General features: G+C 39.7%; 59 protein-coding genes (2 of these 59 cut by a window edge). 19 read left to right on the forward strand and 40 right to left on the reverse strand.

The window, feature by feature from the left end:
- Positions 1 to 576, forward strand: partial view of a DUF6753 family protein gene (locus tag IQ259_RS02385; RefSeq protein ID WP_193880326.1) — the 3' portion only. 45 nt of this gene lie to the left of the window's left edge; only the last 576 of its 621 coding nucleotides appear in the window; the start codon falls outside the window, past its left edge; it ends in the stop codon at positions 574 to 576.
- A 4-nt stretch (positions 577 to 580) separates the two neighbouring features.
- Here the strand turns inward: IQ259_RS02385 and IQ259_RS02390 are convergent, their stop codons facing one another.
- Entirely contained in the window at positions 581 to 1,369 is a 789-nt protein-coding gene (locus tag IQ259_RS02390; RefSeq protein ID WP_193880329.1) for a response regulator transcription factor, read from the reverse strand.
- A gap of 256 nt (positions 1,370 to 1,625) precedes the next feature.
- Here IQ259_RS02390 and IQ259_RS02395 point away from each other — a divergent pair, with 256 nt between their 5' ends.
- On the forward strand, positions 1,626 to 1,871 hold the full coding sequence (locus IQ259_RS02395; RefSeq protein WP_096560826.1) for a hypothetical protein: 246 nt from the start codon (positions 1,626 to 1,628) through the stop codon (positions 1,869 to 1,871).
- Between the two features lies 1 nt (position 1,872).
- On the opposite strand, the gene IQ259_RS02400 is transcribed toward IQ259_RS02395, so the two are convergent.
- From IQ259_RS02400 to IQ259_RS02415, 4 genes are all read right to left on the reverse strand, one after another.
- Positions 1,873 to 2,643 carry a hypothetical protein gene (locus IQ259_RS02400; RefSeq protein WP_096560825.1) on the reverse strand — a complete coding sequence of 257 codons (771 nt, stop codon included), beginning with the start codon at positions 2,641 to 2,643 and terminating at the stop codon, positions 1,873 to 1,875.
- A 7-nt stretch (positions 2,644 to 2,650) separates the two neighbouring features.
- Positions 2,651 to 10,405 carry a hypothetical protein gene (locus IQ259_RS02405; protein WP_193880332.1) on the reverse strand — a complete coding sequence of 2,585 codons (7,755 nt, stop codon included), beginning with the start codon at positions 10,403 to 10,405 and terminating at the stop codon, positions 2,651 to 2,653.
- 497 nt (positions 10,406 to 10,902) lie between these two features.
- Complete coding sequence (locus tag IQ259_RS02410) at positions 10,903 to 11,259, reverse strand: hypothetical protein (RefSeq protein WP_193880335.1); 357 nt, start codon at positions 11,257 to 11,259, stop codon at positions 10,903 to 10,905.
- Between the two features lie 171 nt (positions 11,260 to 11,430).
- On the reverse strand, positions 11,431 to 12,108 hold the full coding sequence (locus tag IQ259_RS02415) for a hypothetical protein (RefSeq protein WP_193880338.1): 678 nt from the start codon (positions 12,106 to 12,108) through the stop codon (positions 11,431 to 11,433).
- A 60-nt stretch (positions 12,109 to 12,168) separates the two neighbouring features.
- Here IQ259_RS02415 and IQ259_RS02420 point away from each other — a divergent pair, with 60 nt between their 5' ends.
- Together IQ259_RS02420 and IQ259_RS02425 are read left to right on the forward strand one after the other, a co-directional pair.
- Entirely contained in the window at positions 12,169 to 12,363 is a 195-nt protein-coding gene (locus IQ259_RS02420; protein ID WP_041457400.1) for a hypothetical protein, read from the forward strand.
- Positions 12,364 to 12,391: 28 nt separating this feature from the next.
- Positions 12,392 to 12,754: a hypothetical protein gene (locus IQ259_RS02425; RefSeq protein WP_193880341.1), complete on the forward strand. Its 363-nt coding sequence runs from the start codon at positions 12,392 to 12,394 to the stop codon at positions 12,752 to 12,754.
- A 287-nt stretch (positions 12,755 to 13,041) separates the two neighbouring features.
- Here the strand turns inward: IQ259_RS02425 and IQ259_RS02430 are convergent, their stop codons facing one another.
- A complete protein-coding gene (locus IQ259_RS02430) occupies positions 13,042 to 13,371 on the reverse strand; it encodes a hypothetical protein (protein WP_146034009.1) in 330 nt (109 codons plus the stop codon).
- A 280-nt stretch (positions 13,372 to 13,651) separates the two neighbouring features.
- Here IQ259_RS02430 and IQ259_RS02435 point away from each other — a divergent pair, with 280 nt between their 5' ends.
- Positions 13,652 to 13,990, forward strand: a complete 339-nt coding sequence (locus IQ259_RS02435; protein WP_103125764.1) for a hypothetical protein — start codon at positions 13,652 to 13,654, stop codon at positions 13,988 to 13,990.
- Positions 13,991 to 14,512: 522 nt separating this feature from the next.
- On the opposite strand, the gene IQ259_RS02440 is transcribed toward IQ259_RS02435, so the two are convergent.
- Positions 14,513 to 16,018, reverse strand: a complete 1,506-nt coding sequence (locus IQ259_RS02440; protein ID WP_228014314.1) for a relaxase/mobilization nuclease domain-containing protein — start codon at positions 16,016 to 16,018, stop codon at positions 14,513 to 14,515.
- Between the two features lie 42 nt (positions 16,019 to 16,060).
- Positions 16,061 to 16,417: a MobB protein gene (locus IQ259_RS02445; RefSeq protein WP_193880344.1), complete on the reverse strand. Its 357-nt coding sequence runs from the start codon at positions 16,415 to 16,417 to the stop codon at positions 16,061 to 16,063.
- 516 nt (positions 16,418 to 16,933) lie between these two features.
- On the opposite strand from IQ259_RS02445, the gene IQ259_RS02450 reads away from it, so the two are divergent.
- Both IQ259_RS02450 and IQ259_RS02455 read left to right on the forward strand, forming a co-directional pair.
- Complete coding sequence (locus IQ259_RS02450; protein WP_193880347.1) at positions 16,934 to 17,512, forward strand: hypothetical protein; 579 nt, start codon at positions 16,934 to 16,936, stop codon at positions 17,510 to 17,512.
- Positions 17,513 to 18,376: 864 nt separating this feature from the next.
- Positions 18,377 to 19,621, forward strand: a complete 1,245-nt coding sequence (locus IQ259_RS02455) for a ParM/StbA family protein (protein ID WP_193880350.1) — start codon at positions 18,377 to 18,379, stop codon at positions 19,619 to 19,621.
- Between the two features lie 92 nt (positions 19,622 to 19,713).
- Here IQ259_RS02455 and IQ259_RS02460 read toward each other — a convergent pair whose 3' ends face one another.
- From IQ259_RS02460 to IQ259_RS27710, 4 genes are all read right to left on the reverse strand, one after another.
- On the reverse strand, positions 19,714 to 20,208 hold the full coding sequence (locus IQ259_RS02460) for a hypothetical protein (RefSeq protein WP_228014315.1): 495 nt from the start codon (positions 20,206 to 20,208) through the stop codon (positions 19,714 to 19,716).
- Between the two features lie 57 nt (positions 20,209 to 20,265).
- Positions 20,266 to 20,607 (reverse strand): hypothetical protein, encoded by a 342-nt coding sequence (locus tag IQ259_RS02465; RefSeq protein ID WP_193880352.1) that lies wholly within the window; start codon positions 20,605 to 20,607, stop codon positions 20,266 to 20,268.
- A 584-nt stretch (positions 20,608 to 21,191) separates the two neighbouring features.
- Positions 21,192 to 22,214, reverse strand: a complete 1,023-nt coding sequence (locus IQ259_RS02470; RefSeq protein ID WP_193880504.1) for an AraC family transcriptional regulator — start codon at positions 22,212 to 22,214, stop codon at positions 21,192 to 21,194.
- A gap of 287 nt (positions 22,215 to 22,501) precedes the next feature.
- On the reverse strand, positions 22,502 to 22,714 hold the full coding sequence (locus tag IQ259_RS27710) for a hypothetical protein (RefSeq protein WP_339383913.1): 213 nt from the start codon (positions 22,712 to 22,714) through the stop codon (positions 22,502 to 22,504).
- Between the two features lie 55 nt (positions 22,715 to 22,769).
- Here IQ259_RS27710 and IQ259_RS02475 point away from each other — a divergent pair, with 55 nt between their 5' ends.
- From IQ259_RS02475 to IQ259_RS02500, 6 genes are all read left to right on the forward strand, one after another.
- Positions 22,770 to 23,081 (forward strand): cupin domain-containing protein, encoded by a 312-nt coding sequence (locus IQ259_RS02475; protein ID WP_339383914.1) that lies wholly within the window; start codon positions 22,770 to 22,772, stop codon positions 23,079 to 23,081.
- 173 nt (positions 23,082 to 23,254) lie between these two features.
- Positions 23,255 to 23,608, forward strand: coding sequence for a cyclophilin-like fold protein (locus IQ259_RS02480; protein ID WP_157374292.1), 354 nt, complete (start codon positions 23,255 to 23,257; stop codon positions 23,606 to 23,608).
- A gap of 80 nt (positions 23,609 to 23,688) precedes the next feature.
- Complete coding sequence (locus IQ259_RS02485; protein WP_193880358.1) at positions 23,689 to 24,780, forward strand: alpha/beta hydrolase; 1,092 nt, start codon at positions 23,689 to 23,691, stop codon at positions 24,778 to 24,780.
- A gap of 22 nt (positions 24,781 to 24,802) precedes the next feature.
- On the forward strand, positions 24,803 to 25,579 hold the full coding sequence (locus IQ259_RS02490) for an SDR family oxidoreductase (RefSeq protein ID WP_193880361.1): 777 nt from the start codon (positions 24,803 to 24,805) through the stop codon (positions 25,577 to 25,579).
- A 42-nt stretch (positions 25,580 to 25,621) separates the two neighbouring features.
- Positions 25,622 to 26,365 (forward strand): SDR family oxidoreductase, encoded by a 744-nt coding sequence (locus IQ259_RS02495; protein ID WP_193880364.1) that lies wholly within the window; start codon positions 25,622 to 25,624, stop codon positions 26,363 to 26,365.
- An 11-nt stretch (positions 26,366 to 26,376) separates the two neighbouring features.
- Entirely contained in the window at positions 26,377 to 26,550 is a 174-nt protein-coding gene (locus tag IQ259_RS02500) for a hypothetical protein (protein ID WP_228014316.1), read from the forward strand.
- A gap of 35 nt (positions 26,551 to 26,585) precedes the next feature.
- Here IQ259_RS02500 and IQ259_RS02505 read toward each other — a convergent pair whose 3' ends face one another.
- The 4 genes from IQ259_RS02505 to ssb all read right to left on the reverse strand — a co-directional run bounded on the left by IQ259_RS02505 (position 26,586) and on the right by ssb (position 29,354).
- Positions 26,586 to 27,572 (reverse strand): ParB/RepB/Spo0J family partition protein, encoded by a 987-nt coding sequence (locus IQ259_RS02505; RefSeq protein ID WP_193880367.1) that lies wholly within the window; start codon positions 27,570 to 27,572, stop codon positions 26,586 to 26,588.
- Complete coding sequence (locus IQ259_RS02510; protein WP_193880371.1) at positions 27,569 to 28,339, reverse strand: ParA family protein; 771 nt, start codon at positions 28,337 to 28,339, stop codon at positions 27,569 to 27,571. Before IQ259_RS02510 ends, IQ259_RS02505 begins: the two co-directional genes overlap by 4 nt.
- Before the next feature lie 138 nt (positions 28,340 to 28,477).
- On the reverse strand, positions 28,478 to 28,897 hold the full coding sequence (locus IQ259_RS02515; protein WP_193880374.1) for a hypothetical protein: 420 nt from the start codon (positions 28,895 to 28,897) through the stop codon (positions 28,478 to 28,480).
- 73 nt (positions 28,898 to 28,970) lie between these two features.
- On the reverse strand, positions 28,971 to 29,354 hold the full coding sequence (ssb, locus tag IQ259_RS02520; protein ID WP_193880376.1) for a single-stranded DNA-binding protein: 384 nt from the start codon (positions 29,352 to 29,354) through the stop codon (positions 28,971 to 28,973).
- Positions 29,355 to 29,709: 355 nt separating this feature from the next.
- Here ssb and IQ259_RS02525 point away from each other — a divergent pair, with 355 nt between their 5' ends.
- A complete protein-coding gene (locus tag IQ259_RS02525; protein WP_228014317.1) occupies positions 29,710 to 30,765 on the forward strand; it encodes a hypothetical protein in 1,056 nt (351 codons plus the stop codon).
- Between the two features lie 42 nt (positions 30,766 to 30,807).
- Complete coding sequence (locus IQ259_RS02530; RefSeq protein ID WP_193880382.1) at positions 30,808 to 31,503, forward strand: hypothetical protein; 696 nt, start codon at positions 30,808 to 30,810, stop codon at positions 31,501 to 31,503.
- Positions 31,504 to 31,506: 3 nt separating this feature from the next.
- Here IQ259_RS02530 and IQ259_RS02535 read toward each other — a convergent pair whose 3' ends face one another.
- The 19 genes from IQ259_RS02535 to IQ259_RS02625 form a co-directional block, all read right to left on the reverse strand.
- A complete protein-coding gene (locus IQ259_RS02535) occupies positions 31,507 to 32,178 on the reverse strand; it encodes a hypothetical protein (protein ID WP_193880385.1) in 672 nt (223 codons plus the stop codon).
- 78 nt (positions 32,179 to 32,256) lie between these two features.
- Positions 32,257 to 33,132 (reverse strand): AAA family ATPase, encoded by an 876-nt coding sequence (locus IQ259_RS02540; RefSeq protein ID WP_193880388.1) that lies wholly within the window; start codon positions 33,130 to 33,132, stop codon positions 32,257 to 32,259.
- On the reverse strand, positions 33,129 to 34,088 hold the full coding sequence (gene holA, locus IQ259_RS02545; protein WP_193880391.1) for a DNA polymerase III subunit delta: 960 nt from the start codon (positions 34,086 to 34,088) through the stop codon (positions 33,129 to 33,131). The genes IQ259_RS02540 and holA overlap by 4 nt, the downstream gene beginning before the upstream one ends.
- A gap of 140 nt (positions 34,089 to 34,228) precedes the next feature.
- Entirely contained in the window at positions 34,229 to 34,996 is a 768-nt protein-coding gene (locus IQ259_RS02550) for a hypothetical protein (protein ID WP_193880394.1), read from the reverse strand.
- 88 nt (positions 34,997 to 35,084) lie between these two features.
- On the reverse strand, positions 35,085 to 36,902 hold the full coding sequence (locus IQ259_RS02555) for a 3'-5' exonuclease (RefSeq protein ID WP_193880397.1): 1,818 nt from the start codon (positions 36,900 to 36,902) through the stop codon (positions 35,085 to 35,087).
- Positions 36,903 to 37,058: 156 nt separating this feature from the next.
- On the reverse strand, positions 37,059 to 38,348 hold the full coding sequence (gene dnaX / locus IQ259_RS02560; protein ID WP_193880400.1) for a DNA polymerase III subunit gamma/tau: 1,290 nt from the start codon (positions 38,346 to 38,348) through the stop codon (positions 37,059 to 37,061).
- A 64-nt stretch (positions 38,349 to 38,412) separates the two neighbouring features.
- On the reverse strand, positions 38,413 to 39,747 hold the full coding sequence (gene dnaN, locus IQ259_RS02565; RefSeq protein WP_193880403.1) for a DNA polymerase III subunit beta: 1,335 nt from the start codon (positions 39,745 to 39,747) through the stop codon (positions 38,413 to 38,415).
- A 79-nt stretch (positions 39,748 to 39,826) separates the two neighbouring features.
- A complete protein-coding gene (locus IQ259_RS02570) occupies positions 39,827 to 40,819 on the reverse strand; it encodes a DUF5895 domain-containing protein (RefSeq protein WP_193880405.1) in 993 nt (330 codons plus the stop codon).
- Between the two features lie 111 nt (positions 40,820 to 40,930).
- A complete protein-coding gene (locus IQ259_RS02575; protein ID WP_096560793.1) occupies positions 40,931 to 41,218 on the reverse strand; it encodes a hypothetical protein in 288 nt (95 codons plus the stop codon).
- Positions 41,219 to 41,438: 220 nt separating this feature from the next.
- Entirely contained in the window at positions 41,439 to 42,494 is a 1,056-nt protein-coding gene (locus tag IQ259_RS02580; RefSeq protein ID WP_228014318.1) for an SAM-dependent DNA methyltransferase, read from the reverse strand.
- The gene (locus IQ259_RS02585; protein WP_193880408.1) at positions 42,457 to 42,804 is read right to left on the reverse strand and encodes a hypothetical protein; all 348 of its coding nucleotides are present in this window, start codon (positions 42,802 to 42,804) and stop codon (positions 42,457 to 42,459) included. The genes IQ259_RS02580 and IQ259_RS02585 overlap by 38 nt, the downstream gene beginning before the upstream one ends.
- Positions 42,801 to 43,484 (reverse strand): hypothetical protein, encoded by a 684-nt coding sequence (locus IQ259_RS02590; RefSeq protein WP_193880412.1) that lies wholly within the window; start codon positions 43,482 to 43,484, stop codon positions 42,801 to 42,803. Before IQ259_RS02590 ends, IQ259_RS02585 begins: the two co-directional genes overlap by 4 nt.
- A 44-nt stretch (positions 43,485 to 43,528) precedes the next feature.
- A complete protein-coding gene (locus IQ259_RS02595) occupies positions 43,529 to 44,386 on the reverse strand; it encodes a ThiF family adenylyltransferase (RefSeq protein WP_193880415.1) in 858 nt (285 codons plus the stop codon).
- Entirely contained in the window at positions 44,374 to 44,970 is a 597-nt protein-coding gene (locus IQ259_RS02600) for a Mov34/MPN/PAD-1 family protein (protein WP_193880418.1), read from the reverse strand. The genes IQ259_RS02595 and IQ259_RS02600 overlap by 13 nt, the downstream gene beginning before the upstream one ends.
- 2 nt (positions 44,971 to 44,972) lie before the next feature.
- Entirely contained in the window at positions 44,973 to 45,695 is a 723-nt protein-coding gene (locus IQ259_RS02605) for a prokaryotic E2 ligase family D protein (protein ID WP_193880421.1), read from the reverse strand.
- On the reverse strand, positions 45,692 to 46,420 hold the full coding sequence (locus tag IQ259_RS02610) for a hypothetical protein (protein ID WP_193880425.1): 729 nt from the start codon (positions 46,418 to 46,420) through the stop codon (positions 45,692 to 45,694). Before IQ259_RS02610 ends, IQ259_RS02605 begins: the two co-directional genes overlap by 4 nt.
- A gap of 43 nt (positions 46,421 to 46,463) precedes the next feature.
- Positions 46,464 to 46,886, reverse strand: coding sequence for a hypothetical protein (locus IQ259_RS02615; RefSeq protein WP_193880428.1), 423 nt, complete (start codon positions 46,884 to 46,886; stop codon positions 46,464 to 46,466).
- A 5-nt stretch (positions 46,887 to 46,891) separates the two neighbouring features.
- A complete protein-coding gene (locus tag IQ259_RS02620; protein ID WP_193880431.1) occupies positions 46,892 to 47,374 on the reverse strand; it encodes a hypothetical protein in 483 nt (160 codons plus the stop codon).
- Positions 47,375 to 47,376: 2 nt separating this feature from the next.
- Positions 47,377 to 48,375 (reverse strand): bifunctional DNA primase/polymerase, encoded by a 999-nt coding sequence (locus IQ259_RS02625; protein WP_193880434.1) that lies wholly within the window; start codon positions 48,373 to 48,375, stop codon positions 47,377 to 47,379.
- Positions 48,376 to 48,849: 474 nt separating this feature from the next.
- Here IQ259_RS02625 and IQ259_RS02635 point away from each other — a divergent pair, with 474 nt between their 5' ends.
- Positions 48,850 to 50,040: a hypothetical protein gene (locus tag IQ259_RS02635; protein ID WP_193880441.1), complete on the forward strand. Its 1,191-nt coding sequence runs from the start codon at positions 48,850 to 48,852 to the stop codon at positions 50,038 to 50,040.
- Between the two features lie 367 nt (positions 50,041 to 50,407).
- Here the strand turns inward: IQ259_RS02635 and IQ259_RS02640 are convergent, their stop codons facing one another.
- The 5 genes from IQ259_RS02640 to IQ259_RS02660 all read right to left on the reverse strand — a co-directional run bounded on the left by IQ259_RS02640 (position 50,408) and on the right by IQ259_RS02660 (position 56,396).
- Positions 50,408 to 51,154, reverse strand: coding sequence for a hypothetical protein (locus IQ259_RS02640; protein ID WP_193880444.1), 747 nt, complete (start codon positions 51,152 to 51,154; stop codon positions 50,408 to 50,410).
- 100 nt (positions 51,155 to 51,254) lie between these two features.
- Positions 51,255 to 53,975 (reverse strand): DEAD/DEAH box helicase, encoded by a 2,721-nt coding sequence (locus IQ259_RS02645; RefSeq protein ID WP_193880446.1) that lies wholly within the window; start codon positions 53,973 to 53,975, stop codon positions 51,255 to 51,257.
- 94 nt (positions 53,976 to 54,069) lie between these two features.
- The gene (locus IQ259_RS02650; protein ID WP_193880449.1) at positions 54,070 to 54,903 is read right to left on the reverse strand and encodes a glycosyltransferase family A protein; all 834 of its coding nucleotides are present in this window, start codon (positions 54,901 to 54,903) and stop codon (positions 54,070 to 54,072) included.
- Positions 54,900 to 56,090, reverse strand: coding sequence for a bifunctional 5,10-methylenetetrahydrofolate dehydrogenase/5,10-methenyltetrahydrofolate cyclohydrolase (locus IQ259_RS02655; RefSeq protein WP_193880451.1), 1,191 nt, complete (start codon positions 56,088 to 56,090; stop codon positions 54,900 to 54,902). Before IQ259_RS02655 ends, IQ259_RS02650 begins: the two co-directional genes overlap by 4 nt.
- Before the next feature lie 63 nt (positions 56,091 to 56,153).
- Positions 56,154 to 56,396: a hypothetical protein gene (locus IQ259_RS02660; RefSeq protein WP_045873833.1), complete on the reverse strand. Its 243-nt coding sequence runs from the start codon at positions 56,394 to 56,396 to the stop codon at positions 56,154 to 56,156.
- 35 nt (positions 56,397 to 56,431) lie between these two features.
- On the opposite strand from IQ259_RS02660, the gene IQ259_RS02665 reads away from it, so the two are divergent.
- From IQ259_RS02665 to IQ259_RS02675, 3 genes are all read left to right on the forward strand, one after another.
- Positions 56,432 to 56,845 (forward strand): hypothetical protein, encoded by a 414-nt coding sequence (locus IQ259_RS02665; protein WP_073600863.1) that lies wholly within the window; start codon positions 56,432 to 56,434, stop codon positions 56,843 to 56,845.
- 307 nt (positions 56,846 to 57,152) lie between these two features.
- Positions 57,153 to 57,593, forward strand: a complete 441-nt coding sequence (locus tag IQ259_RS02670; protein WP_073600862.1) for a hypothetical protein — start codon at positions 57,153 to 57,155, stop codon at positions 57,591 to 57,593.
- A gap of 13 nt (positions 57,594 to 57,606) precedes the next feature.
- On the forward strand, positions 57,607 to 57,671 hold the 5' portion of the coding sequence (locus IQ259_RS02675) for a hypothetical protein (protein ID WP_073600861.1). 742 nt of this gene lie beyond the right edge of the window; only the first 65 of its 807 coding nucleotides appear in the window; the start codon lies at positions 57,607 to 57,609; the stop codon falls past the right edge of the window.

Raw genomic sequence — 57,671 nt, forward strand, 5'->3', positions numbered from 1 at the left:
TCTGAAGAAAAGAAAGCAGAGGTTACTGATTGGATACTTAAATTAGGCGTTCGACCTGATGATCCCTTGTTTAACCTATATGCGGAACTAGGTACAACCCAATTTGCGTTGCAGCAACTACCAGGTAGGCTTGACTCGCTTGTGGTGGGTTGGACTGACATGGTGGACGATAAGTTAAATAGTGCTTCTAAGGTGGCAATACAACAACAAAAAAGTGCGATCGCCCAAGCCGCTAAGGATTTAATTAAGATGACTAAGCAAGCTGGTGGGGCATTGCCTCTCTTGGGCGTAAGTAATTGGCGATTGGCACAAGTAGCGGGAGTGTTGGGTTTTGTACTGGCTTTGGGATCTGTAATTGGTGTTTTTACATACAAAACTATTGCTGGAAGTGTAACTTTTCAGCAGGCGGCTTCTGGAACTGCTATTTTACAACCCGAAGATAAAAAGCTTCTGGATTGGGCTAAGTCCAATGAAGGTAAGGTAGCACGTAGTATTTATGTTAGAAACGCTGCCATCATTAAAACTTGCCGTCAGCAGAAGAAGTATTCAGGTGGCTGCATAATTGCAGTTGATTAATTTTCTAGGCAACCCAGCCTTTGTATCCCTTATTACTCGTTTTAGCTGTATCCTTTTGACTATTTTGGTTGGTTTTGACTCTTGTGTGGGTTGCTTGAGTAACTTCTTCTTCGATTTTCATGTCTGCAAAGCTGAGGATTCCCAGGCGGATAGCTTCACGGATAGCGTTTAATCTATCTTTGACTCCCAACTTGATAAATGAATTATGTAAATATGACCTGACTGTACCTTCGGAAACATACATGACATTAGCAATTTCATTATTTTTCATGCCACCAGCCGCTAATTTGAGAACTGTAATTTCTTTATTAGAAAAATCACTTAACAAATCTAGTGAATCTCTATCGGCTGTGTCATTTGACCTAAGATTATCAATCAAAATGCGATTAATAGTTGGGTCAATCCATGATTCATTATTGTATGCAGCCATTACTGCTTCAATGAATCTTTCTCCTACTTCTTCTCTGGCATTATTTTTACAGTAGTAGCAGTCTGCGCCATTACTAATTGCTGCGTTAATGGTATCTCGGCTGCTATTTGCAGTCATAACCACTATTTTAATTGACGTGTGTTTGCATTTGATTAAACTTATGACATCAGTGCCATTGATATCAGGTAAATCAATATTTATCACCACGATATCTGGCTTTTGTTGGTCAACAATTTCTATTCCTTCTTTTCCGGTTTTAGCAAGGCCACATACCTGGATTTTACCAGTTTCAGATAATATCGCTGCCGCGCCAACCCTAGATATGTTCTCATTTTCAATGATGACAACATTAATAGGTTTCATATTACATACTGTTTGGTTTAGTATTGTCCCTGATAATAATACTTATACCACTTACTTTTTACTGTTTCTTAATCTTTACAGTTACTATAAATTAATCAGCTTATTTAAAAACTTTATTTTTAATTTTAAAAAATTTACAAAGTGATTGGATGGTTTGTGTAGTTTTCATTAAGCAATCTATTTACTAGGCAATTTTATTGATCAGTTTTAGTTTTAATAGTATTTATCAAACTTAGGGAGTAATAAACGATTTTTTATGAATTTAAATCAACTTTTAGGATGGATAGAAAATATTGTTGTTTGGTCTTTAATAGGAATGCTATGTTTGGTCGGGTTAGGCAGATTACCTGTTAACCCGACAAGTTTGTTTGACTTTACTGCGTCTTTTTACTATTTTTCTGTTGCGGTTGTTATTTGCCCCAAAACTCCCTTGAGTTTTAATAACAAGCTAGTTTTGGGGTTTATAGCTTTTTCTTATGGTGTGTGCTTTGGGTTGATTTAATCTAATCTATCTCTTGAACAGCATCCTGGTTTTTGAATTGTTGTTGGTTCTGTTCGCAGTGTGCTTGTTGCTCATCGAACAGAGCCTTAAACCGTTCAAATTCATTATGGGTAAGGTTATTGATGATAATAGAGTAATTCTCTGAGCTATGATTGCGAGATGCTAGGAGTGCTTCTTGACTTGCTTCTGAATCAGGCGAATTTCTATCAAGGCTAAGAGTTTGTGAATCTTCTTCTGATTTTAGACTTGCAGTATATGTCTCACTTTTATAAAGGATACTTTGTGTCTCTTTATCTGGTTTTCCAAATATATTTAAGCGGTCTAAAATTACAGGGATAACAAATTGTTGAATTTGGAAATTAGCGATAATAGATTGTACTTGATCGTGTTGATCTTCTTCTACTAGGTCGCCATTATTGTCGTCATTTTTATCTGTAAAGTTTTTTAGAACGTCTGGTTCAATTGTATTGTTTTTAGACTGGCTTACTTCGGGTTGTAAAGATGACTCTGGACTAACTGGATTAACAAAATTGATAGGTTTTATTTCTGTGGAGCTTAACTTTACTTCCTCTTGCGCTATTTCACTGATTCTACTCATTTCTGAATTTAACTTTAACACAGCCTCTTGTCGTTCCTCAGCAGTTGGAGGATTTTTTGCATATTCTTCAAATTTCTCATCAGGTATATTAAGCTGTGCGATTAATTCTCTGAGGAGACAAGCTTGCATTGCTGGAGTTAAACCTTCTACTGGAAACTCGATTAATTCTTTCATAATAAAATTACCTTTCTACTAAATCTTTTTTGACATCTTTGAGTGCATTATTGATGCGATCGCTCATAAATTGAAAATCTTGTAATGTTTCATCACTAATGTTACTTACTTGAGTCTTTCCTTGTTTGACATATAGCAAGATATTATCCTTTTTATCTTTAACTAGATAAGTTTGGTTTTGAGTTTGAGTAGCAATCTGATATTTTTCTGTTTGGACTGTCATAATGCCATTAATATCCTCTTGTCCAATTGTCTTAACTACACGTTGAGCAAGACTGGTCATCTCATTAACTTTTTCTAATTCTTTAATGTCTTGTTCCATTGCCTTAAAAGCATTCTCAAGACTAATATTTTCTTGAATGTATAAATTAGTTATCTCCTGAATTCTATTGAGATATGTGTCTGATTTACCGAGTTTTTCAGCTGCTATATACCAGTCTTGGAGATTTTGCACTGTATTAGCTTTCATCCGCTCGATAATGCTATCCATCACTCCAACTTGCTGTATTTTGGGTTGAGCAGGTGATGCGAGTGCTTGGTTAATATTTGGTTGTTGGCTTTGTTGTGATGAAAAAATGTTCTTGTCGTTAGAAATTAATGAGTTATCTGATACTTGTGTATTAGTAGAAATAATATCGCTACTAACTTTGGTGTTTTCTACAGGATTAAATACTGCGTATCCTTGGGAAGTTTGTTCTACTCTGTACCCTTTTTCTTGAAGATAATTTTGAACTAATTGGTCAGTTCCTTGTGCATTTCCGACTAGAAAAGAGCTTTTCACTGCTATTGCCTTATCAAGTAAGGGTTTATAGTGATTTTCAAATGTTTGGGCAATTTGCTCGCTTGTTACTCCACGCCACGGGCCAGATCCGGACACCATAATCATGTCTTCTTTTGAGTAATTTCCTGTGTTGGCGCGTTCCCCCCATGCTTGCTCGTAATTTCGTGTGCTTGAAGCTGTATCAAGGGGTGCAGCTGATTTACCGATAAACTGGGTAGCTATTTGGGCCATCGCAATGTCTTTTTTCATGTGTTCAGCGACGGCGGCGTTTATAGGTTCGAGTTGGGACAGTGGATTTGTGGGCCGCAGAGCAGTCTGTTGGGACTTGTCCTGCTGGGTTTGTACTGTAGTTTGTTGTGATTTTGCAACTACATATATATACGCTTCGCTAAGGGCTTGAATAAATGCGGATTCTTTACCCTTACCCTGCCACTGTTGATCCTGGGCATTAGTAATGCTTGTACAGTTTTCTAACCAATTGACTCCCCCACGTTTGGCGATCGCCTCAGTTAGCCGGGGATGTTGTTCGAGTTTAGCTTGAAGCACTTCTACCATTAGCTGGTATTCATCAACTGATGGATGCAACTGCTTTTGGTGATTAAATGCGTGTTCAGCGGATGCGTATGCTACCCCTTGAGGTTTTTGGACATGGGTTTCTAATCCATACTGCCCGGCGGGGGCTTCTGGATTATTATTGACTGAAACTTGGTAATCGTTTTGCAGCTTGCCTTGTTCTTTGGCGAGTGCAGTGGCAAGGCTGAGTGCTAGTCCCAGCCCATCTTTGGAGTCGGGGCTGATATTTACTGGAGTTGCAGCTTGTTTTTGGTTAGTTGGGAACGGAACAATTTTGCCATTGACATAATCTCCTAGTGGCTCCATGAATAAGCCATATAGCTGACTCTTACTCGCTTGAGTTTGGGTAAGTTCTTTTGGTGAATGCTTCTCCCATCTCGCCCAGGCTTGCTGGTAACTTGGGTCTTGAATCATTTGGGTGGTAATTTTATATTGCTTACCTACCCGAAAAGCAACTTGCTCGCCGTTTTTACCTTGGGCGATCGCAATATCTCCCTCATTGATACCATAAGTTTTTTGGTAGTCTACACCTCTGGTAGTGTGTATCCTACCGTGTCCGCGCATAGCATCAATAGTTGTATCAACTGGTACTGCGTCGGCTTCGCCGTGCAGATGCAGCGAATAAACCATTGGTACTGGTTTGCCAGATATAGTCGCGTTGTCCGGAATCTGAGGATTAGCAGCGTGTGCCGCAGTAGAATTGCCAATGGCGATAATTTCTTCGACAGTTGGTTGGTTTAAAGCGTGTGAGGGTATGTTTTGGGTGACTTCTCTGAGGTTGGTATAACTGCGCTCTACTTTAATTTCTCCCCCTGGTGTCCACTCGTTAGCTTTGATGGTGAGGTCGTTGTTGCCTTGGACTACCGCACGCGGAGGTTGGTTTGAGGTGAGGAAGTTCTCAAATTTCTGGCGAACGCTGTTTTCTCTGCCCAGGTCATTTTTAATTGACCAGATGTTGATAAACCATCTGCCAGCCTCAGTATTCAGTGCAGCGTGTTCGTTCTTGCAGTTGAAGCGGGTTACTGTACCTGACTCAAGTTTAAACTCTTGGTATGGTGCGTCCTGATTTTCTTCCCTAGTCCATGCCATTCGTTCCTTAGCAGCACGATATCCCCAGTCAGAATTTCCGATATTAATGCTGCGGGCTTCCGTCGCGGCGTAGGAGTTATCACGGTGGTAGTTGATGCCAGCACCGGGGTTCTCGGAATAAGTTACCAGCGCAATATTAGCGTCAGGATATACTTGTTTGACAAGTTCCATCAACCTGTCATCCTGTACCCCTGGCTTGAAGTCTTTATCCTTCAAATCCCATTTTGCACCGATCCAGGCGACTTGTCTCAGTAGTGCATAGTTAGATTTGTCATTTTCAAGTATAGGTTTGAGGTGGGTTTCAAGATGCGATCGCAATTGTTCTACTTTTTCCTCGCTTACCTTACCCAATATTTCGATAGCTTTAGTTCGATCGGCTTGACGCGAGTTGGGTAGTAATATTGGTTGATTCTTAGCTCCTGATTGTGTATTCTTTACTACTTGTATCTCAACCGCGTTTTGAAAGACTTGTGAAATTTCTGCAACTGTGGCGTTAGTATTCAATTGAATATTAGTTATATTCTTTTCTGATAAAGCTTTAGCAGGAACAATTGGTACTGGAGAATCTTCTTGATTGAGTTCTTTTGGACGGTTAGGAAGTGCTTGTAAAGCTTTTTGGTACTCACTATTTTCTGGAATTTGGTTTAATTTTAAAAGACTACCTTCAGTTGTAACTTTTTGATTTAACTCTGCACTAAGCTGTTCGTAGCGGTCAAATCCATCAACTTCAGCGATATTAATAGCTTCTCCCAGTAAACTATTAAATTCTTTCTTTATTTCCTCACTAATTTCATTTTTATTAAAAATAAATGTAGCAGTGTTACTCTCAATAAAATAATCGTTTTCAGTAGATTTTGATTCTAACCAAGTGGCTACAGCGATCGCGTCTTGTGCCGGAACTACTAATCCAAAAGCTTCTTTAGTTTCTAAGAGCGTTCCATCGGGAGAAGTATATTGTTGATTTGGATTATAAAAATATACAGTTTGTTGGGGAATGATTGGAGTGGGTTGTGAGGGTGTATCTGCACTTTTGATATGACCACCAGCACGGTTAATAAAGGTTTGTCTTAATTCGTCACTGATGGTACTTTCATCAAGTACGAATACAGTCATTCCTTTTTTGGCTTCTAACCGAGCTTGTGAACTAGGAAGCTGTTCGTATGATACTCCCACTTTTTCGAGATACTTTTTGGTTTTTTCAGTTATATTTTCATCAACTGCTAATCCTAAAAGCCCTACTAATTTTTGCTCTTTATCTTGGAACATGATTGTAGGGCGTTCGTTAATTTTACCGAGTATTTGGTTGCGTTTTTCTTGTTGCTCGTGTCTGAAAGGCTTTTCATTACTTATAAGCTGACTGCGTTTAACCCATTTGTCGGGATACTGTACTGTTTCTGGATTAATAATTATTTTACAGGTACTTTCATTACTGGTAATCTGTACAGGGATAGTGGTTCTTTGTTGGTTTGGGCGAATAATGCCTGTATCAATTAATTTTTGTACAGTGCTACTTTCTTTCCTTTGCCACTGTTTTTGTATATTCCCTTTATTTAAATCAGCTTCGAGACGTTCATTATGCTGACCAATAATACCGAGTGATTGGTCGCCAATTTTAGCAATATAAACGTGCTTTTTATCAAATGCCCTAACTAAAGTTTCTTGAAATACTTGGTTGTTAATTTCCTGTTTTTTGTACTTTGGATTCGTAATATTAATTCGTAACAGATTATTCTGAGATGTCTCTGCTATAGCATAGGCATTTTGTCCAGTGATGATAGTTTGAATTTTAAGATGTAACTGTTGCCCATTCCCAGGCTTTTCTGTTAGCCAGCCTTGAGCAATACCTTCTTTGATTGATTCTTTATCAAGATTGCCTAGTTTTTCAGGTTTATTACCATTTTGAAGATAAATAGTATAGTCTTCCCGAATCAGGTCAACCTTTTCGATTGTTAACATTACAGGTTCATTATTAAACCTTTGGGAATTTCCAAACTTATTAACTTCGCCTACTTTGAAAGTGAGTTCTGGTAATCCGGGTACTTTGGTTGTAACAGAGGTGGTGTATACTTCACCTTTTTCAACACTGCCAATAGCAATAGTACCAATTGGTAGCCGGGCGTTACTTTGTTCAATATTTCCGAATGATTCGTAATTACCCTCTTGGTTCTGGATTTCAATTACACTTTTTTCATCTTCAGCTAGATTAAATCGAATACTCTGAGGTTGATTTTCATTAAAAAACTCACTATTCCGGTCAAACCCAGTGATACTAAAATCGGTAAAATTGAGTGTATCCAACTGACTGATAATCTCTTGAGGAAAGGCAGCAAAGGCGAAATTAGAAACTTTATTTTGGCGATCGCTACTTTTATCATTACCAGTCTCACGAGTAGTTGATACCGCCCAGGTGGCAGCTGCCATTGCTAGCTTTTGGTCTTCTGGAATCGAATTATAAAATTCCTCTGCTATCTGGTAAGCTTTTTGGTAAAGAAGTTTAATTTGACCTTCGCTTAGTTCAGGCTGGAATGATATTTTGTTAGATTTTATTTCTTGTCCAAGTGTAATTTCTATCTCTTCGAGTTTATTTTCTTGCTCCCTCGCCAGTGTCCCTAATTTTCTAAACTTGGGTTTACCATTCTCAGTTTCATCGTTAATTTGAGCATAAACTAAATATTTATGCAGGCGGTTATTATTACGCTTATCTTCGGATATTTCTGATACTTTTATCGTAATTGTGTTAGCTTTCCAGATAAATTCATTATCATACTGTAGAAGATTAGTTATACTTACTTGATTACCATTAGCAAGGGTAATATTTGCAGATGGCCCTTTTTCAGTTTCTTTTTGTTTAGATAGCTCACTCGCTCGGTTGAATGATTTGTCGAATTCTTTTTTGATGATGGTAGCTCTTAATCGCTGTTCATGAGAAAATTCAACCCCTTTAAATAAAGCTTGAAATTGCACAATTTCACGCGATTCTAGGCGAGCTTTTTCAAAATACTGATTGGTTTGAGCAATTAGTAACTCAACAGGTGAGTATCCCGTCGGTTGAATTATATTATTAATATAGACATCTTTCTTCTTATCCTTAATATAGTTGACTTCACGGTGAAGAATCCGGCTATTATTGCGAATAATTTCAATTTCAGGTTTTTTGGCACTCTTAAAAAGGTCAACTGCAATTTGATTTTGAAATGCTGCCTCAGCAATCATTTCACGGTACATTTGGGTATTAATGTTCATAGCCACTACTGCATTAGCCTGGTTTAAGGGTTCTTGTCGAACAGTTTTGATGAACTCTTCCATGTAACTGCGATACTTGCTTGGAATCTCCTTCCCTTCAATACCCTTGGATTTTGCCCAGGCTTCTGTTTTGAATAAATCTTCGTAGTGTTTGGCTACCTGCTGTACGTACTCAATTGAGTCTTTTTCACTACCAAAGTTTTTCAGAATCGTAATTTCTGACTCTAACGCCTCAATTGCGGTAAGGTGATTGTTGATAACACCCACACTAATGCCATCGCTCATGTGGATGGCGATTTCCTCAAATTCTGGCTGACTGCCATCTTCTTGGTAAAAAGATTGTTTTTTAAGTTTGACAGTTGGAGCGTACGCGTTTTCAGGAAGGTTACGCTCCTTTGCCTCGGCGGTGAGGTTGGTATACTTGCTTGCCCGCTCGAAGCCGATACAATCACCATCGTAATCGCGTGCTTGACGCTCTTGTTCAGACTCTTGAGGAAGAATATCTAATTCATAACCAGCTAATTTTAGTTCTAAAATATACTGATTAAATTTGTTAGTAAACTCGATTTTATCTCTAGTTTCGAGCTTACTAATATTTTGGTCTAAGTAATTTTCAATACCTTCTAACTGGATATTTTTTCCTTGAGCTTCTGACAGGATAGATTTAATTTGCTCATTGAGGCGGTTGTAAATGCGATCGCTTGTTTCGTCCGAGACAGCGATCGCACCAGCGAGAGGTTGACCATCAGGCCCAAGGATATCTTCTACAATTTTGTTAGTGGAGACGCACAGACCATTAGAGTTGAGGAAAGGGGAGCGGAAGTTGAGAACTTCTTCGCCATCTTGATAATGCGGTATGGAAATTTCCCCATTTTGCAGGTCTTTGGAGGGGATGACCATTGCTCGCTCAAACGTTAACGTCTTGCCGATGGCGATTTCTTTCCACTCGTTTTGGACGAACCGGGCGAGTTCGCGCTGTACTTTCTCAGTTTCAAGAAGTTGGCCATCTCCTTGCAGGTCAGCTTTGATGAGTTTGTAAATAAACGAGTCAGTAGCAATGCGATCCCGCAAAGTTTCTAACTCTTCTGCTAATGTTGGATCTTCTGCTGCTTGTTCTTCTAGTGTGCTTGCTTGTTCTTCTAAAAAGGCTTTCCGTTTCTCGTACTTTTCGCAGTAAAGTTGTGCAAGTTGCCGAGGGTCATCCTGTGCTTCTTTAAGCTTTTTGGCTTCAAGTTCTAGCTGTTCAGTAAAGTCTTTCAGTCCGTTAGGGAATGAAGCGAGTAACTGTGATATAGCTGTCTTGCCGAGTTCAGATTGTGATTTTTCACCTAGCCAGATATTTTGTCGGTATAATCCAGGTTGAATTTGAGGCTTAATCGGGCCATTAGGATTATCTTTATCAGTTCCTTTGAACGCAGATAAGGGAAGAATTAGATCAATTTTAGTTGAGTTATTCGAGTTTTGATAATTGAAGATTTGCTCAAGGTTAGCAGGGCGTAGTGTACCTTTACCAAAGCGGTATTTATTGTCATCTCCGTCTCGATCAGTCCAACCGAAGCGGTGCTGAATTACTCGGTATTTATCACCTTTTTGATGCTTAGTTAATTCGTGATACAGGTCTTTTGATATCTGTCCGTAACAGTCTCCTGTTAGCCGATATGCTTGGTCATTACTGATAATGCCGCCATTATCACCATTATTATCATCAACTATTAGGATGTTTAACTTTTTATTGACAGCATTTCTACATGAACCAAGAAATATAGACCCGTAAGCACCTCTATCTTTGTTATCAGGGCATAATTGCCTAATTGTATCTAGACATTCTTCGGGGCCATATAACAACCGAGTTTTTGACGATAATAATAATTTATGACCTTCAGGATGATTAATTAATTGTTCCACAGTAGACTTTTCGTCCATATGCCCGAACGAAAAACTTACCCCAGGAAAGAAATATTCTAGTAGAGTATTATTAAGTTCTTCCTTTAACAGCGAATCTGGATTATTTGTATTACCATCTGTATGAATCCATTGATTTAATCTAGTGTCAAAATGTTTAGCTTGAATTGTCATATATGAACAATTAAACTTATAAAATTAAATATAAATTTTCACTTTTTGGCACTAAAATACCCGTAGAGTTTAATTTTACTTTCTCTATACTGATAATTTATTAAACAATTTTCTAATTTATACCAACAAATAGCTATATTTTTTTATACCCTGAAATATAATTATTACTGAAAAATAGTTCCTAAAGACTTAATTCAACGTAGTCTTAAAATTTAAGTGGAAAAAAATATACAAACTTTTTGATTACTTCTTGCTTAACGCTAAATCAGGAGTAACATTTTTCATGTTTGCCATTGTGGTTATATTTGCAGTTTGGGACAGAAAGCTAAATTAGTGTGGCACCACCTTGATAATTTTATGCCTCCCTAATTTTTTACTCTCCTGTAGTTTTTCAATTTTAAGTACCTCCTTTGTTCTAGCTATTATTTTTATTTAAAGTAAATAGAACAAAAATAAAACTGCCTAAAAGCTTGAATTATCAGTAGACTGAGCAAGATTCAAGTAGGATTTTTATATAAAATACATAATCTTGTATAGTGTTGTAGACGTTCTGCGTAATATTTAGCTTTAAATTGGTTCTCTAATTCTTCCAATTTAGATGTTTCTATAGGTTCTAAACCCAAATAATTATGATACGCCTCATTAGCTTCATTAAGAACACTATAAGATTTATATGATGCTTCATTTTTAACCATAAACTCTATCAAGCTTTGTATAGTGCTACCCTGCCAAGAATCTGAAATATTATCTTGAAATCTTCCTCTTTTAGTCGATGTGGCATCACTCCATAAATCACCAAAAGGTATATCTTGATTTTTAAATTGTTTGAGCCATTCTCTAAAACTTATAGTCATTTTTCACTTCTCCCTAGTCAGTTTTTAGCCTGTTGGCATACCTATCAGAGCGATTTGATTGTAATCGTCACGTCGCACTGGTAGATAAAGCAGCTTTACACATAATCCTGTATTTCAGGATTTATATTTTGTGGCAGTAATGAAGTAAATTTTCCCATTTTGCTGGTTTTATTAGTCGATGGATATAATTTCATCGATGTTGAAAACTTCAACTGTAGCATTTGGACTGTTCATATCTGTAGTTTGTTCGAGTAGACGTGTTGCTTCCTCAAGCAATGCGCTTGCGTTCTGAAGCAGTGTTCGCACCTGGGTTAACTTGTTTCGCCGTTCGATACCAAGTTGTGCTTCTATATACCGCGCATCATTATGATGGCTGAGGTGAATTACCCGTACTTGTTGTTCTTTCTCTGAAGGTGCAAATATTGCGTTTTCGGCGGTTAGTTTATAGTATGAGTACGTACCACTGGGGCGTTTAACATTGTAGATGTGGAGTTCACAACTAGGTGGTGCGATGTACTGTCCGTCAAAGTTAGTAAGTCCAGTACGAATATCCTCTAATGTGGTGGCGATCGCCTCGACTGCGGAGACAATACCTAATGATTCTGGTGACTGTGGGCAACCGCGCCTCATCAGCATCATAATGGCGGCAGAACGACGAGTCAGGCGAATTTGTTCTTGATACTGGCGCATTTGTTCTTCCCGGATACGAACAAGTTCGAGTTCTTCATCAGGGGTTAGTTCAATCGCACTCCCACAAGTTTTGTAATTTAAGCAGTCGCCAGGGTCTATACCTGGGTGCAGCATCATACTGGCACAGTCAAATCCAAGTCCACATTTTTTCTTAGGCATGGGTTATCGTTTTTGTTCTAGTTACTTTTATAATTTTATATAGCTAGAACAAAGAGGCTTATGGGCGAGATAAACGATGTTAGAATTTTTGCGCCTGAGCAAGATATTGCGTCTTGGCAGTCGTTGTTTGAGAAGATGGAAGCGCAGGGACTGGTTGAAATTGTCCAAAAACCAGATAAATTTTATGAAGTCAGGGGAAGTGAGAAACTTAAACGAGGGTATTTCAAGATTAAGCTGTTGCGCTGTGATTTGTAAAAACATTTGAGTGTCTTAGCTAATAAATATGGTTAAACTAAAAACCCAAGAATATATAGCCAAGTACAGTGCTGAGTTTCCTGACGGAAGAATTAATCGTGAGCTTCCCTTCCCCACAGATACAATATCTGTAGTTTCTGCTCCCAAAAATTGGCATTGTTATCCAGAAAACGTAGTCAGGATTTACTTGTCTAATTATGGGCAAGAGGTTTGGGTGGTGGGAGTAGGAGATTATCATCACCCAACTATTTGTAACAGAGTGTTTGAAGAATTGGACGACGCTTGCAGCTTTATTGCTAATCGTCCTGATGTTATTTCTAAACAGTGGCTTGTTGAAAGCGGATTCGATTTTTTAGAACCTCCTGTATCAAAAGCTGAACGAATTGGTTGAAGTTGGCAATCGAGCGAATAAGATGAGTAAAATTGCTCCTCTCTAAAAATAAGATTAGAAATTATGTCAGAATATATTCGTCTGAATAGTTAGAAAAAATAGGTGTATATTGAGAAATCAAACTATTAATTATACTGAGATAATTCTGTATTCTGGCTCTTGGCTCATGAGTACTGAATTCTTACCATATTAAGAGAAAATTATTGCTGGTTTGTCACCAATTTTACAACTGTATTTTTTTAGTTTAGGATTATTCTTATAAGTTTAGATTTTTCTCACCGATAGGCTCAAATAGCTATCATACAAACTTCTTGATGTCCGGCAACTGCTTGTTCCCAAGTTGAATATCTCCAGAATTTACCACTATATTCACCTCCAAAAACCATAGTTTCAAAAAGCTGTGGTTCTTGATTAGGAAAATTAGAATAATCCTTCCCTAAAAAGATGGTAGATACTCTTCCCCACGAAAAAGTATCTAAAGCTACTTGTACATTGTTCTCATTTTTCCGCCAATCAGACCATTGCTCAAGACTTTCGGGCTTAATAGGCTGTTTATTTTCATCAAGTATATAAAGCTCATCGAGTATATCCATATAATTTCTAAAATTTTGTGTCATAAGATAATTGTCGGACAAACTTATGTGTATTGTGTAGGTTTGTCACCTCAGTTTTCATGCACGACGTAAGGGTAATGTATCGCCTGGGCAACTGTCTTTATTGTGAGAGTTATGTTGTCAAAATTATATTTTAGCAGACATTATAGAACTGCAAAAATGCAAAACAATGTAAAATTGTTATATTACTTTCAACATTTATGACAAAACAAGAGTTATGTCACAAGAAAGTAAAATTCTAGAATTAGCTAACTAATTTTGAAACAAAATCTAACTTTTGATTATGTGCATAGATGAAACAATAGCATCTGATATTAAAGAAGCTGTAGCTAGGGTTTCTTGCTATTTAGATGATTTTGGCAGTCATATTAGCCACTTAGATTTTTCAATTGAAAATTTAGAAGATTTAAAAGAAGAATTTGCAGAAGGAACTGATAAAGATTCAATCGATACTTATTTGTACATTGCCCTATCCCGAATAAAATCTACTAAAAATCGACTAGAGGAAGATATTAAAATTGTTAAAAGTTACTTGAATTATTTTATTGAATCCTCTAGTAAAATACCTGAATTTACTTATGATTATGAAAAAAATAAAATCGAAAATAGACAAGAAAAATAAAATTTATGCCTAAAAAACATGTCTGGGTAGTATTTGGTCACTTTCTTGATTTAAATTACTATTACGTATCAAATACTGAATGGACTTTTGAAATAGAAGAAGCTTGCTTATTTAAAACCAAGTAATTAGCCGAAAGCACAGTAGGTAGGCTAAAAACTTATGAGAAAAAGAATCTAGACTTTCACGGAATCAAACCAGATAGCTTATCTGTTGAATGTACCCGCCTTGAAGTTAGCGAATTTTTACATTTTACGGCTTAATTTACCTCTAATAAATATAAACGCAAAAAATTGTACTTTTGATTGTTAGACACCAATAGACAAAACAATTTTTTATCCCCCACAAATTCACAAATAGCTGCCCCAAATTCATATCTAGCTTGACAAAGAACCTGGATTGCTAGACGAAATTTTTAAAACCTAAACTGTTTAGTTTGCACTTGGTGACAACTTTGCCAACAGTGTCTTAGCCAGTCCTACCCCTAATTCTGAGTAGATTAAATTCTCTTTATCTACAGATTTACTATTGCTCAATACCTTTTTGCGATCGCTGTTGATTGATTAATGGTTGTTGGGTAAAGAAACGCAGACTTTCAATCTGCTCAATTTCGTTTCTTGTTAATCGAGTTGGTATCTCTTCGTACCAGTTTCCCTGACTGTAGCAAGTTTGCATCACAGGAGTATTATCCGCATGACGGTAAACACTCAGAGTATTGCTATCTAAGCTGGCACTCAACTCCCGTCCTTTGATACGGAAGTTATTGGTAATAAGCATATAGTCAGTGATTATAGAAGGCAAATGTTTGAGAGTAGAAGGCAGAAGGTTAAGAGAAGGAGGAATAGGGGAAGATTGCTCTTCCAGGAATTGTTTAGCAGTGAGACCGTTTTCTTCTGAAATATCCTGTTGTGGGTGCTGTTTCTTTGGATGTGGTTGAACTTTTTTCTTGGTCTTATTAGTTTCCAATGTGGGGTTATCTTCTAATTTGGATTGTATTACTGGAATCTCACTTGGATAATTACTGTTTAGTGTATATGTACTAACAAGTGTTTTGGAGTTACTGTCAGTGTCACCATTACTATCACTTGTGCTGCTGCTAGTAGGTTTATCATTATTTAAGTAATCATTATTACTTAAAATTATGCTATTTATGCGAGCAATTGCTTTGGCTTTAGCTTGTTGAATTACTTCTATATCTTTATCTGGGTCGTACATGATTCCATATTCAGACCGCAGTTTTTTCCAGCTATAAGGTTTGTATACTTGATAACCAGCAATTTTTACATCATTATGAATGTAGGTAAAGCCTAGTAGTTCTTCCCCCTGCATCTTAGGCAATACTCCAATGTTATTTTCCTCCAGGCGTTGAATGAACGTAGAGACGGTGGGACTATCCTTAATAGCTTCTCCTATTGCTTGGCGAATAATTTCCTTACTGCTTGGGGTTTTGTGCTTACTGTTGACTGCTCTAATGCTTTTTGATCGGTTGGGACTGGTGAGTGTAATTATTCCGTACTCTTGCTCTAACCTAGAGGCGACGGCTTCATTTGTTGTCGGTGTTACTTCCAATCCTAGTTCCGCCGCGATGCGTCTAGTTGAGACTTGGGAGTTGAAATAATCATAGGAATCATTAACTAAGCTGCCATCTAACCGAATCCGGGAGGTGATTATATGCAGGTGTTCGTGGTTGCGATCGTGGTGGCGTACTGCAACGAACTGACTGGTAGCTCCTACAGATGATTCTTCCTTGGGCAAGTATCCCATATCTTTGAGATATTCTCTTGCTACATAACTGTACTGACTGTTGGATAAATGCTCGTGGTAGTTCGGGCGGTGTGCGATTGAGATGATGAGGTGAGCGCACTGCCGTTTAACTGCTTTGTTGGTGTACTTGATGGTGAGAAACTGCTGGTTAAATTCATCTGGCTTTGTTCCCATCATATTAGTATCGACAATCGCAGCATCATCTTTCCCCAAGACATACTTGAGCGTGTCGAGAAAATTGGGTTTTTTGTAGATGACGGGAATCAAATTGAGACAGTTGAAAGTGGGGGTTATAGAACTTGTAATGCTTTATTTATCTTGGCTTGAGGGTGATTTATCGGGAATGTCTATGTTAAATGCAGCTGCGATGGTCTGATCTACAAGTGCGATCGCCTTATTAACAGTATCTAAAATTTGCTGGTTGTTTGTTTCTTTCGCTAAGTGAGATAACATCATCAGTTCGCTTTTAAGGTTTCCAGCAGTAGCGCGGATAGTTATCAAGTCGGCAGACGGTTTTGCCGTTAGTACCCGCCTTAATCCACAGGAACGTAAATACTCAGATGCAGTTACCCCTGTGGCGATCGCTTTTTCCTCAATGGTAGTTTTCTCTTCCTTAAAGAGGTATACCTTGATAGATTTAGTTCGCTTTACGGGGTCATTTACCATACATTAGTCATCAAAAAGTAAATATAAAACAGAAGTAGTATTTATTAGAACTACATGATAAACGATTGTATTGAATATATTGTCAATTAATCTAATTTATTGCGAATAATATAAGGATAAAATGACCCCATTGAACATACCTTGTTTTAGTTCTGGATTGTGCGACAACAGTAATGGTTTATTGTGGAACGGGACTGATGTAAATTCATATGCAGAGAGGGTTGTAGAGTTTTGTCCCAAGACGATTGATGTTTGAAGTAATGCTGAAATAGTTGGGTCAATTTGCCCTCAGAATACCTCAATCATGGGAACTGTAAGAGTTTATTTATCAGTTAACAACATATTTTTATTTAAAAAATTAGACCTAATTTTCAATTGATTGGGGTAATTAGTGTATGAATTGGGGTAGTTAGGAGTAAATACGGGGGTAAGTTCCCCTACAGTGTGGTTAAAGTAAGAGTATTGACAAATAGCTTACTGAAAAGCTTGGTTTGCAGATTATATAGAAGTAAAGGTATGGCAAGAGCGAGTAAGCCTGCTGATTCTGTTGAGTTGGCGCGAATCATGCGGAATAAGGATACTGAAGATGGGATAGTAATTAGCTATCTCCAGTCGAAGAAGCGAGGGCAAACCGAGTTAGTATGTGAGGCGCTGCGGGCTTATTACCTGCCGTTTGCACTATCGGCTGCGGGAGTATCTGGTATAGAATTGCAGTCGGCCCTCCATGATGCGATCGCGCAACTTGAAGCCCAGATAATTAAGATGAAACGGACATTTGGGATGGAGGGGTTGCCCCAGGTAGTTCTTGTTAATCCTCATAGTGGAATTTTCTCGCAGGGTGTGATTGGCTTACAACCAACAATTGGAACTAATGGTGTAGGAGTAGCTCCTGTTTCAGCTAATTTGGTTCCCCCTTCGGTTTCTTTTTTTGATTCCACTGAGCCAAGTCCTGACTCGCTACCTGTTACGGCAGAATCAGTAGGGTCAAATGTTTTGGAAGAAGATTCTGAAGATGATGGGTTCTTTAATGATGATGAGGATGACCCGATTGCTAAGGCAGAAATAGAAGTTGATGCAGGATTTCGTCTGGAGTAAAGGAATTATCAGGAATGGCTGTTAGGTGTTAGAGAAAAGCGTATTCTTTGCCTTCGCTTGTGATACTTACGTAATTCCCTCCTTTGTCCTGTTTGTCATTGTGGGCAGTATTTTTCAGAGTGCGATGGCTACGCCTGCCGCAGGCATCGCGTTAGGCACTGTTGCTAAGAAGTGCTTTGTACCTCTTCACAAAGCACATTGAGAAGAAGTTTTTGCCCAAGCACCTGCATTATTCAAAGTTTCGATTAAACCATTTCGCTATACACTTGGTCAAAGCTTGTGATCGAGTGCATTAACAATATTTGACCGAACTGGAGAGGCGATCGCATTCTAACTCCGGAGGTGCAATTGCCTTCATGATATTTCATTTCTAAAAGTTGCAATTAACAATTTTTCAGCAAAGCAAATTTGTAATAAACCCCATTGGACATACCTTGTTATTGTACAAGACTGCCCAATTGTGGTGTTTTTAGTGAGGTAAATGTGGGGATGATTGAGGTAATACTGGGTGCAATAATCACAATTACATTGTTTATTTCACAAGCCAAAGACAAATATTATTTTGTAATTCAACTTTTAGTTGATACAGAATTAGGGTGTGATTGGGGTAATTTGTTCATGATACAGGACGTAATTTAACCAGCGTGTGTTGAAGAAATTTTTAATACATTAATTTACTTAGAATCTACAGTTTCGGTTTGGTATTAGTGTTATAGAAGAAAATGATCGTAATGGTTTTTCTCTACTTACTTTGTATGTAAAAAACCTGTTAACTCCTGTAAAGAAAATGTTTTGCACTACAGCATCATTCCTATTTCAGGTAAATTAGTAACAATAGGAAAAGTTAATAAAACATCAATATATATGCCTAAAATTAAGGAGAAAACAGACGTAAAAAAGATAGTAATTACGATTGACATGGGTGCAAGTAAAACTAAGGCTATCGTTCAGGAGTATCCAGAAGGAAAGCCTGTTGTTTTACTTTTAGACTCAGAAATAGCGGATGTTGCTAAAGCCTCAGTTGAAAGTGTCCAACCTGAAGGTAGTCCTGAATCTCGTGCTTGGGTAGGAATTGGTGATGAGTATTTCGCCTTGGGAGAACTTGCTCGTCGTCGGTTTGGGGGTATATCGCAACTGAGGGAGTTAAAATACGAACTAGCAGTTCCCAAAATTTGCGGAGCATTTTGGCTGGCTAAGGAGAAGTTGAACCTGGGTAATGATGTTGCAGCTTACTTGAGTGTCCTGCTGCCGCCGGGTGAAGTGCAAGATAAGGAACAGTTACAAATTCGCTTAAAGGATGTGTTTCGGGGGTTTGATACACCAGCAGGTAAGATGCGGGTGAAAATGCTTCGTTATGATGCAGCTTCTGAGGGTAGTGGAATATTTTTCCACCGTAGGCGAACGCTTGGCGATCATGTACCTGTTTCGATGTATGTGATGCTTGGTTATCGCAACGCGAGTATTTTCACCTTTCGGAGTGGTTCGATTGGTGCAGGAATAACCAGCAATTTTGGTATGTCTTGGTTAGTAAATAATTTGATTTCCAAAACATCGGGACTAAGCCCTGATAATTCCAATATTATTGAGGTACTGATAGAAGCTGGAGCCAGTTGTGACCCCCAGGTGATGCAAAAACTCTCACGCAAGCGCAAAGTTGATGAGATTCAACTTGATGGAGAGTCGATGTCCAAAGCTTTATTACTTGCTAGAGACGAATATTGGCGTGCGATCGCCAGGTGGTTGCGCTCAAAGATGGATGAGGATATTGAAGAACTAGTATTTTGCGGAGGAACTGCGGATTACATTCGTCCTGAAATAGATGCTTACTTCCAGAAAGAGGGGATGAAAGTATCCTGGCACGCTAATATTTTTATACCTGATGAAATATCTTCTGGTATGGGCAATCGGATGGCGGATGTTTGGGCTTTTCACCAGCACATGATTATTCAGTTTGATAAGTTAACTGGTTATATACGCTCTGAGGTTGTACCGTTAAATAAATCTGTTGAAGGTAATACAAATAACACAGGTGAAGAAGTCAAACGTAGGTATAACTTTACGCCTTGTGAGCGGCCTAGTACCTTTATTGCTGTAAACGAGAATGTTTGATAGGTTCAGGCAAAAATAAATGTAGTAAAAAAAGAATCAGCTAGAGTGAAGTGCTGCATAAAACAGTACTTTCTAACTGATTCTTTGAGATTTTAGTATGGCTGTTGCTCTAGCATTTGGGAGCAATCAACGTGAGAATTGGTAATTTCTGGAATGTGCTGAATTACAGAGTTAATTTGCTCCATGTCTGCATATTGTTGTTCTCGTCTTTTGCGGAGTTCCCATGATTTACGGTTATAAGCTAACAAGTCTTCCAAACTCATGTTGAATTTGTATTTGGCGAAATTCAATAATTGTTCTGTGGTGTAACGACAATCTTCAGGACGACCAAAACAAATTTCAAACTGAAGCTTAAAAGCTTTCCAATCGAAATTGTCAGACCCCAGTTGCCGTTGTGATTCGCGTCCGTAAAGGTCACGAATTGAATAGAAAATTGTGTTGTATTTACGCACGTCGAATGATTCAATCTTGAATTGCTCCATTGTTGAATCATCGACTGTAGCAGCTTGAGCTTTAGTAGATTTATTAGCAGCCATAGTTGTTTCCTTGATGAGTGTTTCGCTTTTAGCTGCGTCAGCATTAGTCAAAAAAATAAATCCCACTCTGTATGAGCGAGATTTTCTGTAAAATCAGATGATTTGTGATTATTTTGCTAATAAACGTTCGCGTTGTAGCCAAGTACGTTTGTTGACTTCGAGTAATTCTTCTAAGCCTTTGTTGAAGTGCTTAATGGAATAGTCAACCATTTGTTGTACACTATATTTGGGGTTTTCGACTGAGCCGAATGTAGCAATAAATCTGGCTTTAAAAGTATCCCATTGTGTTTTATTCCAGTTAGTCTGTGACTGCGCTTGAATAGTTTTACCCCAGGTTTCTTGTAGCCCGTAGTAGACTGCTTTAAACTTACGCTTGTTGTAGTCAGCAATTTTGTAAATACCCATTGCGTTGTCATCAATTAAACTAACTTTTTTGGTTCTAGTAGCCATAATTTTTATCTCCTATGTGAGAGTTACTTTTTAAGGATTTGAGCGTTAGCTATAGTGCTTTCTCTTCTTTATTTGGACGTAAGTCCGTGTAAAAAATAACAATCTTAAATTGGAAATGAATGCTAACGCCTCGGCTACTATCCTGTTTTCAAAAATTTTCCAATAGAGATAGAGTAGCAAGCCTGTTAACCCGCAGAGTTAACCCACCGAAAGTATGTCTGGATTAAGGAAGATACTTTAGTTAGTGTATGAAATATAAAGTTGACCGTTTCTCAGGTAAAGACGAAGGGTGATTTACTTCAGGAAAGCTAACGATTCATGCACTGAGGTCAATAGAAGTTTCAAATTCTGGGTAATAATATGAGCTGGATGGCTTACACATACTGTCACATACTGTTCGTAGATAATAAGCCGATACTCGCAAGTTGATTCAGCAGAGATAATGAAACATGGGGTTGTAGTGACAACAGGTTGCGGATACAAGCTCATCAATAATGGACACGATACACGATTTATTCAGCACTGTCTAAGACACAAGAACACTCAGCATACAGTGTGCTACACAGAGTTATCTCCACAATATTTTAGTGATTTCTGGCAAGATGGCGGGTGTCTTGAGGAGATTGTATTGAACTAGCAGTTTCACTCACAGCTTCTCGCACCCGCTCCACATCGCGCATCGGTGGCGCACCAAACAGCCGCTTGTACTCCCGGTTGAAGTGCGAGGCATCATCATACCCCACCCGGTAGGCAGCACTGGTCGCATCCAGGTTTTGCCCCAACATCAGACGGCGAGCCTCCTGGAGCCGCAGTTGCTTCTGGAACTGCAAGGGACTCATTGCCGTGACCGATTTGAAGTGGTGGTGAAAGCCTGACACACTCATACCTAACTCTCGGGCGATGTCTTCAATCTTGATCGGCTGGTTGAAGTCTTTCCGCAGTCGATCGACGGCAAGAGCGATGTAGTGCGTGTAGCCACCCAAAACAGCAATCTGACGCAGCCGAGTACCTTGCTCTCCCATCAGGAGTCGGTAAATAATCTCCCGCTTGATCAGGGGTGCAAGCACATGCGCTTCAGCCGGAGAATCGAGCAGTCTGACAAGCCGCACCACAGCATCTAACAGGTCTGTATTCAATGGACTAACATCGATCGCTTTGACACTAGCACCCCTTTGGGCTGAAGGATAGCCTGCCTCAACCATGACTGAGCCAACTAGGGTGGGGTCGAGATCGAGACGAAGACCCAGGTACGGTTTTTCCTGGGTTGCTTCTAGAATTCGGCTGGCAATCGGCAGTTCGAGCGTCCCCAGCAAATAATGCATTGGGTCGTACTGATAGCGATCGCTGCCTATAAGAACTTCTTTGCTGCCTTGAGCAATCACACAAAAGGCAGGAATAGAGACATTATGAAAGCATTCCGAAGGGGAAGAGGAACGGTTGAAGTGCAATCCAGAAAGTGGCTCGATCGCTCCATCAGTACAAATCGCTTGAGCAATTCGCTCCGTTAGTTCCTCTCGGTTGGCTTGCGCTCGGTCTGCCTCGCGAAGAGTCTGAAGGTCATTCATCAAGGCTCTACCGGACTTTTCATTCGTTCTTGCAACGTTCATTTCTAATACCGATTTAAACAAACTTTTGGATACATCAAGCTTCGGCAAGGGTTTGGTAGTACCAGCCCTGTATAAGAATTTAGCGTGACTTGATCTGAAACGAGTGTAAGTTTGCAGGATTATACAACTATCTTAGATGATCGTTCTATTGCTTGCCTTTCAGGATTCATAGAATGAAGTTAAAGCAATGAAAAGTGATTCCGGCTTCTGGTAAGCGTCTGGACTTTTATCCAAGAGAAAACTCAGGTTTTTTTGGTCAAGCACTTCTCAGAATGGCATAAGAAGCATCATCCCAATCCACGGTAGGCATCGCTCACTGTAGGAAAGCTTTGCATGACTAAGCACAAACATGGAGGAACAGAAATGAAACGTCTCACGATACCTGTCATGGCATTTTCCTTATTGGCTTTGGGGTTTGTGCAGGCAGGGCATACACAAGTCTCATCTGGCGATCGCTTACAGAAAGTGGAAATTACGCGGAACGGTTCGCAGCCTTCCACTGAAGGATCTGTCGGCTATTTCACGGGTTCTGTCCGCATCAATCCTCTTTTTCCGGTGCACGAGCCGTCACGCGCATCTGGCGCAAGTGTCACCTTCGGGCCAGGTGCCCGAACCGCATGGCACACCCATCCCTTGGGGCAAACCCTAATTGTCACGGATGGAATTGGCTGGGTTCAGCAGTGGGGCGGTCAAATTCAGGAAATTAGACCTGGTGATGTCGTCTGGATTCCACCCGGTGTAAAACACTGGCACGGAGCTACAGCCACTACAGCCATGACTCATACTGCAATTCACGAGGCGCTCAACGGCAGCCCTGTGGACTGGATGGAACAGGTCAGCGACGAGCAGTATGAGGGGAGATCCTGATGCTTTTGAAATACCTTCCCGCTAGAGGGAAAAACGGTCAGAAGCGAATGCTAATTTTGCTCCTCGCTTTAGCAATGTCCCTGAGTTCTTCAGCCTGTCGTGCCGATACCAGGATGACTAACAATGCCCCGTTAGAGACACCGACTAAACTATCAACCGAGCAGGCAAACAGCATGAAGATCAACATCAGGATCAGAAACGAAGTTGTGACAGCGACGTTGATTGATAGCAAAACTACTCAGGATTTTATTTCCCTGCTGCCATTAACGCTGACGTTGAAAGACTACGCAAACACCGAAAAAGTTAGTGATTTGCCAAGACGATTATCGACAGAAGATGCACCTCCGGGCAGCGATCCTGCGGTTGGAGATATCGCGTATTACGCTCCCTGGGGAAATTTGGCGATGTATTACAACGATTTTGGCTACTCAAACGGACTCGTCATCCTCGGAAAAATTGACGGTGACATCGAGGCATTGACTGTGCCAGGTTCTGTAGAAGTAATGATCGAGTTGCGATCGCAGTAAAGCGGATACAGCAAGAAAGCGGCTTACAACGATTTAACTGAAGTAAACCCGTTAGATAAATCTACATCTACGAAGAAATCATGAAATACCGTGTTTTAATACCAACTCTCTTGATAAGTGCGATCTGTACAACGGCAGCATTCGCGCTCGACAAAACACAAGTCTCGCGTAAGATATCCCAAGTACCCGTACAACAGTCTGCTGTGGTCAAGGAGGCGGACAACTTCTATAAGAGCGATAAAGTAACTATGCAAAAGATTACGTTCAAAAACCAATACAACATGAAGGTTGCAGGGAATCTCTTCATTCCCAAAACCTTGAATCAGAACGCTAAGAATCCGGCAATCATTGTCGGACACCCAATGGGCGCAGTCAAAGAACAAAGCGCAAATCTGTATGCCCAAAAGCTGGCTGACCAGGGATTCGTCACCTTGTCCCTCGATTTATCCTTCTGGGGCGAGAGTGAGGGGCAGCCCCGCAACGTTGTTTCGCCAGATATTTATGCCGAGGATTTCAGTGCGGCGGTCGATTTTCTGAGTACCCAGTCATTCGTTGACCGGGATCGAATTGGCGTTCTTGGGATTTGCGGTAGTGGGAGCTTTGCCATCAGTGCCGCCAAGATTGACCCGCGCATGAAAGCCATTGCGACGGTAAGTATGTATGACATGGGTGCAGCCAACCGTAACGGGTTGAGGCATTCTACGTCCCTCGAACAGAGAAAGAAAGTCATTGCAGAGGCGGCTGAACAACGCTATGCGGAGTTCACGGGCGGCGAAACCAAATACACAAGCGGAACTGTGCATGAACTAAATGAGAACTCCACCGCCATTGAGCGTGAGTTTTATGACTTCTACCGCACTCCCAGGGGCGAATACACCCCCAAAGGTTCATCGCCGAAACTGACAACACACCCGACGCTTACCAGCAACGTCAAATTCATGAACTTCTACCCGTTCAACGACATTGAGACGATTTCACCTCGTCCTATGCTGTTCATCACGGGGGCAGATGCACATTCCAGGGAGTTCAGCGAAGATGCCTACAAGCGTGCAGCCGAGCCAAAGGATCTCTACATCGTTCCAAATGCGGGACATGTCGATTTGTACGACCGGGTAAACCTGATCCCGTGGAACAAGCTTGCATCCTTTTTCAATCAGCACCTCAGTCGGTAAGCGAGCAATTGACAGGAGAAATATGCTACCTAACTCGAATGGAAACTACACAGGCAAAGTGGCCTTTATCACCGGAGCAGCGAGCGGCATTGGCCGTGTCACAGCGCTGGCGTTTGCCCGTGAAGGCGCGGCGGTGGTGGTTGCCGACGTTTCAGAACAGGGCAATCAAGAAACGGCACACCTAATCGAAGAACTCGGCGGGCAGGCGATCGCTGTCCGGTGCGACGTAACGCGCTCCGAGGACGTGAAAGCAGCCCTAGCCAAGACCGTTGAGGCTTTCGGGCGGCTGGACTTCGCCTTCAATAATGCGGGCATCGAGCCGAGAAAGCCAGCTCCGACTGCGGAGTATGAAGAGGAGGAGTGGAACCGGATCGTTGACATCAACCTACGCGGCGTTTTCCTGTGCATGAAACATGAAATCCCTCTGATCCTCAAGCAGGGAGGCGGCGCAATCGTTAACACGTCATCGGGCGCGGGAGTTATCGGCATCAAAGGCAGCCCCGCATACACCGCCGCGAAGCACGGTGTGATCGGTCTTACGCGATCAGCAGCCCTCGACTACGCCGCGCAGAACATCCGCATCAACGTCGTCTGTCCCGGCTACATCGACACTCCGATGATGGGTCGCTTCACTGGCGGTACGGACGAAGGGCGGGCGAAGGTAATTGCCCAGGAGCCAGTCGGACGGATGGGTAAGCCTGAGGAGATCGCCGCAGCCGTCGTCTGGCTATGTTCGGACGCAGCAGGCTTTGTCATTGGACACGCTATGGTCATCGACGGCGGCCAAACGGTGCAGTAATGGTCGGAGCAAAAGGACTTACTCAACAAAAAGAGGAATAAGATGATTAAAGACAAAGTTGTGATTATTACCGGCGCATCATCAGGAATTGGTGAAGCAACTGCGAAATTACTTGCCAGCAAAGGGGCTAAAGTTGTGTTGGGTGCGCGACGCGAGCAGCAATTGAAACAACTGGTTGATGAAATTCAAACAGATGGCGGACAAGCAGTCTATCAAGTGATGGATGTAGTTAACGCATCTGATAACGCCCAGATCGTCAAGCTTGCCAAGGAAACATTTGGACGCATCGATGTTATTTTCTTGAACGCTGGCATCATGCCCAATTCTCCACTTTCTGCATTGAAAACGGATGAATGGAATCAAACAGTTGATGTCAATATTAAGGGTGTACTAAATGGGATCGCTGCTGTGTTACCAATGTTTATTAGCCAAAAATCTGGGCATATTATCGCAACTTCATCGGTTGCTGGATTAAAAGCTTATCCAGGTGGTGCGGTGTATGGTGGGACGAAATGGTTCCTGCGCGATTTCATGGAAGTTCTACGTATGGAGTCGGCTCAAGAGGGGACTAACATTCGGACTGCGACAATTTATCCTGCTGCAATTAACACTGAATTGTTAGGTCAGATTACTAACCAAGATATGGCTGAAAAAATGACAGCGTTGTATGAGCAATATGGCATCTCACCAGATCGAGTCGCCAATGTTGTGGCGTTTGCGATTGACCAGCCAGAAGACGCAAACGTGAACGAATTTACAATTGGCCCAACCACGCAGCCTTGGTAAGGATAGTGCGGTTGTTTAGACTCTCGTGCGATCGCGTCCTCGCTCCCTTTGCGTTTTCCGATGCTACCTGTGAATTCTGCCATAAAGGAATTCACTCCGCCTGCGTACATGGTGGTTTTTGGGTAACTATAAATGATGGTGAACTGTTGTCAGCATTCGAGGGAAAGAAGCGATCGCGGCGGTGAAAGACATGAGTTGACTTTTAGCCATCCATTACCTTTTACAGAGAGTTGTCCGAGACTAGACTACCTTGCTGTAAAGAAGGATCATCTTTCTTCTCTTCTTCTAGAAGTGCTTCAATTTGAGCAAAAAGCTTATTAATTTTTTTTAGCTTTTTCTCATCATTCCAAATTTTACTTTTTCTAAGTGCTTTGTATATTTTGTCAGCTTTTTCTCTTTGCTCTTGGTTATGAGATGATGGCTTACTTTCTGACTGTTGCTGAAGAATATTTCCTACTATAATCCTAATTTCAGATAGTGATAAACCTTCTGTAATCGCTTTATTTAAAATTCCCTGCCTTTCACTATCATTTTTTACCCGGTTAACTTCTTTAGCTTTTGTATATTCAATTTCGCCTTTTTGCAGTGCAGTTTGGATATCGAAATGGAGTTTGAGTAAAGGAAGACGATTGGCTACAAATGACTGCCAAGTAATTTTTCCTAACCTCAAGAATACATCTTGTATGATTCGTCCTTCATCACTAACCATAACGTTATGGTTAGAATTACCTTTGCTTGCGTTATTCATGTCATAGAGCAATTTGACCACTGTCTCTTGGTCAACATCAAGTTCTTCGGCTAGTAATTCGAGAATTCCGATAGTTTCCTCGTAAGCGTTGAGGTCTTCCCTTTGGAGGTTTTCAACTAAGCGGAGTTTACGAGCTTTTTTTTCGTCGCATTCAATAATGACTACAAGGATTTCCTCAAGTCCTGCAATTTCACAAGCTTTGAGACGGCGTTCACCAGCGATCAACTCATACTTATCTTCCTCAATCTTTCTAACGACTATGGGTTCTAGTAACCCTACTTCCCTAATGCTGTCAGCGAGCGATTTGAGTTTTACAGGGTCAAAATAGCGACGGGGCTGACTCGGCGGAAGGATAATTTGAGATAAAGGTAAAGTGGAATCAGATAAAGATTGTTCTTCTTCATCTCCAAATAAATTATCAAGTCCAGTAAGTTTTTCTAGTTCGCGTTTTTGGCTCATAGTTGAGTAATATATTTTGTAATTTCTTCGAGTATGCTAACTGCGGGGTGGTTTTTCTTGTGGAGTGCAAGTGGTAGATGTGCCTGGGTCGCATCAGGAAAAGCTGTTGATTTAGGAATGGGGGCAGTAACGTGTATCCGTCCTTCAACCTGTTGTTTAATTTCTTCCAGTATTCCTGTGTCTTGAAGATTACGATTATCGTATTTGGTTGGAATTATACAGGCAATTTGTAATTTCTGGTGTCCTCCTTTTTTGAGTCGGGCAATTGTTTCTAGCAGTTGGTTGGTGCCAAGATAGCACTTATATTGCGTTTCAACAGGAATAATAACGTGTGAAGCAGCGACTAAGCTCATAATGCTTAGAATTCCTAGAGAAGGCGGGCAATCAATCAAAATATAATCATACTGGTCAAGTACATTTGATAGCACAAACTTGAGCCGTTGGCGGTTGTCGATGGTCAAGTCATGAAAAATTTTTTGCTCCGTACCTGCCAATTGGATATTTGTTGGTACAAGGTGCATCCCGTGAATAGGTTTTTCCCATATATACAGGGGAGTTTCTTCAGCGATCGCACCATAGATGGTTTGTTCAGTTTGCAGCTTGACTTCCCCTAATCCCATAAAAGCTGTTAGTGATGCTTGTGGGTCCATATCCACAAGCAGTACACGGTGTTTTTTAGCAAGGTGGTATCCAAGATTGTGTGTAATAGTCGTTTTAGCTGCACCACCTGACTGATTGAAAGTGGCAATTATTTTGGTTGATGACATATATTAATGAAGCGATTTTGTGAACCCATGTCAGCGATTCTACCAAACAGTGGATTTTTATTTTGGATTTTTGAAAAAAAATAACGCTAGTTCAAACCAGTAAACCTGCCTGGACTAGCATTATTCAGTTAATTGGTTCTAAAATGGAGGTTCTTCGTCTAGGTCTTCATTTGTTGAAGTAACGTTATCTTCGAGTAGTTCCTTGGCAAAATCGGGAGTTTCAGGCGAGTGAGAGTTTTTGCTAACTTGGGTGAGTTCGTTAATAGGTTGTGCTGAGATAAAGTTTCTAATTACGAATGTGGCAATCTTTTCTTTGTACTCACCCCTGTTATCTACCACTAAATCAAGATATCCTTCTGCTGTACCATGTACGCCTTCCCCCTGTTCATTGATGACGACAGCAGGTGCGCCTTTGGAACGGAATGGTATCTCGTCAGTAACGACTCCATCCTTGGAACGGTAGTAGAATTCAGCAATCCCAAAAGCAATCAAGGAACCTTCTTTGTCGTGGGTTGTGTTCACTGATTTAAGATTAATAGTGGCAGTATTATGAATCATGATCGTTTGGTTTGTAGATTGATTAGATGGTTGATCACCTATGATTTATACTGCATAGGCGATTTGTAATTTTCTAGAAATTTGCGTTAGCTACAGCCTGTGTTTCGTTTGGTACAGAAGTAGATGTAGATTCTTCCTTACGGGGTGAACCTAGTAATTCGATGGTGTTGATTGTGATTACAGGTTTTTGCCGTATAGTGCCAGAATTTTTATCAGCCCAACGATCAAATCCAAACTCACCAGTAATTGCAATCTGAGTCCCTTTACGAACGTAATTTCCAATCACTTCTGCTTGATTTCCCCAAGCGACTAAATCAAACCAAAGGGCTTGTTCACTTCTGTAGGGGGGTCTTACTGCAATAGAGATTGAAGCCTTAACTGCACCGGACTCGAAATATTTCAGATCGGGTTCTTGTCCACATCTGCCAACTAGCATGACTTTGTTGATATAGTTCATAACGCGAGAATTTATATATTTCTCTTATTGCTGCGTCAGCATTAGTTCTTTTAGGATTTATCAATTTGACGACTTGTTTTATTTAAAGCTCATCTTTTGCTTCATACTTATGAGTTATTTTTGATTCCTGTTTCTCATTACATTGCGGTTTTTACTAAGGAACGACAAATTATCTTGTGCTATGGTGGGATCGCAAATGTCGTCGTATGTATCTAAAAATTATAAGTAATGACTTATGCTTGAATATCTTCTCCTGAAGCGAGTAAGTATTTGTAAGCTGATGCTCTTGGCTTTGATGTGGATACAGTTCGATGAAGATAGTCAAAACCAGCTTACTCCTGACTACTCTTCACCTTTGCAAGTAGAAAATCTTACGTGGTTAGGAGAAACATCTGTTGCAGAAGAGGTTGAGCATTTTTGTGATGTTTCCAATACCGCTAGGATAGGCGTTTGGAGAGAAATTCTAGAACTGAAGTTAGTAGATTTAATTGCTGATTTACCAACTTGTTTGCATGATGCTTCATGGTTTGCTTTACTGGCAATTACTATGATGTTGGTGGATAAGGAATTAGAGGGGATATGCGTACACCCACAAGATGAGTATTTTGCCCGGACTCTTGCGCTTGAAAGTTTGGCAGATTTGGGTGATTCTTACTTAGCCAAAGGTCATCCTTATTTAGATTTTCCTTTATCATTAGAAGACGCTAAATCATTACTGCCAGTTAATAGAAAGCAGGAGCTAGAAATCGAGTTAGAGAAATTTCTTATTGATACTTATGAAGACGATTTTGATGATGAGGCACCGGATATTTGTGAGTTTTCATCCATCTACTTGCAAGATATTGTAAAAGAGTTTTTTGTTGAATCTGACTGGCAGGGTGATATCAATCAAGAGGCTGTTGCACAGCTTCAAAAAAAGTATGGTTCACAGTATTCAGAAGGTGCGTTCTCTCCTGAAACTAAGGAACACGAACGTTGGGGCAAAACGCTTGTTTTTCTAAAACAGTTTATAGGTCTGGATTCTAGTTTTATCGAAAGCCAAAGCGATTTATTCCTTGATCAATCTCAAGCAGCTGATTTACCTGATTATTTCTGTATCAAGTCTCATTTAGAACGTTGGCAAGACCGAACAGTAATTTTATCCCGCTTGGTTCATACTTTAGTTTATTTTTTGGTGGCAGGACAAAATTATCGTCCCAGTCATATACAAGATTTGATGGATATTCCAGCTTCTTCACGGGCTATATCCAGCCTACAAGCTTGTTTAGGTGTAGCTGCTTACAGAAGTGGTTATTACATGGCTGCTTCAAATATTCCCGAATCAGAAATTGGGCGGAACTGGTTGCTACAAAAAGCTTTCCCTAACCTGCTTGAGTTTTATCAAATAGGTCGTTTGAATGGAAAACAATAATTAATATTCTGCTGTTGAGTTAATAAAGACAAATTTATTTTTATGAAAAAATATTTATTTATAGGATTATTCTTACTGGTTGGATGTTCATCTCCAGAAAAAGAAAATAAAGTTTCAGCTATAGAATCGAATCCTTCTCCTACGCCTTCATTATCCTCAACTAATGTTAATAATGCTACACCGTCACTAAATTCAGAAGTGTTACCTGATTTATCGAATAAAGAGAAGCTTGGAGAAATTAGTGCAGAGAACGACTTAATTGACTCGTTTTATTTTGATGGTAATGGTGTAAAAGTGAGTTTGACTGTAGCGGCTAATAAAGCTTGTTTTATCTACGTGCGGCGTAGTACTCCAGACCGAGTTGGTGAGGTTGAAATTGAGTCACTACAGCGCGAAAAGTTAGGTCTATGGCATTCGTATAATACTCAGCGTCTTCTAACTCAACCTGCTGGCAATAGACTAAGCATTTATTCATCAAGTGAGGAACTTTCTTCTACTTATGAAAATCCTGCCATATCACCAGAAATTCTTGTAGCAGCAAAAGAATTGAAGGAGCGTGAAAAATCATTTAAATTACTTTTGCGTCAGGACTTGGGGGCAAGTGATTCAGCAAGACGAATTTATGTCAATCAGTGTCAAAAATTAGGCAATTTTTATTACAAGGAAGAACTTCCTCCTCTCACGGACAAAGAGAGGAAGGAATTTGGGAGGAATGTTGAAAAAAGTACTAACAATTAGTTATTAAAACAATGACAATTGCTCCATCTTAGTATTACTCTCAGTTGAAGTTGCTGTAACAGGGTGTTTGTTGTTATTTGAAGACTTCTTACCCCATCCCTCTTTCGCCGCGTGTTTGACTACACGAGAACGAATATCAGCAGCCAGGGTTTCATAATCAGAGCGAATTTTGTCATACGAAACCGGAGTTGTACCAATCTTCTCCCACAGGTTTTCGTAGTTAAAATTCTTGAAAGGTCTGTGTCTGACAAGGGCATCATAACTTGCCCAGAGGTAAACATCTGTCCATTGGGATGATAGCGGCACTTCAAAAGCAATTGGCATCATCAGTGCAACAACTTCGCTACTAGAGGCGAGTTTACCTACTTTTCCCTTGTCTATCTCTTGTAAAGCTGCATCTAATCTATCAACTGCGATCGCGCGCCAAACCCAAGTGGGAATTGACTGTTGCCAGCCGTTCTGCTGAGTGACAATTGGCCCGGCGATGTACTGAACAATTTCACGACTTGCTCCTGCTAGATCGAGTAGGCTGGCTGTTACAGTTTTGTTAATCCCTTGGCTGCTTAGTAACTGAAGTATCTTTCTAGTGCTAGGGTTTAATATTTCGCTGGTTTTTTGGTTTTTACTGTTGCGGATGGTTTCTTCGACATCGAATAAACTGTGCTGCTGGTTCATATTTTTTATGTGTAAACAAATACTGCCAGCTAGAAATACTTCTAACTGGCAGTGCTTTTTGATAATGAGTGGGTTTTGTTATGGCAGAAGTAGGCTATCCCAAACGCTTCTAGGAGTAACGTGATGCAGCAATTGCTGTCTTGCTTGGGTGAATTTAGCTAGTAGCTTAGTGCTTTTTAATTTCTGCCACCAGTTGTATTGCAGGTAAGTAAGCAACCATAACTGCGTCTGGTGATTCCAGCTTGAGATGGAGTTACTCAAACTGAGTGCCTTGAGGATATCGTCAGGAGGCACTTCCAGTTCCTTTGTGATTTCTTGTGAGATGGAAGCTAACATTTTAATATTGGCGATCGCTTGACCAGGACTGCCAGAACTGATAGCTAGTATTTTTTCTGTTGCCTCAATCTGTTGGTCTTTAAGGACAGAAATAACCTCCTCATCAGTTAACCTTTGTAAAGGTATGATTTGACACCTACTCTTGATAGTGGGTAATAGCTTTTGAGGATAGGATGATATCAGAATAAACGTTCCAGTTTTAGGTTCTTCCAGCGTCTTGAGAAGTTTGTTAGCGGCAGTAGGGTTGAGCATATCCGCTTCATAGATAATCACTACCTTTTGCTTGCCCTCGACTGCACTAGTTGAGAGAAATTCAATTACCTCGCGCACATGTTCTACTCGGATAGCAGGGACACTTTTCTGCTGGGAGGTGTTTTCGGTATAGGTTGGTTTGATTTGTAAGATGTCTAGATGTTTAGATTCTCCTGCGATCGCGGAGCGACTTCCTCTTGAGAGTATTGCATTTGCAAATGCCAGAGCAGTTTTTCCTTTGCCCACTCCCTCAACTTCGCTGCTAAATAGGTATGCGGGAGCAATTTGATTACGTTCGATTGCTTCAGTTAGTAGAAGTTTGGCGGTATGCTGTCCGATGATTTCTGTAAATAAGTCGTTTTTCATATCGTGCAAATTTCGATAATTCGGCTAGTTAAATTGTTAGTGCCGCTTTTGAGTTCCGTTTCGAGTTGTAAAAGTAAGGTAAGGCTGTTTTTCAGTTTTTGAACGCCTACAGACTTGACTTCATCTTTGAGGTAATACAATCTTTTAGGGTTTTTCAATTCGGCTATTTCTGCAATCTTCATCTCAGATAATTTAGTTTCTACGCCAGCTTTAGTTATTAGCCAAGTGCGAAAAACTGACGTAAGCGTTGCTACTATTTTGAGTGGATGTTCATTACTATCTAGTAGTTTATCCACCTGCGCTATTGCCAAGTTTGAATGATTCCTTAACATAGCCATAGTAAGCTTTTGGTAGTCAGTATTGTGATTACTAACTAATTGTTTTATCTCCTCAAGGGAAATAATTTTTTTACTTGCATAGACAGCAAGTTTAGCAAATTCGCTATCGGCTCGTGCAATGTTATTACCAATTGCTTCAACTAAATAATCAGTCACATCTGGTGTAAGTCTAACTTGATGGATAGCTGCATACTTCCCTATCAAATTAACTATCCCCTTTTTATCCCAACAAGGAACGAGAGGAAACTCTTCTTGTTGAGCATATTTTAGGATAGTTTTTACTACTGTTCTACGAGAATCTGGCTTTTTGTTACTAGTAATTAAAAGAATGTTACTTGCAGGTATTCGAGAAAGTTGATTTTCAAATTCTTGGTTATTATCCTCATCTGATAAACTTCCAATTAAATGCTCGCTGTCTGTATGAACAATTTTATTACCCTCTCCAAAGGGTAAAGTCATAACCTCAGTAAAAACCTTGGCAGCAATATTTTTCTCATTTTCAGATAACTTGATGTAGTTAAAAGCTTTCCATTCAGTATGAACATTTTGAGTCACTAAATGGTTAATCTTTTGATTGAGCGAATAGGTATCTTCGCCGTAGTATAGGTATACTGGCATCACAGATTAGATAAACATTTAATTACCATGCGTTAGTTATGAGCAGTGGTTAAAAAAAGAAGAGTTAGTATTAACTCTTTCTGCTTGCTTGGTATTTATTATGTACTAACCAGTAAATACCTTACTTAAGTTTGTGCTGGTTATACGAAATTTTGAATTGAGTCTTTATCAATATGGTTATCTACTCGTTTATTACCCAAGTATTTGCGCCAAGAATCTAACTGTTGAAGATACTCTATCACTCCACTAGAACCAGTTACCTCGTATAGTGTAATAGCTGTTTCCCATTCCTTTAAGCTAGCTTGTTTCTCTGAGAGAATTTTGACTATAGCTTCGGGAAGTTTAGTCTCTTTACCAGGAACTAAATTTAGGTGTGGTGTGTTTTCTAGTAATATTTCTTGTCCATATAGAGTAACACCATCATCTTTTATATTTGTAGTATGAAGTTGAACACTAATCTCTGATAAAGGAAGAGTATATTGAATAAATTTTTTAACTTTTTTGGTTTTAGTATTTCTCCTTTTTGGTTTAATGATAACTGGGTTGTTTGGTTCTGCAACTTCGTAACATTGGGGGAGTTCTAGAGAGAGTTGACCTGTTAAGTGCCATGATGCACTTCGTTTTTCTGGTGGGGTAATGCGATAAGAAAACTCAGCTGTTTTCCTGGGGTCGCCAAACTTTCTTAGTTTGACCCACATGTTGTAGCTGATAATTCCTTGGATGTAAGTTTTTGGGTCTAATATTACTAGGTTTGTGTTTTCCCACCACTCAATTTGAACTACGCGATCGCCATCTAATTCGTAGATAGTTCTAACTCTGGCATTAGGATGAGACGACAGGAATGAGTTTACCCAAGCCCTTTGCTTTTTATTAAGCCTGGGCTTGCGAGAAAAGGATTTATTTTTCATTAGTTACAGACATATCAGAATGTATGAATTTGAAAAACATTCATATTTATTAGCTTTGAGATTTACGTAAAATCTCAACTTTGTTCATTTAGAAAAGAGATAACTGACGTTTGTTACTTTCTAGTGTCGCAGGAGCAGCTATTTTGAGAATTTCTTCTCGTTTTTTTTCAATAAGGTGAAGATAGTATTGACGTGAGTAATTTTCATTACTGCTGATATTGGTTATGCCACTAATTCCGTAATAGTAAGTGACTACATCTCCAGGTTTCCCTAGTTTGAGTATTTCTTTTTCGCCCTCTTTAATCTTGCGTGTAATTGCAAGTTTTTCTTTTGGATATTCCCTTGATAAAATCTGGGATTTGATGTGTGCATAATAATCTTCTGCTGCTGATACATTTTGAATTAACAGGGTTAAATACTCAATAGAAAACTCTTTCTCTAATTGAGAGCGATCGCGGTTGCGCCAGTTGCCTTTAGTGATGATTTTCCCGTCTGGAAGCCATAAAAGGTAATTTTTGGTTCCCCGTTCAGGGATAAACATAGCGTCAGCGATAAACTCTAGCTTGACAGTTATCCCTTTAGGCAATTGAGATTGAAGTAAACTACGTACTTCTTCTGGATTGGGATGTGTGAAGAATACTCCGTCGGTGTCAACTTCCACAGGAGTACCACCGTGCCGAGTGATAATTTCAATCATTAGCTTGAGTACTTTTCGGCTGTAGGCTGTAACTAATGCAGCAGCCTCCATATCATTGAAGGCGAGTTCAGAGGTGCCAAAGAATCCAAACTCGGAGTTAGCTAAAACCTTGACGGATTCTCTCTTTTCCTTAGCAGCAACATCTCCAGCAGATGCAAGTTGTTCCAACCTAAATTTTTCATTTACCAGATATTGCAGAATACTTAGCCCAATACGTTCTGTATCTTTAATTGAGCAAATACCCTTGTCTAGCATTGCCCAAGGGTGCATTGAACTAATATCTGCATATCCAACCCTTCTATACAGTCCAGGAATAGAGTAAGCCATCCCTCCTTGGAATTTGTACTTGCGATCGGGTTTTGGTTTATAGCCTGGATAATGATGCTCAAATATTCGCTCCCATTTAGTACCATTACCAGCAAGTGTTAGCTGCTGGAGATTCATTTCCGGTACAATTAGTGCTTCGTAATAGTATGAGGGTACAAGTCTATTCGCAATTAGCCGGGTGTCTTCGAGGTCGTACACAAGATACTCTTTTAGGCGTTTCCATCCCTTACTGTTGGGGCCATCTTTCCAACAAGTGAGGATTTCTTCATAGGGAAGAACTAGCCTAGCGTTCTGGCGCAGTCCCATGTCCAATACAGCCTTTTTGAGCGATCTGCCGTTAGTTAGCTTTTTGGCTATGAAATCCCACCTCAGAACGCAGATATAGATGTCTACGTGTTGGCTATTTCGGATGAACACCTCCTGGATTTTTAGTGGCTCACCCCGTACTTGGGCGGTACGAATAGTCCGAGATTTGGATGCAACTTGAAATGGGTGTTTTATACCGTGCAAGTTGCATCGAGTAATAATAAATGGAATATCAAATGCCATCCCGTTATATGTGAAAATTACATCTGGATTTCTTTTACTGAGATGGTTGATAAATTTGGTCAGTATTTTAGCTTCTGAGATATCCATGAAAATAGTAGAATATCCCCTTGAATCCATACAACCAATAGCATAAATACGGCTTTCAAATGGGTTGATTCCTGCTGTTTCGATATCAACAAATATTTGTAAAAGTTCCTGATACGGCTTGAGTTGTATTTTGGGCTGCCAAGGTTTTATTGGAGAGGGGTCTTTCCAATAAATGTTTAGTTTGTCTTCATCGACAACGATTATCCCTCTAGATTTTTTTACAAAATCTCTGTGGTTATAATTCATTAATTAGAAATTTTCCTAATTCATGTTTATATTAATTTTTAACTATCAACTTAACTGCGTATGCTGCTGTGGTAGTAAATGTTAATTTATTTGGTTATTTAATTAAATAAAGAAAGAAATATAGGGTTATAACTACGGTTATAACCCTCCTTAAAGTTAAGCTTGCTGTAATTGTTTTTGTTGCAGCTTTTGGACAGCTTCTACCCAAGCAGGTGCCTTTTTACCATTAATAGGTGTCAGCTTTTGCCAGTGTTCTTGTAACTGCGCTTGTGTTAAGTGGGGTAACTGTTCCTTGCCCCAGTTAATCGCATCTTGGGCAGTTTTCCAATCTTTCCAGGGTTGTGATTGGTGACTACCCTTTGTGGTTGGCACTATCTCGATAAGTGTAGCTTCTAACCAAAGGTGCGCGTCTTCATCCCGCATGAGATTTTGGCGTGCCATTAAAAGTGCGATCGCATTTCGGATCTGGTCGATATTCCACAACTGCGAGATACTTACTAATTCTTCCCAGGTGTCCTCTTCTAGCTGTGTAAGATGTCTGCTATTGAGATTAGTTTTGCACACAAGTAAGTCTTTGAGGAAGTTGACAAGACTTGTATGGATAGCAGTTGGCTGTTTACCAGATTCAATCCAATCTTGAAGGATGCCTAAATTGCTCGTAATTTCTCCTTTGATGATATTTTCACAGACGGTGAGTAAATCGTATTCGGGAATAGTGCCTGATAGTTCCCAAACCCAATTAGAGGTAATTTCCTCTTCACCTAGTAAGGTTAACTGATCTAATAGTTTGAGTGAGTCGCGCAGATGTCCCTTGTTTGCTTTAGCTACGGCGGTAACTGCTGATGGCGCAATGTTGATACTTTCTTGGTGAGATATTTGTTCTAGGTAGCTTGCAACTAGCGAGACAGGAACTCTCTTAAAGTCAAACTTTTGGCAACGGGAGACAATGGTTTCTGGAACTTTGTGTAACTCGGTTGTGCAGAAGATAAATACTACATGACGGGGAGGGCTTTCAATGGTTTTGAGGAGTGCTTGCCACGATTGGCTGCTTAGGGCATGACATTCATCAATAATGAATATTTTGAATCTACCCTCCACTGGTGCAAACTGGATAGTGGATATAAGCTCTCGGATCAGTTCTACTCCACTATTGCTTGCTGCATCCAGTTCGGTTACATCAACAGAAGAAGATGCTGTAATTCCCTTGCATGAATTGCATTCTCCACAGGGCTTGGTTGTCGGCTCATTGCTTGATTGACAGTTGAGGGATTTAGCGATGATGCGGGCGGTACTGGTTTTACCTGTACCTTTGGGGCCGCTAAATAGGTAAGCAGGTGCAATCTTTTGGAGAGCGATCGCATTTATGAGAGTGCGAACGATATGTTCTTGCCCAATAACTTCACTAAGAGTCTGGGGACGATATTTAAGATGTAGTGGTTGGTACATAGTTTGAATGACTAAAAGTGTTTTATTTACTCCTTATCAACTGCACTGATAAGGAGTTTAATTTTTAAGCAGTCGCGGCTTCTTTTTTCGTTCGTGACGAGCGTGAGGTTGACTTACCTTTAGTGGTATTTTGTGCTACCAAAGATGGTATTTCTGTTTCAGAATTTTCACTATCATTTGTTGCCTGCGCTATATCTGTTACTTCTTCAGTGCTAGGCTCAGGTTGAGTGCTGGCTTCTGTCTTTGTACTTTGGTTATTTACCTTTTCAAACCCCTGCTTAATTTCTACAGGCATTACCAGATACAGCTGATTGAGCAGTCCTCCCATCGGGCAGATAATAACTGGTTGCGTAGGTTTGTTACACCGCACCACGATTTCATCAGTACTGATGTGCTTTAATCCTTCGATAAGGTAGTCGATATTTAATCCAATACTGATGTTTTCTGAATGACTAGTTGCTGGTTTCATCAGTACCGAGTCAACTGCATCCCCGATATCAGTAGCTTCGGTGTATAGTGTTGCTTGTGTAGCTTCCAATTCCCAGAGAATTTTGACAACCTTTTGCTTGCGTTCGGCTAGATAACTTACCCGCTTTAGTGCGCTCTCAAATCCCTTGCGTTCTAATGTAAATTCATACTCAAATGTTCTGGGAATCAAGCTATTGATTTTGGGGTATTCTCCCTCTAAAAGTCGAGAAATGACCTTTGTATTAGGAAGACTAAACTCAATAGTTTTATTTGATAGAAGAATATTGCACACGCTTGTATCGGCACTTTGAGAGAGAATTTTGTTTAACTCGCTAAGTGACTTACCTGGAACAGTAAAGTCAATTGGGTCAGAATATTCGCTATCAAGTATTCCTGTGACTAGTGCTAATTTGTGACCATTTGTACTAGCAGCTTGCCACTTATTGGTATCAATTTTGAAGTTGACACCAGTTAAAACTAACTTTGTTTCGTCACCATTGGTGCAATAGAGTGTCCCTTCAAGTGCAGCTTGGAGTTTCTTGGCACTTAAATTTACTTCTATTGGATTTTCTCCCTTGGGAAGAGTTGGAAACTCGTCAGGTTTTCCGCCAATCAGACGGCATTTACCGCTATTGTGAGTAATTATGCAGGCTTGGTTTTCTACCTCTAAGGTAATTTCTCCTCTGACATTGTTAATAGTGTCAGTTAATAGTTTGGCTGGTAGTGCTACCTGACCTGACGTTTCTACATTAGCGGTCGTTGTAGTATTAATTGTGAGGTTAAGGTTTGTTCCTGTTGCTGATACTATCCCATCTTCATTTGCTATCAGTAAGATATTTCCTAAAATTGGATCAGTAGGCTTAGGACTAATTGCGAGATAAGCAGTTTCTAAAATTTCTGCAAGTTTAGATTGTTCAATGGTTAGTTTCATTTGTTATTTTGCTTTTAGTAAATGATGTTTTAACGGGTGCTATTTCTAGCACCCTTTTCGGTTACATGAGATAGTTTTTTTAGTAGGGCAGTTCTTCCATCTCAGTACTGTATGCTGTATAAGCTTGACCTGCTGTACTAGGAGGAAGTGCTGCTACTGGCATATCAGCTGCACCTACCAGGCGATTATGTTCTGCTACAACAGTTGATGTTTTACCGATGCGGTGAGAGAATTCGGGGTTTGCCTGCATCGTTGTTTGGATATCGATTTCTTTGCCTTCTGAGAAAAATTCGAAAAAATCGCTTCCATCAGGATTTGGTGATTTATATGAAGTGACAACTGCTACCCAAGATTTATCTCTTTGATTGACTGCTTCTTTAGGTTCAAGAGATGGCATAAAAGTGGGTTGAAATACACCGAGGCGATGAAACTCTGCACGTTTTTCAGCGACAGTTGCATTAGTAAATCGGGCAAATGCAACCTCTAGTTCGCGTTGGAACTGTTTATAAGCCTCGCCAAATTTTGATGATGCAACGCCTTTAATTGATAAGACAATTGGTACTGAGTGCAGGTTATTATTATTTTCATCAACAAGTTGCAATAAGTAGAACCTTCTCAATACTGCGGCATCTTTGCCAAGTGCTTGGTACATTTCGTACCCATCAGGTGATTCGTACACTCCTACAATCTTGCCGTCATCGCGCTGTTCAATGTATCTGGGAGAAACATCAAGAATGTGCATCCTGGGCGATTGCAACAACACTCCCATTTCTGGCGTGCCACTAGAGAAGGTGTGCTTGTGTGTAGGTTCTTTTCCTTGCCAGTTAATTGCTGCTAAGTATTTATCTTTGATAAACAACCCGACTTTTTCTGCTTCCATGTGATTAATGACTTGGCAGATGCAGATATTACTAATCGGCGCATTGTACTCAGGATTTGCAAATTTAGAAATAGCTAATTTACGCTTTTGTATGTTTGTATTATTCTGAACTGTTTGTTCAGGGGGTTCAGACTGGGATACTGTGCTTTCTTCAGTAGCAGAATTAGTAGGCTTTGTTTGATTTCTTGCCATAATTTTAATTAATGGAAATCAATATTTAATGCGTAAAGCAAAAAGTCGTTGTAAAAAATCAAAGTCGTCTGTTATTAAGACGACTTAAAAGATTGATTGATACTTAGTTATTTAGATAAACTTTTCATCACACTCTCCCCTTAAGCCTGTAAAGCTGTCAATGCAAGTATCTTCCTGAATAATTTCAGTTTTAGTATTTATAAGTGTCTGGTATATTTGCTGAAGACTGATGATAATTTGTCTAAGAACAGATGTGTTTTCAGTTGTGAAAGTCAGTGACACAGATGCCATGCTTGAATTATGAATTGCGACTGTTTGTTCTTCAGGAGATCCATAACTGGTTATTTGACTGTCTTTACCAGGAATAAATCTATAAGAAGCAATAGTTTCAATTGCCATATTTATCTCCTTGTTCGTTGGGGTTTAATTTCAAGCATTTTATTACTAAGTTTGGTGATATTACTGACCTTCCAACCAGCAAGCTTGCACTTATTAAGTGCTACTTCTAACTCTTGCTGTGTAAGGATTTTGTATCTCATATATTGTCCCCATATAGGGAAAATATACGTGACATATTTAGTTTTATCAATTTGGCAGTATGCCATGCGTTTGTAGTACACTATGGTTTAATGAGTTTAATGATTCTAGTAGCTACGTTTGTAGGGTTATTTGAACTCAAGAAGGCATCTTTATCTACCATTTCCACATAGCTATTATTGGCTTGTAGCCAGCCTTTGAAGGTTTTGTACTTACGATTGAAGAAAACTGATTCAGGTATAATTGAAACTAATAAACCACCCGTTACGAGTAACTTCCAAGCCTGATAGATATGTTGGACAAGTTCACAAAATGGAGGATTCATGATACAGGCATTGTATAAATGATTGGGGTTAAACTCCAGAAAGTTTTTCCCTACGAGATTAAATCCTTTGAGTTCTAGAATTTGTCGTAAATCGTAATTAATCTCAACCACCTCTAGTTGAACATTAGGGTAGGTATTAGTGATATAATCAGCAATATTTCCACTACCAGCACTAGGCTCTAAAATTTGCCAATTTGGTTGAATATCTGCCAGTTGAACAAGCCGTTGACAGACTGGTTTAGGAGTAGGGAAGAAATCTCCATCTTTCATCCCAATGATTTCTAACTCAAGCTTATTGAGTCGTTCCTTGGTAGTATCAATTGCTTCAGGTTTTACTACCTGTTGAATTTCTGTTATGGCGGATATGATTTCGCTTGGTGTATGTAATCCGGCGCGACTTAAAGACTTTACCCAGTCTTGGTAATATTCGCCTGCCAATTTTTCTTGGACTTTCTGAATTGTTTCCCCCATTTGGGAAATTCTAAATAGGGCTTCTACTTGCGATTTGTGAGATATACCGCGTAGTATTGGTGGGATATTTCCTACTTCCCACATTTGTGCGATCGCAAATAGCCAAGACTGGATAATCTCAAGTTCAATTCCTTCTTGGATGATCCCTTGGGCTATAGTTTTACGACGCTTTGTTACCCTTTGATTTCCAATTGCAGGATTTTTCTTTTGGTCGATTGTTGGCTGCATGGAAGCAGCTAAATTACGGAGGAATTCTGCTTTTTCTAAGTTGGGAATATTAAAAATATCTGCTATGGGTGAATTATCATCGTTGTAGGGTAGATTTAGTAGAGATAGTTGCATTACTTGATTCCTTTAAATCTTTGACGGCGCATTCAAGAATTAGGGAGGTTGGTACATTCCAAGCTTTTACCTCCCATTCAGTAGCTAATCGTTCTGAGTGACGGACAACTGCACTACTACATTTGTTTTTTCTGACAAGCCAATCTCTAAACTTTTCGGCTTGTTTCTTGGTATCGAACCCGAAGTAGCTGGTTTTTCTATTTCCCAAGAGGTCAGTAATAGTCGCTACCCGACGCGAGAGAATATTGAGCGTCCAACCACTGTTAGGAGTGAGTTCGATTTTGGTGATATTTAATTCTGTTGGATTCATATTTCAACTTCAGGAATTGCTGCTAAATATTCCATAGTTGATATTTCTTTTGCTAGCCATTTATCATGTGCTTCTTGAGGGGTCATTTTGTGGACTAAAAGTTTTTTCTCTTTATCATCTTCTACAAAAGGAGCTAGTGTTTCTTCTAGCCGGGCTTTGAAATTTAAATGTTTAGCTTCAGAATAAGTAAACTGGTAAATACTATCAGTGTTAACGAACAAGTAAACCAGGCTAATTTGCTCCAATGGTATTCCAGTTTGTTCGTATAGGAGAAATAACCTCAGTTGAGTTTGCCATTTGCTCTCAAGAATTTCAAATTTAGGAGGTTTTTGTATTGTCCAGTCAAAACTAACTACTTGATTTTCACCGTAGATAATCAGGTCGCACTCGCTGTAGAGAAGGATATCGTGGTATAAATATTGAAGTTGGGCGTTCCATTGTTTGTTGCCAGGAATATTTAGAAAAGGTTTTACCTTATCGACCCAGTTATTAATTTGGGGGTATGCCTTCAATAAAGCTTCCACTGGTAGCCCTAACCCAATTTGTTGCATAATGAGGTGAAACTGACCGCCAGCAACTTCAGATTCACTTTTGACAGTTAGATTACGATAATTTATCGTTGATAAGCATTCTGGATTTTGTTCAACTAGTTCAAGTGTTTTGTGATTAAAACGATTCATAAAAATATATCCCAACTTTAGTTTTTGGGATATATTTGCGTAAGCTATTTGTGGTAATTTGTTTGCGGAATATAGTATTTTTTGAGTTGGTCGATGCTTGTATATAAACTTCGAGTTGACATTGCTTTGAGGTCAAAATAACTGGCGAACTTTTTCAACCCCCCAGTGAGGGTTAATTCTAGTAGATACTGGGCTGCGATCGCACTCGTCATTTTATTGACGAATAGTGATTGATAATTCCGTGCTTGGATTTCTGCACATGAAAGGTTGTTGTCGCTAAGTTCTTCTGGCTGAGGAACTAGCAGTTCTGGGTGAACCAGCACCGGGGAGGGAAGATGTAACCAGAATTGAGGTTTGTCTGGGTTATTGGAAGCTTGGACTATATCAAAATTAGAGTGCGTTCCAATTACTACTTGTCCAGAGTAGTTGCTGTTTCCACAATCCAGCCAAAATAGAGATGCTGGCTCATTTGCACTGTTTATTTTGAGAACAGAGTGAATTTTGCTCCTGGCGGCGCTGTTATCTACACAGCCAATAATTACCGTTAGGGTATTCCACCAACTGGCCGTGCGAATCATGTCTTCTTCAAACCAGTCGCAAACGGCTGTAATCTCTATTCCATACTTGGCACTGCATCTTGCAGCCAGTGTTTCTGCCTTTGGTAGACCAATTTCAGCTTGTTGATAATTTTGGCGGCTGATATTCTTGAGTTCGACAGTATCGCCATCAATGATCGCAAAGTTAATGTCTTTCTTAGTGCGCTGGAGTTGCAGAATAATTCGACATAAATCTTCTGCAAGAAACCCGCCTGTTCCTCCTACTCCTACTAAAACAAAGTTGATACGAGTATGATTGCGAGGTAAGACGGGTAAAGCTTGTTGGTAAGTAGTTAATTCAAGCATTTTACCTGTAGCGGCAGTTCAAATATTTGATTGGGGTTGATGTCGAAAAAGTGATTGTATATCCCGATGCGGGTATAAATTGTGGGAATGGTATTCAGCGTGCCAATAATCGCGAACACTCGAAATTTGCCTTTTTCTTCTTGATTGTCTGCACTTGAAGGATAAGCAGCTAGAGTTCCATGACTGTGCATTTCCACAAAGCCATCTGTATAGTTTTTATTGAGTGCGCTTTCTAAAGATAAGACATGAGTAGAGGACGCGGTTTGCAGTGGTGTGTGACACCACCATTGGTTGTTTGTCACTCCCAAGTAGAATAGGATTTCCTGTTGGGGGTTGATACTGGCAGCATTGATAATCTCGGCGATCGCTTGGCGAGGAACTTTTGGGACTTTCAGACGAAAGTAGGGTTCAAGGGGTTGGAGTCCAGCGACTTGAGTTTGAGTTAGTTGCAAGCAAACCTCTAACTCGCGGCGGTGCGATCGCAAGAAAAGCCCATTTGCTGCCAGCCAGTATTCCTGGAGTTTTTGACTGTAAGGAGGAAAGTTATTACTTGTAGCGAGGTGATAACCGATAAAAGGATTCATGGTTAACTCAACAAATGATTGATAATGTCTTCTGGGGTTGTGATTTTCCAGCTATGAACGGGAACAAGGTCACTTGAAGGGTAGGATTTAGCTTTAGATTCGTGTAATTTGATTAGCTGATTGCAGATATTATCAGGATGAGTTTTTGACTTGCCTTGGGATAAGTCCTTGTTAAAAGGTGATTTCCAGAACAGATCCCAAACTTGGCCTATGCTTGCAGCACTGCACTTACTGAGAGAATTTCCCCCAAAGCAAATACTAGAGTCGTCCCAAATATTAGGTAAAGGAGGCTTGTACAGTTGTGCGTCTGGTTTAAATACCCTGCCTTTAACTGCCCACAGGTAATATCTACTACCGCATCCAGCAAATAAGAATGCAGGCATAGGGACAGTAATTACTTCAGGTTCCTGTCCCATAATTTGAATTTGATATTTTTGGGGAGAGTAAAATTGAATAATGGTCTCTCCCTCTGGATTTTTACCCCACCAAATCGTGTTGCTAGAAAGCCATCCAGATGCGGCAGTTTTACTTGTGAAGGCTTTCTCTACTGCTTCAGGAGACAAGAATTTATATTTAGATTCTTTGCCTTCGCGTTCGACTAAAATAAACTGTCCTTTGAGGATAATTAGCTGCCCTAGTAAATCATCTTGGGGAATATTGGCCAGCAGGATTTGGGAGACATTTTCTAAGTTAATTATCGGTAATATATTTGTGTCTGCATTCATGCTTTTGATGCTTGGTTCCAAATTTTCAATGCTGCTTTTCGAGCAGAAAGAGATGTTTCTAACAAATGGCTAACCTCATTTGATTTCTCCATCATCAAGACGGCTTCTTGCCACTTTTGAGCGAGAAATACGATATTCTCATAAGTCCATTCCAGCCAATCGCTTGTTTCACACGTAATATCTAGCCAAATATTTTCAGTCGAGTAATCTATAATTCGTATGGCTATATCTAAATATTGCAGGGGACTTTTGTAACGACGACACAGCTTTACGAATTTCTCGAAATAAATTTCTTCTGCTGGAGCAATGTAGTCAGGAGTAAAACCAAAATTTAGTTTCCATTGGCTGCTATTGTACCCTTGCCCCATCAATGAAAGTAGGAACTTTTCTGAGTATACCAGTTCCTCAAAATCTTCATTCCACCACTCAAGTCTTTGTGGTGAAACTAGAATACTATCACGTTCGGGATTAAACTCGATTTCATCGATATATTCTACTGGGAATAGATTTTCATTCACTAGGTTAATAAATTCAATTTCTCTATCTAGGTAAGCACTGGTTGGATGTGATTGTTTATTAATAGGTATGGTTGATTCTAACCATTTTTCTGGAAATAATCTTTGATACAGACTTAAGATATTTACTCGTTCGGAAAGATTTTCTAAATAATTAACTGCTGTTAGACAAGTAATAGGTATTTTGAATGAGTGGATGTTGCCAAGCATAACTAATCAGCCGCTACGAGTTATAGCGGCTATAAATCTGTGATTACAGTACAGGATATTTACTCGTAATAGCAGGTTGCTGTTTAAGGCTTTGAGCAACTTTTTCGCTATAGGTTTCCCAAGATTGACCGAGCTTGATAGCTTTATCTATCTCAGGTTGTAAGGTAATTAAATTTTCGAGGCTAATTTGACTGTTTATCTCTAGAAGCTTTATCTGCCATCCTAACTTTAGTGCAGGATTTATTTCTTCAAAACAGTTTTTCAATTCTCTAAATTGATTTCCCTTAGTACCTGCCTTTTTTACCAAACGAATTGAAACTGTATCATCAGTTGTTTGTCGTTCAATTTCGGCATTAGCATACTCTGGAAAGTAGACGCTAATGGCTGTTTTGAGGGTATTGTCATCCTGGGCGATCGCCTCATCCAGAGGAATTTCTTGTCCTTCAATAATAGCAATGTACTTCATGGTAATTAAAATAGTGACAGTTGGTTGTTAGGTGCAGGTTTTTTATCTTTATCTTCAGGTAGGTTACGCTTTTGTACTTGTCTGGATTGTTCTTGTTGATTCTGCTCTGTAGCTTGCTTTACCATCCTTTTTTTGCAGTTATTTAACATTTCAGGGAGAGATTTTTTTAAATCATTTAGCCAGTTATTTATGATAGGCTGAGATTTAATCTCAGCTAGAGGAATTATCTTAATAATCGGAGGTGCATCTTGAATTCCAATTGAGATAATTGCTTTTTCAGAATTTGGTGTTAACTGAATTGTTATTATGGCGGTTTTGGTTAAACTTATCCCGCTAGATGAATCTTGACTTATAACTTCAGTATTTACTGATTCATCTAATGTTTCTTCTAAATTTAGATTGTCCTGAATCTCAGGATTAAAATCTTTACTGCTATAGCTATTTTCAAAGCCAGTTACATTCTCGTCAGGTGATGTTTGATTACTCATGATTAAGAGAGATTAGCTAATCTAAATAAAGTGCGGATGGTGATACCTGTCTTGTTAAAAGACTGCCATTTGTAGGAGCATTCGCCTGATTTGTACTTAGGAGAAAGTTGGCTCCAGGTGTCCCATGCCTTAAATAAAATGGGACTAACACTCTTGAGTGCCATCCCGACTTGAATCCACGAATGGTAATCATCTGAAAACCGAGGGTGGATGACTTCGAGTAGCACAAGTGCGGTTTGAATATTGGTTTCTATTGAGGGAATTAAATGAGCGTACCTGTCTACCCTATATCTGCGGTTATATTTTTCTTTGGGTAGGTTAAACTTTCTTGTTTTCTCCTGTTTGGCAAGCATTTGGGCAATTACCCAATCGGGAGCTATTTCTATTTGGCGTTCAGATGGACTACAGCCGGGAAGCCATTTGTAGTTTCTACCTTCTGGATGAAAGGACGGGGGGAGTATTGAAGCTAGGTTTTTGCCTCGAAACTCCAGGTGTTCGTCCTTCCCAGTTTTGATTTTGCGAGATTTAACATCGCAAGCTTTTGATTTGGGAATGAGGTATAGGCGTTGGCTGCGATATTTCCTTCCAGAGGTAAATGCAATTGTGGGAGGGAGATATTGTTGAGCGCGATCGCATAACGACTCCATAGGAGTATCGCGTGTTTCGGTGGGTGTTAGGTGGTTGAGTTCTTCTGGTTCAGAATGTTCGTTAATCTGAATAATTTGTCGCCAGGATGTTTCCCCGTCGCAGTCAATAGCCACTAAGTACCCTTGGGGATGATTGAAACCGCAAACCAAGGCTATACCAGTGGGTGTGATAAATCTGTTATTTGTCCAAACTTTTAGCCGACGGCGGACGAGTTCAGTTTGTAGTTCTTTGGGAGAGTAAGTATTTTTTTCCCATTCTTTCCCTAGAGGACGTTTACCAAAGGTAGGAACGATTCGCCATTCTTCGGGTAAGTTGTCAAGTGAAGATACCAAATGACGGATTTGGGCATGCATGAGTTCATAAAACTTTTTATTAAATGACTCCTGCACGCTTATTGCGTTAGTTTATGTAGTGGTTTTCATTTCTGTTGGCTCTGGTTCTACTTGAATGATGCGAACTCTACCCATCATTTGTTTTATATTTCTCTTGACGTAGAAATTACCCCCAATTGCCAGTCCGTAATGGCACAGATAGCAAATTTCTTTGACAATTTTATGTTGAGCATATCTCTTGCCGATGATGCTCCCAGCACCATCCCAACAACCAGTCGTTTTTGTTGCTGAATATGTAGCATCCCTGCCTTGTTTAGTCTATTTAACTACGGAGCTATACTTAGTCGTGCTTCTTCAACTGCTGTAATATTTTGCTATCTTCAATTTGTTTTTTACGTGTTTACCTGACTAGGTGCAATATCTGAGTTTAACCTTCTTATGTTTGTACTCATTTTGAGTATAATAGTTCAAAATGAGTACAAGAGAGAAGTTGTTATGATGGCACTTTCACGCCCTCGTTTACAGGTTGTCCAGAATGACGAGATTGCCAAGGCAATTGAGACAATTCGCAAACACCGTCCCGGACTCATCAATGATTCGATGGTAGTGACATCAGCCTTGGTGGAATATGCGCTGGCTTTAGAGTCAGACAAGTCCCGACAAGCCAACTATCAAACCCCCTACGGCATGACAATCGTGAAAACAGGTAGTGTAACCTATGAAACCGGAATCTTCCGGTTTTTGATTCGGAACTTCAACCGCATCGCCGCCATTTTCGCGCATATTGAGAATGAAGATGATACGTTCATGGATTACATTTCACGGGGAGATAAGCCTGTCTATACCTTTGTTTTCAAGGGAAAGGGATTTACTGATTTTGAGTTTATCCATATCGCAACTGATGGCTCGTCGCTGTTTGAGGAGTGCCTGACGCTGCTTGTATTAGATTTCAAACATCATCGCGATGATATTCGCTTTAATGTTATTTACGCTAACCAGTTTGAGGAGAGATGGGGGCAGAAATCTGTTAGTGATTATGTTCCATCCCTTGATGAAATGGCTAGAGCGTTTTTTCAAGATGAGAACTACTTGTTTGGCGGTGGGGGTGGGAAAACTTCATGTACCTGGGATTTAGACTGGGAAGCTAATACCACCCCATATAAGGGGTTTGAGGTGAAAGATACACGGTATATTGACTATTCTTATGCACTCGTAGGGTTGAAACCGTCTTCCCTTGCAACAAAAAAATATGGTGTAGAAGTCTTAGTCCGTTCTGGTGTGCTAGCTGTCGAGCGAGATTTGCTACATCATCGGTATCGATGTATGTGTGATGGGTGGACAGAGGAACGACAGGATCTAGATTTTTACGAACTGGGGTGCATCTTTGGTCAACACTTTGGATATAAAGCTATTTTTTCACCTGCAAGATTTCTTAGCGAGATCGCTAGCAGCATTATCAAAACTACACCTAACGCAACTGTGTATGTTGAGAAGGGTAAGCGGATCGAAATATTGCCCATGAAGTGGGAAGATTCATGGTTTACCTGCACTGTTGACGGGAAAGCTAGCAATCAGGGATGGAGTCTCTTACATGATGACCCTAACCCTTTTAGACTCTACGATATGAATGATTTTTTCCCTGACCATTTAGAGCGGTACAAGCAAAAGAAAAAGAACCCCAAATAATTATCGGCGGGACGCTTAGCTCGACTTTATCCAAATGCTAGAACCTTTACATAACAATGGCTCTGGCTTACCAGATTTTTTCTATAATTTTCTGGATGGCGGTATAACATCATATGTGTGAAAAAGTTTAGCTCCTTGGCTGCAATCCAAACACCGTTGAGAATGGCTCCAACTTCAAATGGATAAAGTCGAGCTTGGGTTGTGTTGACAAATCCAACATTTGCGATAGCCGAAGGCTTAAGCTTCGCTTATCGCACTCTCAGATGATACACAAAGCGTCATCTGAACATCTTTTTTATTACTACCAGTAAATTACTGGTAGTAATTGATTTTTTCTAATATAAATATTTCAGATGGCGATTATGTTTTAAGCTAACCTTTTGTTAAGTGCATTTTCGACTTGATAAGTCCCAAGAGTACAGTTTGCATTGCAAGGAAATGTGGGAAATTCAAGATAGTTATTCATGGTTTTTGTTACCTTGCACAGTACCATTATCCCCTCCCTACCCTTATTTTTTTGATTGTGATAGTAGCTAATAACCTCAAACTCATTATTGCCAGCCTCAAATCTACTTCCTCTATATTGAGAGATAGCCTTGTTCCAATCTGGTTGCCAGAGCATGAGTGTATCTATTGCCATTGCTCTCACAGTTGGGTTATCTAATTTCATTAGGATATCTGGTAAGTAATGACATTGTTTGGCAATTACTTCTCGTGCGTAATTTATCAGCCAATACTCTGCTTCTCTTAAAAGAGCTTTTGATTCAAGGTTTTGGCACACTTCATCGTAAACTTTAGACATTAAATATGCCCTTTGTTCAAAAACCATCCCATTAGTTCGCAGTGTTAAGTCTGATGGATAATTAATTATCAAATCAGCTAGTTCATCACTTATTTTGGGAAGAGGATATATATGATCTTGTTGGGTTTCAGGATGGGATATTTTCACTTGATACCCTAGATTAACAGCATGATTGATAATAAAATCAATATTGTTAGACTCGACAAAATCTCCTATTTGAAAATTTGTTTCTATAAGTAAATATGATGGTGCGTGAATAATTTGAAACCTTTTGGGATTTGGATTTGAATCAGCTAATAGTTCGATGTACATCGCTTATTCTCAAAACTTTCATCAATCTTGTGCGTAAGCGATGTATGTGGTTGAATTACTAAAAAAATAATCCTACCCAAGCTGGATAGGATTATCTTGACTATTGATTAATAATTCTTGTCTCTGTTGGATTGATTATTCCCTTGAGTAGAGATAACCCAACTGATTTAAACAGTGCTTCGTTATCATCAGGACAGCGTTGAATTGTTGTACAAGAAGAGCAGCCGTATTTACAAGGACAATTATTGACTAGAAACTTTGCTTTAACAAAGGCAGTCTCTAAATACTTGATGAGGGTATCGCACATACCTGTACCATGTTCACAAGTATCAAAGAAATAGCCAACTATCTTAGTATTAGACGGCACTTCTACTAACATGAAATCTATATCTCGACTGTTTGCTCCATGTTCGACAAGTGGTAAACTGAGTATAAGGTGATGAGCAAGAGTATGAACGCAAATTTGGGTTTCATTGCTTTCAAATAATTGTTTCTCCTCATTGGTAATATATTTCTGTTTATTAAGTATCTCTTTTCTGTGATTTTTGACCACAACTGAAAAATATTTTCTTGCATCAGCGTTAATTTCAACCCTGACGCAGAATGTATTGTAGTTAAGAGCAAGTGATTCCTCGTATTTATTTTCCTCCAATAGTTCGACAAATTCTCGTTCAATCAGTTGGGTTTTACAAGCAGGACAAGTTTGTAAGTGTCCAGGTAAATTTAAATTGAAGTTACGACATCTGTTATTAGTGCAAGTCCATTTTTGTTCCAGCTTGTACAAGTTGTATCCATAAATTTCTTCTTTGATTTTGGCTGAAACAGGTGTAAATCTAGCAGCCCCTTGGGGAAGATTGATAATTTTGGCTTCCCCGACAATTTTAATTTCCTCGAAATTGAGGCTTCCTTCAGGACGACTAAATAAATTGGTTGCTTCAATTGGCTTGAGAATTGCTTTCCCTTCGGTTAAATTTAGTTCTTGTGATTTATACTGTACGGGGTTGCCGTCGAAATCTTGAGCAAGATATATGGCACCAGGGTAAACTTCTCTTAGTGCAGAAGATGCCGAACTTTCCTCAAACTCTTCTGCGCTATCTTGATTGATATAACTGATGTTTTGGTCAGTGTTGCCTCTAACTTTAATTTTTGAGTGGACATAACCGAGATTTCGATTAGTTGTCAGTCTTTGATTGTAGCTGAATATCAGTTGATTATCACCAATTAACTGTCGGGCGATCGCATTACCAGAACTACCGAAATGTTGGGCAATTTGAGCTTGTGTCGGTTTACTTTCTTTGCAACAAGCGAGAATATGCTGCTCCAAAGTTGTTTCATAATTGTGGTTAAAGTTAATAATTTCTGGAGGATCAGATAAAAGGCGTTCTGGGTAATTGGCGTAGTAAGAATCCATAATCGACCTTTTCGACGGAATAAACACCAATAGTCCTGCTTCCTGCCTCCCCGCACGTCCTGCCCTTTGGCGAAAGGCAAGAATTGAGCCGGGGTAACTATGTACGATAGTTGCATCAATAGACCCGATATCTAGACCCGCCTCCAAAGCACTTGTAGATATAATGAACTTGACCTTCCCGCTTTGTATATCTGCAATAATTTTGTTACGCTGATTTGCCTTCATACTCCCATAAAATGCTGAGATGGTTTCTCCCAGATGGGGCAGTTGCATCTCGATTAAAGCTTTACGTATGGCATTAGTTAAAACCTTAACCAGTTCCCTACTATCGCAGAAACAAATCCCGACTATGCCTTTACTCACAAGCATAGCTGCGACTTGGGCAGTTTGGTAAAATGTATTGTTCCGTGGTTTGAGACTAATAAAAGTAATCTCCGAGCGTTTTGCCCCACTTTGGTCAATAATAGCAAGATTACTTTGTTCTTCTCGATTAGATATCTTCTGGGCAATTTCGCTGCTGTTACTAATTGTTGCAGAAGCGAAGATGTACTGTAATTTTGAAATATCATTGCCGACAGATTCTATCATAAGTTGAGTTCGCCGATTAAGTAGTGCAAAATGCGAACCAAATATGCCTTGATAAAAGTGCATTTCGTCACAGACAATGATTGAAAGTTTTCTGATTGTTTCTCTAAATCCCCAGTTTGAATCGAATTGGTAGTTGTTTAGCTCGTGGTTCCATACATCAGGAGTCACGCATAAAATTGAGGGTTGATTGCTGTAAAGTTGTTTGCGCTCTTGGGGAGGAATATCTCCATTAATATTGAGAATTTGGGGGCGAATATTTTCATCTAAGTGGCTAACAAAGGAACGTATTTTCTCTACCTGGTCAAATGCAAGTGCTTTCAAGTTAAAGAATACTAAAGCTGATTTACCCTTTAGACACTCATGAATGATTGGAATGAGAAAAGAGATACTTTTACCACTGCTAGTAGGAGTTTGAAGAATTATATCTTCTCCTTTTTTGTAAGCTTGCCATGCCTCGACTTGATGAGAGTATAGTTGGGTGATTCCTGACTTACTTAGGGCCAGTTTAACTAGAGGGTGAATATCATCTGGGATGGGATAAAGTTTAGCTTCTTGAGCAGGAATTACTTCGCAGCTTTGTAATTTTCCTGAGCCATCAAGAATAGCAGCTATCTCTTGGTAGAGAATACTTTTACTTGTTGGTGCTTGGTTTAAAGGTAATAAATTACCACTATTTACCTCATGCTCCCAGTCGAAAATAATTTGGTTTAAACTACCCTTTTTAAAGTAAAGGTTTTTCTCAATGATGGCGGCGATATGTATAACACCATGTTCTTTGGAATAAACCTGCTTGTTTGCTTCTAACCATTCAGGCTGGTTCATCAAAAGTTACCTACTTGCTGTTTTACCAGGTAGGCGTTAGTCCAAAGTAGTGGTTTTGGTTATTGCTATACTATTGATGCTCTGCTTTATATTGTCAAAACGCAAATGCTTTTGGCGTTAATGAAATTTGTGCCTTGGTACTATAACTATCTACAAGCTGTTCTAAGCGTTCAACAATACTGTCTTTAAGGATGGAATAGTTAGCTTGATTCGTGAGAATTAGCGATAGCTCAGTTGCCCACTGCTCATAATTAGAACTACCAATAATACCAATAGAAGACTGGATATAGTTAACAAGAATGCTGTCATTGAAACCAAAGCCACTTTCACCCCAGATGCAAGTAGATTGCAGCAAATACTCGTAGTCCGCGAATACTTGAAACTGGGGGTTCCATCTAGGAGCATTTCTCCGATAGTGTACGAAACCATTGCTGTCGAATATCTCTTGTTGCCATAGAAGCTGCTGTAAGGAGCAGCAATTGCTAGGCGAAATAAAAGGCTTTCCTTGACGAACAACATTACCATTGCGGATGACATCGCGGCGGCGCTGCTGTCTTGCTATGCTATATCGAATATTGGGATGTTGTTTAAAGTACTGCCGCATTGAGGCAACAAATTCAGGAGCTATGCTGTTGTCATCGTCCAGGTATGAAACAATGTCGCCACCAGCTGCATCTAGTCCCAAGTTACGGGCGTAGCACAAGCCAAAGCCACTGCAAGGATCAGGGTGTTCCATTTCAATGTAGATGATAGGGAAATCAGCTTTTGCCCTAATGCTGGTGATAATATCTCTAGTATCAGGATTAGCGCCATCATTGATGACAATCCACTCAAAATTGCGGTCAGTTTGACTTTGAATGTTTGGCAGTGCAGTAGATGCAAGCTGCATAGGTCTATTGTATGTTGCAGTGATGATTGATAATTTCAAAGCTCCATACCTCTATCATTTGATTGCGTTGTTGTTGAATCGATCGCAGCTTGAATTTGTTGCCATCTTGTTACGTCCTCGTTTGTTATACCTCTAGCGGTTTCAATTTGATTACTTGCAAGAGATAGCCGAATTAACGTTAGCTTTTCATTGGTTCTGGCAACAATCAAACTTTGCGTGGTGCTATTGAAGCGGATCTGGTAGTTACTGCCTTCCAAGACAAATAGGTTTTCTCTCTCTGTGCGAATGGATTGAGGGTAGGCAGTTGCTTGTTGTGCGAAGAACACTCTAGCTATGGGGGCTATTATAGTAGCACGTTGCATTTGTTCTTGCTGTAATTGCTGGTAGTTCCATTTCCCAAGTTCTACGCCCAAATCCATTTTTACCAAACGTTCTGCTAAAATTGCCATTTCTATCGGGCCAACACCTCCAGGGACGGGCGTAATGTTTTGGGGGATGCTGTAAGCACTGCGATCTACATCGCCAGCAGCACCAGAAGCAGTAGGTGTAAAGCCACCATCGACAACCAAGCGATGAGAGGGGAGTACATAAGGAGTGAAAATTCCTTGTCTTCCGGTGACAGATACCACAATGTCAGCTGCTTGAGTTCTACTCAAGTCATCGCCGTCTTCCAAACAGAAACAGCTGATTCTACTTGCTTCTAAATATTTGATGACACCATTGCCCACAAAGCCACCTCCGCCGACAACTGCAACATTGGAATCCCTTTGTGCGTAGGATTCAACAATTCTGGCGATTCCTTCAGCAGTAGCACAACTTTCAAAGAAATTGTTACTTTGCCTGCGGACGATATCTATATCTTTTTGTGGTTCTAATAGCCCAATTGAACTTGTAAACTTAGCTGGAATTGGGTATTGAACAATAGCAGCAGTTACCTTGCTGTTTTCATTAATGGATTGGATAATGTTGTCAAATTGCTCTACTGCAATATTGGGTGACAGCACAATATAATTGGGAGTAATGCCAATAGCGTTGAACGTTGCTACTTTTTGTTCTGCTGAGATTCTGGCTGCTTCATATCTAGCTCTTAGTCCGTTGCCGGCATTTTCTGAAGCCTCAAATCTGATGATTGCTACTTCTTTTTGAGATGCTTGAAAAATGGATTTGTATTTTTGACATTCTTGCTTTACGTGTTCTCGTATTAATTGTCCGTCTATGAGTGTCATTTAATATGGAGTTAAATTTGATCGAGAAAATTGTCTGGTACAAACAATTTTCTGAATTACTAATTAGAATTCATTGGAACTAGGGCGTTTAGTGATTTCACCAACTTCTTTACCGTCGCAGGAAACCCAGTTGGTGACGTAGCGTTCAGTGTCATGGAAGCCACTAAATTCAATACTGTTACCAGAACACTTATCTTTGAACCATTGTTCTGCTTCTTGTTCTGTATTGAATGTTCTAGCAGTGACTTCTTCTATTGGAAGATTCCAGTTTGTATTGCCATATAAATCGCAAACATAATGTGTCATATCTGTTACTCTTTTAACAATATCTAAAAACCACTATGACAATTTTAAATCAACAACAGCAGGCTGAATTAATTATCCAACAAGCTTGCAAGGAAAATTTTACTGATAGCGAGAAAGCTATTTACGATGACTTTATTCTGGAAGCGGGGGTAAAAAACCCAGCTAAGATGACTGAGGCTATTGCTGATGCTTTGATTAGATTCCTTAATGGCTGCGAAGCATCTAACGAGTTTGTTGCTAATGTATTAAATCGCCTCGCGCAAGTTGTCCCGTCTCATATCATGACCAAGATTCTTCTTAGTGATAATGACGGTGATGGTGTGCCTTTATACGAGGAATTAAAACTTGGAACGAAGGTTACGGAATTTGATACCTCTTTTGAAATAGCGGCTGCAAGGCAAAGGCAATATCAATTTTCTCCAACTCGGAATTGCGATATGGAGTTGTAAGTATAACCTGAACATTATTAGGAATTTTTATTGAAAATATAGATAATACATTTTGAAGTGTGGAAGGTGGGCTAAACTAGAAATTCTGAGTTTTTTATCGTTAATCCAGCCGATGGCAATCAGTGATCGCTAAAACTTGGTGGACGGATGTCTTGCTTAATGTTTGGCTCACCTCACCCTGGTACAGGTTTTTGATACGTTGAATTATTACAGGGATGCTCGATATGAAATTAGTGCTGATGTCTATGAGGCGATCAGACTTAAGTTATGATTTATTTACCACATATCAAAAAACTTAAGTAAATTCATGGAGACTATTTATATCGTTGGTACTGTTGTTGTCGGTATTATAGTACTAGTATTCTTGTTACGCGATCGCTTGTCGGAATTATTCATTCGTGCCTCTTCTCAGGGAGAAGCAGAGTTAAAGGTGACTGCGGCAAAACGAAAGCCTCAAAAATTGATTACCCAAAATCCTTATAGTGTAGACATTAGCGGTAATAATCTTATAGGCAAAAATAAAGTAGCAGTAAAACGCGATCAGACTAAAATTACTGGGAATACAGCGTTTGGTGAAAACCAAATCGAGGTTTCTCTACCAGAACAAGCTGCTTCTACTTCATCTCCAACTCGTAGCGAACATACAAGCAACCTACAGCCACCACAGAACTATCTCCCAGAAACTTCTAAAAAGCCTTTAGAAGCTGAATTGATAACGGAAATTCAGGTAGAACCAGAGCAACAGTAGTCAAGGATTGACGATGCAGCTTAGTAACCGAACGCTCCTCGCTAACTTTACCAAAGAACTAGCTTTTTTTCAGCAGAT

Source organism: Fortiea sp. LEGE XX443 (assembly GCF_015206815.1).
Classification (GTDB): Bacteria; Cyanobacteriota; Cyanobacteriia; order Cyanobacteriales; family Nostocaceae; genus Nostoc_B.

Coding starts and splice junctions, on each gene's coding strand:
- IQ259_RS02390 (WP_193880329.1), bottom strand. CDS start 1,369: ATGAAACCTATTAATGTTGTCATCATTGAAAATGAGAACATATCTAGG.
- IQ259_RS02395 (WP_096560826.1), top strand. CDS start 1,626: ATGAATTTAAATCAACTTTTAGGATGGATAGAAAATATTGTTGTTTGG.
- IQ259_RS02400 (WP_096560825.1), bottom strand. CDS start 2,643: ATGAAAGAATTAATCGAGTTTCCAGTAGAAGGTTTAACTCCAGCAATG.
- IQ259_RS02405 (WP_193880332.1), bottom strand. CDS start 10,405: ATGACAATTCAAGCTAAACATTTTGACACTAGATTAAATCAATGGATT.
- IQ259_RS02410 (WP_193880335.1), bottom strand. CDS start 11,259: ATGACTATAAGTTTTAGAGAATGGCTCAAACAATTTAAAAATCAAGAT.
- IQ259_RS02415 (WP_193880338.1), bottom strand. CDS start 12,108: ATGCCTAAGAAAAAATGTGGACTTGGATTTGACTGTGCCAGTATGATG.
- IQ259_RS02420 (WP_041457400.1), top strand. CDS start 12,169: ATGGGCGAGATAAACGATGTTAGAATTTTTGCGCCTGAGCAAGATATT.
- IQ259_RS02425 (WP_193880341.1), top strand. CDS start 12,392: ATGGTTAAACTAAAAACCCAAGAATATATAGCCAAGTACAGTGCTGAG.
- IQ259_RS02430 (WP_146034009.1), bottom strand. CDS start 13,371: ATGACACAAAATTTTAGAAATTATATGGATATACTCGATGAGCTTTAT.
- IQ259_RS02435 (WP_103125764.1), top strand. CDS start 13,652: ATGTGCATAGATGAAACAATAGCATCTGATATTAAAGAAGCTGTAGCT.
- IQ259_RS02445 (WP_193880344.1), bottom strand. CDS start 16,417: ATGGTAAATGACCCCGTAAAGCGAACTAAATCTATCAAGGTATACCTC.
- IQ259_RS02450 (WP_193880347.1), top strand. CDS start 16,934: ATGGCAAGAGCGAGTAAGCCTGCTGATTCTGTTGAGTTGGCGCGAATC.
- IQ259_RS02455 (WP_193880350.1), top strand. CDS start 18,377: ATGCCTAAAATTAAGGAGAAAACAGACGTAAAAAAGATAGTAATTACG.
- IQ259_RS02465 (WP_193880352.1), bottom strand. CDS start 20,607: ATGGCTACTAGAACCAAAAAAGTTAGTTTAATTGATGACAACGCAATG.
- IQ259_RS02470 (WP_193880504.1), bottom strand. CDS start 22,214: ATGAACGTTGCAAGAACGAATGAAAAGTCCGGTAGAGCCTTGATGAAT.
- IQ259_RS02480 (WP_157374292.1), top strand. CDS start 23,255: ATGAAGATCAACATCAGGATCAGAAACGAAGTTGTGACAGCGACGTTG.
- IQ259_RS02485 (WP_193880358.1), top strand. CDS start 23,689: ATGAAATACCGTGTTTTAATACCAACTCTCTTGATAAGTGCGATCTGT.
- IQ259_RS02490 (WP_193880361.1), top strand. CDS start 24,803: ATGCTACCTAACTCGAATGGAAACTACACAGGCAAAGTGGCCTTTATC.
- IQ259_RS02495 (WP_193880364.1), top strand. CDS start 25,622: ATGATTAAAGACAAAGTTGTGATTATTACCGGCGCATCATCAGGAATT.
- IQ259_RS02505 (WP_193880367.1), bottom strand. CDS start 27,572: ATGAGCCAAAAACGCGAACTAGAAAAACTTACTGGACTTGATAATTTA.
- IQ259_RS02510 (WP_193880371.1), bottom strand. CDS start 28,339: ATGTCATCAACCAAAATAATTGCCACTTTCAATCAGTCAGGTGGTGCA.
- IQ259_RS02515 (WP_193880374.1), bottom strand. CDS start 28,897: ATGATTCATAATACTGCCACTATTAATCTTAAATCAGTGAACACAACC.
- ssb (WP_193880376.1), bottom strand. CDS start 29,354: ATGAACTATATCAACAAAGTCATGCTAGTTGGCAGATGTGGACAAGAA.
- IQ259_RS02530 (WP_193880382.1), top strand. CDS start 30,808: ATGAAAAAATATTTATTTATAGGATTATTCTTACTGGTTGGATGTTCA.
- IQ259_RS02535 (WP_193880385.1), bottom strand. CDS start 32,178: ATGAACCAGCAGCACAGTTTATTCGATGTCGAAGAAACCATCCGCAAC.
- IQ259_RS02540 (WP_193880388.1), bottom strand. CDS start 33,132: ATGAAAAACGACTTATTTACAGAAATCATCGGACAGCATACCGCCAAA.
- holA (WP_193880391.1), bottom strand. CDS start 34,088: ATGCCAGTATACCTATACTACGGCGAAGATACCTATTCGCTCAATCAA.
- IQ259_RS02550 (WP_193880394.1), bottom strand. CDS start 34,996: ATGAAAAATAAATCCTTTTCTCGCAAGCCCAGGCTTAATAAAAAGCAA.
- IQ259_RS02555 (WP_193880397.1), bottom strand. CDS start 36,902: ATGAATTATAACCACAGAGATTTTGTAAAAAAATCTAGAGGGATAATC.
- dnaX (WP_193880400.1), bottom strand. CDS start 38,348: ATGTACCAACCACTACATCTTAAATATCGTCCCCAGACTCTTAGTGAA.
- dnaN (WP_193880403.1), bottom strand. CDS start 39,747: ATGAAACTAACCATTGAACAATCTAAACTTGCAGAAATTTTAGAAACT.
- IQ259_RS02570 (WP_193880405.1), bottom strand. CDS start 40,819: ATGGCAAGAAATCAAACAAAGCCTACTAATTCTGCTACTGAAGAAAGC.
- IQ259_RS02575 (WP_096560793.1), bottom strand. CDS start 41,218: ATGGCAATTGAAACTATTGCTTCTTATAGATTTATTCCTGGTAAAGAC.
- IQ259_RS02580 (WP_228014318.1), bottom strand. CDS start 42,494: ATGCAACTATCTCTACTAAATCTACCCTACAACGATGATAATTCACCC.
- IQ259_RS02585 (WP_193880408.1), bottom strand. CDS start 42,804: ATGAATCCAACAGAATTAAATATCACCAAAATCGAACTCACTCCTAAC.
- IQ259_RS02590 (WP_193880412.1), bottom strand. CDS start 43,484: ATGAATCGTTTTAATCACAAAACACTTGAACTAGTTGAACAAAATCCA.
- IQ259_RS02595 (WP_193880415.1), bottom strand. CDS start 44,386: ATGCTTGAATTAACTACTTACCAACAAGCTTTACCCGTCTTACCTCGC.
- IQ259_RS02600 (WP_193880418.1), bottom strand. CDS start 44,970: ATGAATCCTTTTATCGGTTATCACCTCGCTACAAGTAATAACTTTCCT.
- IQ259_RS02605 (WP_193880421.1), bottom strand. CDS start 45,695: ATGAATGCAGACACAAATATATTACCGATAATTAACTTAGAAAATGTC.
- IQ259_RS02610 (WP_193880425.1), bottom strand. CDS start 46,420: ATGCTTGGCAACATCCACTCATTCAAAATACCTATTACTTGTCTAACA.
- IQ259_RS02615 (WP_193880428.1), bottom strand. CDS start 46,886: ATGAAGTACATTGCTATTATTGAAGGACAAGAAATTCCTCTGGATGAG.
- IQ259_RS02620 (WP_193880431.1), bottom strand. CDS start 47,374: ATGAGTAATCAAACATCACCTGACGAGAATGTAACTGGCTTTGAAAAT.
- IQ259_RS02625 (WP_193880434.1), bottom strand. CDS start 48,375: ATGCATGCCCAAATCCGTCATTTGGTATCTTCACTTGACAACTTACCC.
- IQ259_RS02635 (WP_193880441.1), top strand. CDS start 48,850: ATGATGGCACTTTCACGCCCTCGTTTACAGGTTGTCCAGAATGACGAG.
- IQ259_RS02640 (WP_193880444.1), bottom strand. CDS start 51,154: ATGTACATCGAACTATTAGCTGATTCAAATCCAAATCCCAAAAGGTTT.
- IQ259_RS02645 (WP_193880446.1), bottom strand. CDS start 53,975: ATGAACCAGCCTGAATGGTTAGAAGCAAACAAGCAGGTTTATTCCAAA.
- IQ259_RS02655 (WP_193880451.1), bottom strand. CDS start 56,090: ATGACACTCATAGACGGACAATTAATACGAGAACACGTAAAGCAAGAA.
- IQ259_RS02660 (WP_045873833.1), bottom strand. CDS start 56,396: ATGACACATTATGTTTGCGATTTATATGGCAATACAAACTGGAATCTT.
- IQ259_RS02665 (WP_073600863.1), top strand. CDS start 56,432: ATGACAATTTTAAATCAACAACAGCAGGCTGAATTAATTATCCAACAA.
- IQ259_RS02670 (WP_073600862.1), top strand. CDS start 57,153: ATGGAGACTATTTATATCGTTGGTACTGTTGTTGTCGGTATTATAGTA.